Origin of the sequence: Facklamia languida CCUG 37842 (assembly GCF_000245795.1) — a bacterium.
GTDB lineage: Bacteria > Bacillota > Bacilli > Lactobacillales > Aerococcaceae > Facklamia > Facklamia languida.
Genome location: NZ_JH601133.1, coordinates 564,788 through 622,458, shown reverse-complemented (window position 1 = coordinate 622,458; position 57,671 = coordinate 564,788). Strand labels below are relative to the sequence as shown.

The window sequence follows — 57,671 nt, the reverse complement described above, 5'->3', positions numbered from 1 at the left end:
GGGTCAGGCAAAGCCTGCCAACCAGATTTTTAAGACCCTGGTCACCCAGGGGAAGTCAGGGGATTATTATGTGTTTATGATTCCCATCAACGAGACCTTGGACCTCAAAAAAGCGGCGCATGGAGTGGGTGAGAAGAGTGTGGCCATGATTAAGGAAAGGGACTTGCTCCCCTTAACAGGATATGTCCATGGGGGCTGTTCACCGATTGGCATGAAGAAAGCTTTTTTAACGACAATTGATGAAGTGGCGAGTCTCTACGAAACGATTGCCTTTTCAGCTGGTAGGGTCGGCTATTCAGTGGATTTATCCCTCTCATCTTTGCAGCAAATGATACCAGACCTGCAGGTCGCGGATATCATAAGCCTTTCTTAAAGGAGGAGACCTGATGAAGAAGTGTCAATACTGTGGCCAGATGAACGATGAAACGGCGCAAGAATGTCAAGTTTGCGGCGGCCTGCTTGAAAGTCTAGTGCTTGATGATACGGATCAAGGACGGCCACCAAAAGACCGGGTCCAGTCCCAGACACGTATGGATTATCACCAGCAAAAGTTGCAATCAAGTAGAAGGAATCCGAAAAGATTGACCTGGCAGCTGGTTTTAGGGATTAGCTTGATTGTGACGAGTTTGGTCTTATTAGGCTGTCACTATTGGTTTAATGATTCTAAGCCCATGGTTTCCCGTCATTTTCAAACAGCCATGAGAAGAGGAGACTATGCGGGAGCTGCCCGATTTGTCACTAGTCCGCTGGTAAACCGGCGGTGGACAGAGGATGAACTGAGCCAATGCCTGGCTAATTATCAAGCAACTGGGGTAGATCTGGTGGACGAAGTCCAGCAGCAATCGCTGGATGAGGGCGTGTATGCTAGGGAATACTGCCTGCTGTCTCTCGAGCGGTCGGGTCACTTTTTATTCTTGCCTCAGTATCGTGTCGTCTTCCATCCTATAAAGCTGGATCTTTTGACCCCTAACCAGCTATCAATCCTAAGCTTAAAGACTCAAGGGCAAGCCAGCCAAGACTTTACAGGGCAAGCGCCCTTAGCGATCAATCCCAGTGTTCAAGAGGTGCGTCTTACCATTCGCCACCAAGGGCACCAGGAAGAAGTTGAAGTTCCAATTGACTATCAGCAGTTTAACCAAGGACATATCCCACTCTCACTTTATCCAGTTGAGAACCGCCTGCTGGTGGATCAGCGCCAGCTTGGCTTACGGCCTAACTTTCCTTTTGCGATCCAGTCATTAACGATAGATGGCAAAACTTACTTCCAAGATGAAGTGATTCTTGCGGGTTATACAGGCCAAGTCTTCCAAGTGAGTTTCATGGCTGAATATAATCATCAAGTGGTTCAGAGCCGGCCGATCGAAGTGACCCTAGTCAAGGGTGATCAACAGACTTTGGATTTTAGTGGCGATTCAGCCTTAAAAGACCAGCTACTGCAAGCAGAAAAGTAAGAAGCATTTTTTAAAGAGGCCTTCCTTTTTAAGGGGGGCCTCTTTAATGGGTCTTATCAAGAAAAACGTTTAAAACCTTGGATGAATTGGCGGGTTCTTTCTTCCTGGGGATGGTTAAATAGCTGGTCAGGATTGCCTTGTTCCAGGATACGCCCGTGGTCTAGGAAGATCATTTGGTCGGAAACATGCCGAGCAAATTCCATTTCATGTGTGACGAGGACCATGGTGATCGCTTGGTGGGCAATCGATTGAATCAGATCTAAGATGCCATTCACACGTTCAGGATCGAGAGCTGAAGTGGGTTCATCTAAGAGCATGACTTCCGGTTCAATGGCCATGGCCCGCGCAATCCCGACTCTTTGCTGCTGGCCTCCGGACAATTGATGCGGATAGCTTGATAGAAAGTCTCCCATTCCCACTTGGTCTAGATAATGGGCTGCCCGGTCTTTCGCTAGTTGGGGGTCTAATTTCTGGACGATCAACAGATTTTCCATCACATTTTCCAGTGCAGTCTTCTTGGAGAAAAGAGCATAGTTCTGGAAGACCATGGCGGTCTTACGGCAGAGGGTAACTATCTCTTTGGGGCGGGCGGTCTGGACATCTAAACCATAATCGCCGATCTGGATCTGCCCTTGGTCCGCTGGGCTCAAGAAATTAATCGTTCGCAAGAGGGTAGATTTACCAGACCCTGACGCTCCGATAATTGTGAGCACATTTCCGGTAGCGACTTGGAGAGAGAGGTGATCGAGCACAAGCTGCTCTTGATAAGATTTTGACCAATTCGTTAATTGCAGCATAACTTTCCTTCTTTCATTTAGACGCTGGGTCGGGACGGTCCACCTGGTAATAGGCTTCTAGCTTGGCTAAGCCCCATTCAAGAATTAGACAGAGTCCCCAATAGATAATGGAAACGGCAATGTAGCTTTCAAAGTAACGCAGGTTAGCCCCTGCTAGGATCTTTGCTTGTCCCATCATATCCACAATCGTGATCGTAAAGGCCAGTGAGGTTCCCTTAAGTAAGTTAATCAAGCTATTGCCTAAATTAGGAATCGCAACAATGACCGCACTGGGAATGATAATCCGCAATAATGTCTGTTTCTTAGTCAGGCCAATCGAATGGGCTGCCTCCATTTCACTAGGGTTGACACTTAGTAAGGCAGAACGGATGGTTTCGGAATTATAAGCGGCGGTGTAGAGCCCCATGGCAAGAAAGGCATAGAGGAGGGCTGGAACTTGATGGATATCCCAATTTAAGTGAAATTGTTGGTTGATGATCTTTATGAGAATGGGTAACCCATAATAGGCGAGGAAGAGTTGGACCAAGAGGGGGGTACCCCTGAGAAAGGAGACCCAGGCTTGGGTTAGGGGGGTGAGAATAGGGATCTGCTTCATTTTGATGATCGCCATGATAAATCCTAGACCCAAGCCGATGAGGGCTGCCACCAAAGTCATCAGTAGGGTCAAGGGCAATTTTTGTAAGACGGGCCCGAAGGCTTGATATAGGGCAGTTAAGGAAAAAAGGACTTCCTGGTTTTCTTGTTTGGCCTCCAATTGACTGGTAGGGCTTGCTTGACGGTCTCTTTCAAGCTGGTTATTGCGTTGAATGAGGTCTTGAGGTAAGTCGGTCAGGTCTTCTCCAAAAAAACGTTGACTTAAGTCACTAAGGCTGCCATCTTCCCGCATTTCTGCAATCACTTGATCCATTTTGTGACGGAGGTCTTCGTGGCTTTTTTGATAGACAAAGTAGGACCCAGGGATGCGGATTTTTTCTTCATTTTCGATCGGATGGGCTTTAAGTTTGATACCAAAACTCTCTTCAACATCTTTAAGGTAAGTTGTTGCATAAATCGTAGCATCAATCCGACCATTATAAACTTCTCGGATCAGAGTAGATGGGTCAGAGTCCGCATATTTGATTTGGACTGCTAGGTCTGGGTTGGATTGATTCCATTCTTCAAGAAAGAGGGCATTGGGAGACGCAGGTACGACACCGAAGGTCTTACCGGTCATATCGGCTAGGGTCAATGAATCAGGTGAGTCGGTTGAAGTAATCAGGACATTATGGGTGAGGACATAGGGCAAGTGGCTAAAGAGAAACTTCGCCCGTCTTTCCGGATTTTCGCCCAAATTATTAGCGACCAGGTCAAATTTACCAGAGTCTAAGCCTGCAAAGAGACTAGGATAGTCAGCAATTTCGAATTTGAATTGGACATCACTCAGTCTATGATCGATTTCTTTGATCAGCTCAATCTCAAAGCCCGTCAAATTTTTCTGGTCGTCAAAATAGTTGAGCGGTTTGGTCAATCCTGAGGTACCGACGACATAGGTCTTAACTTGTGCCAAGCCTGTCGGACTTGGAAGGGCCAGGGTGAAGAGGATGAGGACTAGGAGTGTGAGCGATTTAATGACTTTCATTACGATTCCCTTCTTTATTCAAATTAGTTGTATTGTATCAAACTGAGAAAAGGATTAATAGGAGCTCGGCCCCGACTTTTATTCTTAAAGATTAACGCACTCTGTTTGGACGAAATGGGACAAGCTGCAGGCTGTTAGCTGTTGATGGAGGAAACGCATTTTATAACGTTTTCTTAGAAAATGAACAAATAATGCAAATCTTATTAAAAAAAGATGTTGAAAACGTTTACTTTTTCGAGTATGATGAACTTATCACAAATGGTAATAAATCGGTCTTTAACGAAAAGAGGAGGTGGCGAGTTTAAATGTTGCTGATGAAGTGGCTGCTTTGAATAAATAAGGAGGATTAAGGAAATGCAAGCTTTTGAAAGTTTTGTCAAAGTCATGAACGACCTCTTGTGGGGAGTTCCTATGATGGTGGTCTTATTAGGTTTTGGGGTCTTAGCGACCATTTATTTAGGTTTTCCGCAATTTTCTAAATTAAAATTAGGTTGGCAAAATTCATTTGGGCAATTATTCTCGCAAAAAAATAAGAATAAGGAAGGATCAATGTCCTCCTTCCAGTCCTTAGCGACCGCGGTGGCGGCGCAAGTCGGAACCGGTAATATCGGGGGTGTCGGGGGTGCCATTCTAACTGGGGGACCAGGAGCGATCTTCTGGATGTGGATGACTGCACTCTTGGGAATGGCCACTATCTTCGTAGAAGCCGTTCTTGCCCAACGTTACCGGCAAACACGGGAAGGGGAATTGGTAGCCGGACCTGCCTATTATATCAGTAAAGGTCTCGAGGAGCATGGCTTAAAAGGCTTAGGTAAAGTCTTAGCGGCGATATTTGCGGTCCTGATTATTCTGGCACTTGGTCTGGTCGGAAATGCGGTTCAATCAAATTCGATTTCATCGGTGATGACAGAGGCCTTTAGTATTCCCACACTAAGGATTGGCTTCGAGGTATCTCCTGCCCTATTGATAGGGCTTATCTTAGCAACCCTTGCTGCTTTAGTCTTTGTAGGGGGGATGAAGCGGATTGCCAAGTTTACTGAATTAGTAGTCCCCATCATGGCCTTGATCTACATTATTGGGGCGATTGCCATGTTGGTTAAATTTAGCGATCACATCATCCCAACCATCAGCGATATCTTCTCAGCAGCCTTTACACCGAAAGCAGTCTGGGGAGGAGCGGTTGGTTATAGTATTAAGACTGCTATCCGTTACGGGGTTGCCCGGGGGCTCTTCTCGAATGAAGCAGGGATGGGGTCTACACCGAACTCTCATGGGGTTGCAGACGTTCCACATCCTGTAATTCAAGGATCCGTTGCGATGGTCGGGGTCTTTATTGATACGATTGTTGTTTGTACAGCGACAGCGCTGATCATCCTTGTCTCTGGAGCAAATATAACTGCCCTCGAAGAAGGTTATCAAGGGGCCCAGGTTACCATGCAAGCCTTTATCCACGCCTTTGGCGACTTGGGTGGTCAATTCCTAGCCATTTCCCTGCTCTTCTTTGCCTTTACAACAGTCATTGGTTGGTATTACTTTGGTGAGTCCAATATCAAGTACCTCTTCAAGTCCAAAGTGGCCCTTCGGATCTATCAAGTATTAGTCATCCTATTTATTATTGTGGGGACTACCATTGATATTGGTAAGATCTGGGAAGTAGCGGACATGATGAATGGTCTGATGGTCATTCCGAACGTGATCGGTCTGATCTTCTTAGTAAGACAAGCCAAGAAGATCTTAGATGATTACAACGAACAAGTTAATTTAGATGAGCAGTTACACTTTGATTATCTTTATGAAGGAATTACTGAGAGCGATTAGGAAAGGCGGAATCGTCTGCTTAAAGACCATTCGATGTGCTGGAATCTTCAAAAGTAAAAGTCCTTGGCACCCATTCAGAGGGGAGTCAAGGACTTTTATTATCTATTAATGCTAGCTGTAGTCTAGCGGGTTTGGTCTAGTATTTAAGGTCTTTTTCTGCACCGAGCTTACCTGCATAAGCGGTTAGGCAGAGGGCAAGTAAGAGACCAATGAAAGCATAGATTGAGTATTTAGATGCTTCATTCATCACATCGTTTGTTGTTTCGACGCCTTCTTCAACCCCTTCATTCACTTGGGCGGATAATTGATTGAGTTCTTTTTCCGCATTGTCTAAGAGGGTTTCGGCATTTTTACGACTTTCCTCGTAAGCTGCTTTGACATTTTCAACTGCTTGATCAGCTTCCTTATCGGTCAAGTCCGTGTTATCTGCAATCACCTTGGTGAGTTCTTCTTCATCTAATTCTTGACCGATGTTATCGAGACGGTCTTGAATGTTGTCATATACACCTTGGAAGGCTTCTTCAGCTGATTGACCATCCACTAAGACTGATTTACCAGCTGCTTGGATGTCTGAGACGGTATCATCTAATTGTGCTTGTAAGTAATCTGGTTGTAATTCTGGAATATCACTTTGCTCAAGTGCTTTCTTAACATCTTCATCTAAGTCAGATGTATCAAGGTTAAGATTCTCAGTGATCTTGTCGAAAGACGCTTGCGACAAGTCAGCGACAGTTCCTCCAATGGTGGATGCGGAGTCCGCCACAGCGTTACCAGCCATTCCTAACATGGCACCAACAGTGTTAAAGGCACCTGTTACAGCTGAAGTTGCTAAGACCAAAGCAGCGATGACGCCGACTGCCCAGGTTAAGAAGCCGTGTAAGATCCCTGCGCGGTTTGCGGTATAGCCGGCTACATAGCCCCCTGCCGCTAAGGAGATGATGAGGGAAATAATTGACCAGATGATTAGTCCCATTCCTACGCCCTCAAGCGGTTTAGCTGCTGTTAGGTCTGTAACGCCTAAGCCGATTGCTGCACCGATTAGGGAGAATAAAATACTTAAAGCGATGAATGTTACCAGACCTGCAAGGATTGCGCTCCAGGAGATATTGTTGCCAACGATCCGGCCATGGTGACGATGATAATTAGCGTCATAGTGGCTGTCGTGGTCATGTCCCACATGGTCAACTTCTGTGACATGGACATCTGTTTGGGGTTGATTCAGTGTATGATTCTTTTCTTTTTCCATTTTTTTCCCACTTTCTATCTTGAAATAATTAACGACCAGGTCGTGGTGGCGGTAGATCTGGGTAAATGCTCGATAAAATAAGCATAAAGCATGCAATTTTTTACAAAAAAATAGCTCATTAATCTCGCTCGACCTATTAAAAACACACCCTATTGCTGATTCGTTGCTTATAATTATACAATATTTTTTTGATAACAACAATTAATAGGCATCGGCGAGCTTGGTGAAGGGGGAGGCCGATCTATCAATATGTAAGCTAGCTGGATGGAGCAGAAAATTGAGAAAAAGATTCTAATAGTTTTTTAAGGATTGACCTCGGTCTCTTGAATCGGTAGGATAAGTAGGATGAGAGGAGGCGGTGGATTTGAAAATTGCGATCGTGGGTGTTGGACTGGCTGGAAGCAATATTTTGCGGACAATCCTTGATTCTTGCTACTTTGATTCAGCTCTTAAGATTCACTTATTTGAACCGCGTGATCAGTTAGGGGTTGGGAAGGCCTTTGAGGAGGATAGTCGAGTCAAGCGTCTGAACATTCCTCATCAAGAGATTTCGCTTGATCCAAACAATCCTGATGATTTTGCGGAATGGTTGGCAGAGAATAGGGAATGTCCCCTGAATTTTGAGGGGTTGGCGTCACGAGTCGATTGTGGCCATTATATTCAAGACCGGATGGCTCCTTATTACCATCATTCACAAGTGACCTGGTTCCAGGAGGAGGTTACCCGCCTCTTTTATGATCCACAAGACCAGGTCTATCAGTTAGGGAGCGAAGACCAGGATTATGGCAGTTATGAAGTCGTCTTTCTCTGTATTGGACACCCCGACTACCAAGATTATTATCACCTAAGGTCTCTTGACCACTATATTCAAGACCCTTATCCACTTGAGTTGAAACTTTCTTCGATACCGCGTGATCACCGGGTTGGGATATTGGGAACTGGGCCGACAGGGATTGATATATACCGGTATCTGGTTCAAGAGAGAACACTTCAAACACCTCCGGTGTTTCTGAACAATGAGGTCTTCCTGAAGCTGTCAGGTATTCCTTATCAAGGGCCAAAATTGGTCTTTTCAATGACCTGGCAATGGCTTCAAGATCAACAAGCGTTAGACCCGCAAGGCTTTATTCCCTTGGACAAGATCTTAGACCTCATTCAGGCTGACTTTGATAAGAATCATCTGGAAGCCTGGTCCATTTATGACCGGGCTAAGGAATTAGCGTTTGAGGATCAATTGGCCCTGATTGAGTCAAATGACCAAGAAGTCGCAGCGGTCATTCAATATTTTGAGGAAATGGTTCCTTTTTATCCTTACCTCTATCAAAGTTTAAGAAGTAGTGACCGCCAGCGGTATGTTTCTGATTACGAACCCTTCTTGGACCTCTTTCGGACTTTCACTCCTGCCCAGACTAACCGCTGGATCATAGAGGAGCTTGCAGCAGGAAGAGCCGGACTAGTTGATGAAATCCATGCGATTGATCCGATCGATCAGGGCTTTATAGTCAAGGGGGTTGACCAAGAGAAAGTGGACACGATTGTGAATGCCACAGGCTTTAATTTCGACCTGATGGATAACCTTGCGACCCATCCCCTGTTAAAGGACCTCTATGAACAAGGGGTTATTCAACCCGCTAGGCAAAATGAGGGGATCCTGGCTAAATGGCCAGAATGTCAGGTCATGAGCCAGCGTTACGGTGTATTGGACAACCTATATATCCAAGGAATGTGGCTAACGCATACGCATTATCGCAATAATGATTTTCGTTCGATCCTGTCGGTGAGTCAGAAAGTAGCGGAACGCTTTATGGCAAAATATAGGTCAAGTTCGCTTTAATAGGAAAAAGACCAGCCGCTCGTTAATGAGGGGCTGGTCTTTTTGTGTGATGTATTAGTCTTCAGGTTTAGCGTTTTTATCCGTAAAACCAAACTTCTTGTTGAATTTGTCCACTCGACCATCGGCTTGAGTGAATTTCTGACGTCCTGTGTAGAATGGATGAGAATCGGATGTCACTTCCATACGAATTAGGGGATAGGTATTACCATCTTCCCACTCTACTGTCTCTTGAGAGGTCTTAGTAGATCCTGATAGAAATTTGAATCCGGTTGAAGTATCCATAAACACGACAGGATGATATTCAGGATGAATTCCTTGTTTCATGTTTGTTAACTTCCCTTCTGCCGTAATTTATTTGCTAAACTACAGTTATTCTTTGCACAAAGTGCAACATTGACATATTAGCAAAAAATAGAAGTGATCGCAAGACTTAAATTAAGATTTATGTGTGAATTGTCTATCTTCAATGATCCTATCTCATTCAAGGTCGATCAAACTGTCTTTACGCCATTATCATCTAATGATGAGTGACCAGGCGACCAAAAGAAGGCAGCCCCAAAGCTTAAATAAAGGGGACCGCCCTCCAAAGGACAGCTTTTCAAGGTCCGATCCGCTAGGTAGCTCCGTCCGCCTTCCTTTAATTAAGCATAGGGACGACTCCTTTGAGTTTATACGCTTCTTTTTAGAAGTAGAAAGGGATAAGACAAATAGGGGACTATTAGAGAGACGTGCTGATAGTTGACGGAAGGGTTCTACAATCAGTAAACTAATAAAAAGCTTGAGAAGATTTATTCCGTTCAAAAAAATATTAATAAGTCTTCATAATAATAGCTTGAAAGGTGAGGCGTGATAAGATGGTTTCAAAGCTTTTACAAGGACTGGGGATCCGGATGTTCTTAGCGGGAAGTTCATATAACTTTCGCACAGGTCAGCTGGATCCTGAGGCGGTCAGTCATCAGGTAGAAAGAGTTAGAAGAGCGGGCGGATTTGAGGGTCAAGTCATCTATTCCCTGCAACAAGTTCATGGGACGCAGGTGGCTTATGCGGATGGGTCAAATGGGGATGAAGGGCTCATTGGCCGCCAATTCCAAGAAGCCGATGGACTCCTAACAGATCGTAAGGGCATTGTCCTGATGACTAAGTTTGCGGACTGCACACCGGTCGTTCTCTATGATCCGGTTCAAGGTGTGCTGGCGTCTCTGCATTCTGGTTGGAGGGGAACAGCTCAAGAAATCTCCAAGCGAGCGATTGAAAAGATGCAGTATCAATTTGGTTCAAGGGTTGAAGACCTCTATGCTTATATTGGTCCTTCGATTGACCAAGCGCATTATGAAGTGGGGGAAGAAGTCTATCAAGCCTTTGCCAGCCATCCACAAGTTGACCAATTTATGGCACCGGGCCAAAAAGAAGGCAAGTATCAACTCTCAATGACTCAAGCCAATCTTGCAGTGCTGGAGGATGCGGGCCTTCCTTCCCATCGAATCGAAGTGGCGACAGAGTCTACTTATACCAGTGATCAGCTCCATTCGAGTCGCCAAGAAGGTCCCAACTATCAATTGAATGCCTTATTCGTCATGATGAAATAGTGAGCTGGAGCTGAGAGAGACCAAGTCTCAGTATTGCTAAAGATGGATCAAATTGATCGAGGAGACAAGTTCAAAGCCCCTAAATCCTAATTGAAATGTTATAATGAGAGTAGATCATAAAAAAGGAGTAAATTCATGTTTAACGAGAAAGATCAACTGGCTGTTAATACCATTCGAGCTTTAAGTATTGAGCAGATTGAACGTGCAAATTCGGGGCATCCTGGACTCCCCTTAGGTGCAGCCCCGATGGCTTATGCACTATGGTCAGACCATTTACAGGTTAATCCCTTAGTCAGCGATTGGATGAACCGCGACCGCTTTGTTCTTTCAGCAGGGCATGGTTCGGCAATGCTTTATAGTTTGTTGCATTTATCTGGCTTTGATGTGTCGATTGAAGATTTGAAGGATTTCCGCCAATTAAAATCGAAGACCCCAGGGCATCCTGAATACCGTCATACGGATGGTGTGGAAGCCACAACGGGTCCCCTAGGGCAAGGAATTGCTCAAGCTGTCGGAATGGCGATGGCTGAAGCCCATCTGGCAGCCCTCTACAATCGCGAAGGCTATCCAGTGATCGACCACTATACCTATACGCTAGTGGGCGATGGCGATCTAATGGAAGGGATCAGCTATGAGGCTTGTTCATTTGCTGGCCGTCAAAAATTAGGTAAGTTGATTGTTCTATATGATTCAAATAATATCTCGCTAGACGGGGACCTTGATCAAGCCTTTGGTGAAGATATCCAACAGCGGTTTGAAAGTCAAAATTGGCATTATCAGCGTGTTGAAGATGGTAATGACTTGGCGGCCATTGCTCAAGCAATCAGTCAAGCCAAAGCTATCAAAGACCAACCTTCAATGATCGAAGTGAAGACCATCATCGGATATGGGTCTCCTCAACAAGGAACTTCTAAGGTGCACGGGGCTCCGATTGGTCAGGAAGCATGGGACCACACGAAAACAAATTACCAATATTCTCTTGGGGCTTTCGAAGTTGCTCCAGAAGCTCAAGAACAGTTTGATACAAGGGTCTCCCAGCGGGGACAGCAAGCCTACCAAGAGTGGAAGGCACTCTTTGACCGCTACCAAGCAGACTATCCAGAACAAGCACAAGAACTTGAGCGCGCTTTTGCTAATGAATTACCAGCTGGTTATGATCAAGGAATCACTTTCCAAGATGAGACAGCTAAGGCAGAGGCGAGTCGGAGTTCAAGTGGTCGAGCAATTAATGCATTAGCCAGCGCCATCCCCTATTTCTGGGGAGGGTCTGCGGATTTATCAGGTTCGAACAAGACCATGATCAAAGACGACCAGGACTTTATGCCGACGACGCGTCAAGGACGCAATATTTGGTTCGGGGTGCGTGAGTTTGCTATGGCGGCCATGATGAATGGTGCAGCTTTGCATGGGGGGAACCGGATCTACGGTGGAACCTTCTTCGTCTTCTCAGATTATCTCAAGGCAGCGATCCGATTATCCGCTCTTTCTAAGCTGCCCGTAACCTATGTTCTGACGCACGATTCCGTCGCAGTCGGAGAAGATGGGCCCACTCATGAGCCAATTGAACACTTAGCAGCCTTTCGAGCCATGCCAAACTTGAATGTTATAAGACCTGCTGATGCGAACGAAACCATGGTTGCTTGGAAGTTGGCGGTTGAATCGCAAGAAACGCCTAGCCTTTTGGCCTTGAGTCGGCAAAATTTACCCGTTCTCGCGAATAGTCAAAGCTTGGTTGAAGAAGGGGTCCGCAAGGGGGCTTACATTATTTCACCAGCTAAACAAGAGGCATCAGGCCTCTTAATTGCAACAGGGTCTGAAGTGGCGCTGGCGATTGAAGCTCAATCGCTTCTCAGCCAAGAAGGAGTCGATGTAGCGGTGGTTTCAATGCCTTGTCAAGAGCTCTTCGATCAACAGTCTAAAGATTATCAAGAATCTATCCTGCCCCGGGGTATCAACCATCGGATGTCGATTGAAATGGGAGCAAGTTTTGGCTGGCACAAATATGTCGGCTTAGAAGGGGTGACCTATGCTATTGATCGCTTTGGTCAATCAGGTCCAGGACAAGTAGTAGTGGAAGACTTTGGTTTTACGGCTAGCCAAATTGCCCAAGCTTACCTGAAGGCTTTCGCTTAGACATCACAATGAATGAGTCAGAGAGTAGGTGGTCGGATGAGGTCCAGTGAACGGACAGCCTTGATTATTCGTTTAACAATTATTGGACTGCTTATTCTTTTACAAGTGGTCTGGATGTTCATTCTGGTAACGAATTTAGTTCGCTATACGATTACCATGAACGTCCTTATGATCGTTCTGTCTTTAGGGATTATCTTGTATCTTTTAGATAAGAATGCCAGTCCCGCCTATCGTTTATCATGGATTATTTTAGTCGCAGTTTTCCCGGTCTTTGGTTCGCTTTTCTACCTCTTTGCCGGGAATAAGCGACCAGTCAAGGAGATGTCGCGGCGGATTAACCGACAAATTCGTCACCACCAACCGGACCGGTTGAAGATTCCCGATGGCTTGCCCCAGCTCAAAAAGTTAGACCCTCGCCTCGCTGCGATTGCTCAATATGTGAATGACTATGCAGACCGACCTGTAATGGCTAGCGACCAGGTGAAGTATTACGCGAATGGTGAGTCGATGATGTCGGACTTATTGCACGATTTAGAACAGGCCAAGAGTCATATCTTCTTGGAATTCTTTATCATCGAATATGGCGTCATGTTTGATCAGATCTTCGATATCCTTAAGCAAAAGGCCCAAGCGGGTGTCGAGGTCCGGCTCATCTATGACGATTTCGGGTGTTTACTGCGGTTGCCAGAAGATTTTGTTGAGCAAATGGCAGAGTATGGTATCAAGGCATTGAAATTTAATCCTGTCCGCCCGATTGTTTCACTGGTTTATAATACGCGCGACCACCGTAAATATATTATTATTGACCATGACATTGCCTATACAGGTGGCCTGAATATTGCGGATGAGTATATTAATGTGAAGGAGCGTTTTGGCTATTGGAAAGATACCATGGTCAAGATTCAAGGAGGGCCTGTTTGGAATTTAGCCCAGTCCTTTTTGATTCTTTGGAATGCCTACCTTCCGGCTGAGCTCGATTTTCGTCGATTTAATAATGAAGCTGAATTTCAAAAAGAAAGGGCCTTATTAAAATCCCAAGAAATCAGTGGATTTGTTCAGCCCTTTACGGATTCGCCCTTGGATAACGAGCCGTTGGGTGAGAATGTTTACCGAGAGATATTAAACGTTGCCCAAGATTATGTTTATATTTTCACCCCTTATTTAGTGATTTCATACGAGTTGCAAACGGCCATGACGCTTGCAGCTAAGCGAGGAGTGGATGTGCGTTTGATGACGCCTGGTATACCTGATAAAAAAATGGTCTATCGGATGACCCGGTCTTATTACCGCCCCTTGATCGAAGGAGGCGTTAAGATATATGAGTATACACCCGGCTTTTTACATGCCAAGTCCTTTGTGTCTGATGATCGGATAGCGATTGTCGGCACCATTAACCTTGATTATCGCTCACTTTATTTGCACTTTGAGACGGCCACTTTACTTTATTATCATCCTGAAATTCAAGCGATTAAGAAGGATTTTCTTGAAGCGCAAGAAGTCAGTGAATTTATTCGTGGAAAGCATTTAAGACGTAGCTTTTGGGGGAAGCTAATTGATTCCCTCCTACGATTGCTAGCGCCTTTTGTCTAAAAGAAAGGAAGATTTGAGATGAAATGGGAAGACATGAGAAGAAGTCGAAACGTGGAAGACCGGCGCGGTGAGCGCCCCAGCATGCGAGGGGCTGGTCGAGGGATGTTTCCTGGCCGCAGAGGTGGCGGAGGACTGGGAAACCTTATTCTAATGCTCTTGATGTCTAGAGGTAGGGGCAAGTGGATCCTGATTCTTCTCTTAGCCCTCTTCTTCATCGGAGGAGGAAGTGGCCTATTCAATGGTGGTTTGACTCAGAACCCCAGCAACTCTGAAATAACCCAACAAGAGACCCGGCAAGGTCAAGTATCGAAAGATCAAGCGACCGATAAAGAAGCAGATTTCTTGAGTGCCGTCTTAGCAAGCACTGAAGATTATTGGACAAAACAGTTTCAAGCTAACAACTTAAACTATACCCCACCAAAACTCGTCATTTATAATGAAGGAACCATGACAGGTGGGTGTGGTTTTGGCGAAAGCACTGCGGGTCCTTTCTATTGTCCAGCTGACCAGTCTGTGTATATTGATTTGAGTTTTATGCGGGAGTTAGCTAATAAGTATGGTGCACCGGGCGACTTTGCCATGGCTTATGTTTTAGCGCATGAGGTCGGACATCATGTCCAGCAGTTAGTGGGGACGATGGATCAATTTCAAGCAACGATTCGTCGCAAGCCTTCGATGCAAAATCAATTAACCGTACGTTTAGAATTACAAGCCGATTATTTTGCTGGGGGCTGGGCGCGGTTTGCTGAGGAGCAAGGCGTCTTAGAGCAGGGAGACTTAGATGAAGCCTTGCAAGCAGTCCATTCTGTCGGGGATGATACCTTGCAGAAGGAGAATTATGGCTATGTTGTCCCCGATTCCTTTACACACGGGACTTCTAAGCAGCGACAAGAATGGTTTGCGCGTGGTTATCAATATAAAGGATCCTTCGAACAAGCAGACACCTTTTCTGCGACGATTGATTAAGGGTTTAACAACCTCCTCTATTGATTAAATAGTAGGAGGTATTTTGACATAGACGGGTGAAAACGTATTCTGTATAATAAAGAGGAGTTAAGAGAGAAGGTGAAAAAATGCAAAGTGGAATAAGAAAACCTGCAGACTATACCAAAGACCAGATCCTCAGTCATCCTCGATTATTGGATTTGTTAGAACTGAATGGGGAGCAGCTTACTTTCTATTTTGAGGACCGATTAATTGAGAATCCCTTTATTGAATTTGATTATCCAATGGAGCGGCGTGTTTCAGATATGACGCGGACGGTGAATCAGGTGGTCTCAGTCCATTCAGGATCGGACCAAACGGGTCCTAGTGTCGCTCAGGATCTTGAAACGTTTATTTATGAACAAATTATGCTCTATCGCCAGACCCCGATTCGAGATATTATGATGGATCTGGTTGATGAACTGGATGAGCGTGGCTATCTGCCACAGTCTTATCAAGATTTGGCCTTAAAGTTTCAAAAGGATCCCATCATGGTCTTGGATGCGATAACGCTTTTGCAGCAGCTAGAACCAGCTGGTCTAGCGGCCTATGACCTCCAGCAATGCTTGATGCTACAGACCGAACAAGATTCCCATGCGCCAGAAGCGAGTTATCAATTGTTAGCGGATTATTTTGAAGAATTAGAGCGGGAGGACTATCAAGCAATTGCCCAGCAGTCGGGCCTATCCGACCCAACGATTCAAGCGTGTGTTGCTTACTATCAGACCCTTCGTCCAGAACCAGCCTCTTTATTCGACCGGCCCCACCAGGATCAATTAATTCCGGATGTCCAAGTTGTTCAGGAGAAGGAGGGTTTGCAAGTGGTCTATAACCGGCAATATCACCCGAAACTTCGCTTCAACCAAGTCTATTATGACGAGATGTCAGCTAGGCAAGATGCGGAGCTCATGAACTATATTCAGATGCATCAAAAAATGTATGAGGATGTATCGGAGTGCCTCAAGATTCGTGAGGCCTTGATGTTGGCAGTCGCTCGGATGATCGTGGACCAACAAATCGACTTCTTCAAGGGCGAACAGGCCCATCCTCAACCCTTGTTATTGAAGGAGATTGCCAATTCATTGAACTTGCCTGTGTCGATTACGCGTCTGGTCGTGATGAATAAGCATTTGAAGATTGGTAATGTTGTTTATGCCTTTAATGACTTTATCAATGTTTCCGGCAAGGTTGGACGAAGTGGTTTGTCTGCTCTGAATATTCAAGCCAATATCCAATCCATCCTCAGTCAAGCCAAGGGGCCCCTCACGAATGAGGACATTGTAGACAAACTCAGTCAACAACAGATTATGATTAGCCCTCAGTTGGTAGGGCGTTACCGACAGAACCAGTCCAAGCAAGACGATATGAAGCAAGACTAAGCCTTTAGAAAAAATAAGCAACCAGTCACTTCTAAATAGAGAGCTGGTTGCTTAAGTTTTATTATTGATCTTCGGCTTGTGCATCATCAAAATAAAGGGACTCAGTCGAATTCACTAAGTGCATAGGCCGCAAGATTTGTTCGGCCTCATCGTAGTAAGCGACAATGAGAAGACGGTTGCCTAATTCGCTCAAAGCCGCATTGATCATTTTCGTGTCATTATCTTGGCATTTCTTTTCAGCCTGTGAATACCTCATTGGGACAATTAGGCGGGGCACGTAAAGCGTATCCGAGCCAATTTTAAGCTGGGATTGATCGACTGCCAGATCGAGCTCCTTTAATTCTTCTTCTGTATTCAGGCTTTTTTTAAGTGCCTTTAGTTGAGATTGGGTTAAGGGTTTCTGACTGTTTTCTTTCTGAGTTTGTGTGAATTTCTCTTGATAGTAGACTTGGATAGCTTGGTTTAAGTCTTGAGGGGCATTTTTTGGGAGGGTCAGCTCAGGATAGTCGGCCTTTTCGTCAAGTTTTTCATTCAGGAAGGTCCGGTCCGTTGACTGATCGACAAGGACGGTCGTTGTTGTGCTTTCTTGGCTAGTCGCAGGCGAAGGCTCTTGATCCTTTGAGAATAAGTGACAGCCGGTTAGAAATAAGAGAATTACAGGTAAAGATATTTTTTTAATCATTCAAGGGCTCCTTTGTCAAGTTGTTCTCACATTCTATCAGAAATATCCTCGCAGTAGGTAACAAAAGTATAACAATTATTATTGGCTGGAATGGGGGATGGGATTTGCTTTCTCTGTCAGCCCTTTGTTAAGATAGGACCATTAAATTGAGTAAAGAGGTGGATAGGATGGGCATGATATTCGAAATAGCCTTAAAAATAGTTAAATCATTGGGCGGGCTTTTGCTTGTGGGGTCATGTTTAGTCGTCCTGATTAATGGATGGGTCCTCTTTACCGCGGAGCGTCAAATCATCACCGTCCAAGAATTATCAGAAATGGATTGGCTGGATGACCATGTTCCGGTCCTAACTTTAGGAGCGGGCGTGATTAATAATCAACTTCCCAGTCCAATCCTCGCCAATCGATTGGATAAGACCCTTGAGATCTATCAAAGGAACCCTCGCCATCCCCTGATTATGTCTGGAGACCATAAGGAAGATAATTATAATGAGGTGCTGGTCATGAAGCAGTATTTAGAAGACCATGGCCTTCCTTCTAGCCAAATCTATTTAGACCATGCGGGTTATTCGACTTATCAGTCCTTAAAGCGGCTGAAGACCGTTCATCAGCAAGATAAAGCAGTTATCGTGACCCAAAGGTATCACTTACCGAGAGCCTTGATGCTAGCCAGGGCGCTTGGCATCCAAGCGGTAGGGGTCCCGGCTGCCGATCGGAAACATAATCAGGCCTACCGCGAGGCAAGAGAAGTACTCGCCCGCATTAAGGATTTCCTGAGCACCCATTTGAATCTTCCCCTCCAAGAAGCCTCAGAGAAAGACTATGCGATTGATTTCAGCCAGAGTGGTGATTTAACGAATCGGAAATCTGACTTAGAATCTCGCTGGTAAGTTTAAGTGCGAGGGCGGTCTCCTTTGATTAAGCATTGGGATCGCCTCCTTTTTTATTTGCGTATAGCAAATCCCCTATTAATTCATATAAAGTACTGACATTAAGAGGTGGGTGTGGTAGAATGCTTGGTAGAAATTAAGGTCTTTTAAAGTGCTCCAGAGAGGGCACAAAAGTCTCATTTGATTCTAAGCCCTTATTTTCAAAAGAGGGCTATTTTTTATGCCCAAAACATAAGAAAAGGAGAATCTCTATGCAAAATTCAACTACGTCTTACCTGCTCTTAAAGCCAAAAGACAAGCCGTCTCTGTTAAAGGGCTTACTGCTGAGCTTTCAGCATGTCTTTGCGATGTTTGGGGCAACCATTTTGGTGCCCTTAATCTTGGGTCTCTCTGTCTCGACGGCCCTCTTGGCCAGTGGACTTGGGACCTTGGTGTACATCTTATGTACAAAAGGGGAAGTTCCTGTTTATCTAGGGTCTTCATTTGCCTATATTACAGCTATGTCATTAGCCATGCAGCAGCGAGAAGGGGATATTTCAGCTGCACAAACAGGGATTATGCTAGTTGGGATCGCGTATGTCGTGATTGCGGCGATTATAAAAATGACGGGAACGGACTGGCTAAATCGTTTATTACCTCCTATTGTGATTGGACCGATGATTATTGTGATCGGGTTGGGGCTGGCATCGTCTGCCGTCACTAACGCAGGATTTGTGGCCGAAGGCGATTGGAGACAGCTGGTCGTTTCCATCTCTACTTTATTATTTGCCGTTTTTGTGCAGGTCTATGGTAAGGGGTTTTGGCGGGTCATCCCATTTTTAGTGGCGATAGTGGGTGGCTATTTGGTGGCTTTGGTCTTGGGCTTGGTTGATTTCACTCCTGTATTAGAAGCGGCTTGGTTCCAATTGCCAGACCTATCATTACCCTTTAAGACCGGTATCGCGAATTGGGGACACTACCAATTCTACTTCGGGCCTGAAGCCTGGGCGATTCTGCCGATTGCTCTGGTGACAATTGCTGAACATACAGGTGATCATGTAGTCTTAGGTGAGATCTGCGGTGAGAATTTCATTTCAAAACCAGGTCTGCATCGGACCTTGATGGGCGATGGTCTAGCAAGCTTTCTTTCTGCTTTGATTGGAGGGCCAGCTAATACAACATACGGTGAGAATACTGGCGTGATTGCATTGACCCGCATTGCTTCCGTTAATGTGATCCGAAATGCGGCTCTGATTGCGATTGCAACTAGTTTCTTAGGGAAGTTCAATGCCTTGATTTCAACAATTCCTACTCCGGTGATAGGTGGGATGGCGATTCTCTTGTATGGCGTGATTGCGAGTAATGGCTTGAAAGTCTTAATTAAAGATCGGACTGATTTCTCCCAATCCCGTAACCTGATCATTGCTTCAGCTATGCTGGTGATCGGTTTAGGAGGGGCAGTCCTAGATTTTGGCGGGTCCTTTGTGCTGTCTGGTACCGCTTTAAGTGCTTTGGTCGGAATTATCTTGAATTTGATTTTGTCTTCTTCACCTAAATCTGAAGAGTAGAATGGACGTGGTTTAAATTTTTTTAGGGCCCTTATCAGGCCCTTTTTTTGTATGATCTTTTACCTAGGTGCGATAAAGGCGCTACCGATCAAAGGGGGGCTGTTAATAGTATTTTGATTAGAGGTTTGATAGAATTAAAGTAATTTCATGATTGAGAGGAGAGGATCCGATGGGTTCCTATGGTTATTATTTTGATTCCACCTATCTGCTAGTTATTATCGGCATGGCATTGGTTGCCTTTGCCCAGTGGAAGGTGAAATCGACTTTTGCTAAATATAGTGAGTTTCAAACGATAAAGCAGGTCACCGGCAAGCAAGCAGCTGAAGCGATTCTGCAAGCTAGCCAGATTCAGGATGTCCGGGTTGAACATGTTCCTGGCAACTTAACCGATCATTACAGCCCAAATGAGAAAATCTTGCGCTTGTCAGACGCTACTTATAATGAAACTTCGGTTGCAGCTGTCGCTGTAGCTGCCCATGAGTGTGGTCATGCTGTTCAAGACGCTGAAGGTTATTCGATGCTTAAGTTGCGGTCTTTCTTGGTGCCAATTTCTCAATTTGGTTCAAGCATTGGGATGCCCTTGATTATTTTAGGTTTTATCTTGCAAATGATGGGGCTGGTGACGATTGGGATTATTGCTCTTTCATTGGCCCTCCTTTTTCAATGCGTGACTTTGCCGGTTGAATTTGATGCCAGCCGCCGCGCCTTGAATGTATTAGAATCCTATCAGGTTTTCTCAAGTGAAGAAATTCCTGCAGCACGAAAAGTCCTACGGGCTGCTGCCTTTACCTATATTGCAGCGACATTGTCGACAGCCTTGCAGATCTTCCGTCTGGTGCTTTTATCCAACCGTCGAAGAGATTAGGAGTGGGTGATGATGAACTTTTGGCAGAAGTTTAATCCCTTTAAGGTGGATACACGCTTAGCTGGAGACCTCCTTCAACAATCTCAGTCGGCCGTTTCTGAAATGCCTCCGCTCAATATCTTGCTGGTGGGTAAGACTGGTTCAGGCAAGAGCACCCTGGTTAATGCCTTGTTTCGCGAGAAGATTGCGGACACAGGGGTGGGCTTACCCATCACGCAGGGGATTCGCAAGATTACCAAGGAAGGGATCCCCATGACCCTTTATGACACGCGTGGCTTGGAGTTGAATACGAGCGTGCAAAGGGAGAGCATGAACCAGCTGCTATCCTTGATTCAACAGCAAAAAGCTAAAGGTGAAAAAGAGGCCATTCATCTCGTTTATTATTGCATTAATGCGAGCATGGCCCGAATTGAACCTCAGGAAATGGCGCTGATCGAGGCGCTCACCGAGCAGGTACCTGTAATGGTCATCTTGACCCAAGCGATTGGCGAAGAGGTCACCCGCTTTAAAGAGACTATCCAGGCTCACTTGCCGCGTGTGGCCAAGGTGATTCCCGTCTTAGCTCAAGACTTTGTGCTGGGTCAAGGACAAAGGATTCAAGCCTTTGGACTCGATCGGGTTGTTCAAGAATCGATGGCGGTCTTACCGGATGAGGTGCAGGAGGCTTTTATCAACGCCCAACAAGTAGACCTTGACCTAAAGGTCAAAAAGGCTAGGAGTTGGGCGCACACCTATATTTCATCCGCCTTTGGTATCGGCTTTATTCCAATTCCAATTGCTGACTCTGCTTTATTGGTCCCGATGCAAATTACCATGCTTGCCCAAATTACTTCCATTTTTGGTCTGGCGCTTGACCGGGCCCAGATTCTTTCGATCATAGCAGGAATCGGAGGCACCAGCGGCACAACCTTATTGGGTAAGTATCTTGCATCATCCGCCCTTAAATTGATTCCTGGGGTTGGAACCTTCAAAGGAGGGGTCGTAAGCGGGACGACAGCAGCTAGTTTGACTTTGGCCTTGGCTTATTCGTATATCGAAGTCCTCAAGCAAGTTGCGCTGGCCGACCTAAAGGGAAAGGAATTTCCTTTAAAGGAATTACAGACCTTTATGAACCGTAATTTCTCAAGCCAATTGCAAGCGATGAGTCAACGGGGTGGTCAGAACAAGGTCAAGGAAATCCTGCCGGACTGGTTTGAATCCTTTTTGGATCGATCAAAGCGATCCAGATAAACGTTTGCCTATGAGATAGGCGGTTAAGCAAAGTTAAAATAAACAATCAAAACATCGAATCCTTATAGGCTTAGGGGGGGCTGCCAACGTGCAGACGCTTTGGATCTGCGGGACAAGGTATTGTCTCTCGGCGGTCCTGCCTTAGCAGAGTGAGCGATTCGGTGTTTTTTGTTAGCCCAGACTTGGTGAAATTGTAATCAGAAAGAGTTAAGCTCAATCCCGCTCATCACTTAACGGTTTTTGTCATTGTGCGCTCACTTTGTTGGAAACATTTACTTCTTGACAGAATAGGAATGACAAGATAAGATAAGTGGTCGTAAACAGTAATTATTACCTTTAATAAAAGTGAAGGGAAGAGGTGAAGCGAATTAATGAAAGTATTAAGCGTTAAAGATCTATCTTTCTATTATGATGAAGAAAAAGTTTTAAATAATATTGATTTTGAAATACATGACGGGGAATTTGTCATTCTGACTGGAGAGAATGGGGCGGCGAAATCGACGCTGATCAAGAATGTGATTGGCATCCTCAAACCGGCAACAGGCCAGGTGAAGCTAGCTGAAAGAAATGCGCTAGGTGACAAATTATCCCTTGGCTATGTGGCGCAAGACATTAATGCCTTTAATGCAGGATTTCCAAGCACGGTTCAGCGGTTTGTTGAATCCGGTCGCTATTCCAAAGGACGCTGGTTTAAGCCGCTGGATGATCGAGATCATGAGCATGTTAAGCGAGCACTTGAGGCAGTTGGGATGGAGGCCATGCGCCATAAATTGATTGGGCAATTGTCCGGTGGTCAAAAGCAACGTGTGGTCCTTGCAAGGGTCTTTGCTTTAGATCCTGATTTCTATGTCTTAGATGAGCCCACAGCTGGAATGGATACCTATTCAAGGCGGAAGTTTTACAAGCTATTACGGCATTTGGCAGACCACCATGGTAAAGCCATTATGATGGTCACGCATGCGGACGATGAGATCGAAGGATATTATGATCGAGAAATTCGATTGGTTAGAGAGGAGAACTCGCCATGGAGATGTTTCAGTATGACTTCATCCAACGCGCATTCCTGGCAGGAATAGCCATGTCATTTATCACACCCATACTAGGTTTGTTTTTGATTTTACGTAAGCAGTCCTTGTTATCGGATACCTTGTCTCACATTTCATTAGCGGGGGTGGCATTGGGCTTGATTTTGCAGGTCAGCCCCACCTTAACCACCTTAGGTGTGGTGGTCCTTGCTTCATTAGGGATTGAATATTTAAGAACGATTTACCAGAACTTTTCAGAAGTATCGGTTGCCATTATGATGTCTTCTGGTATGGCTTTGGCTTTGGTCCTTCTTGGGCTGAATTCAGCCAGCGGTGTCTTCAAAGTGGACCAGTTCTTATTTGGTTCAATCATCCTAATCCAAGAACAAGAAGTGCGATTGTTAATCATGCTGGCACTGGTGATGGTGGTTCTGTATGTCATTTTCCATCGGCCGCTGTATGTGGTTTCATTCGATGAGGCAACGGCCCAAACGTCGGGGCTGCCTGTTAAGCTGATATCGACTACGTTTTCGGTTTTAACAGGGGTCGCCATCTCAATTATGATGCCGATTGTGGGGGCTTTATTGGTATCCGCCCTCATCATTATCCCCTCAGCGACCGCTATTAAATTGGCCAAATCTTTTATGCAAGCGATTATTATAGGCATGGTGATTAATTTGGTGGGTATTTTAGGGGGACTCTATGCCTCCTTTAACTTCGACACACCGCCCGGGGCCTCAATTACTTTGGCCTTTGTGTTTATCTTTATCTTGGTGACCCTGGGGCAGACCATTCAAACATGGATCCGTAAAGCCCATCAGAAGTAAGGAAAAGCTCCTTTTAAATGAAGGAGCTTTTTTTGACTCTATTGATTAAACGAACGAATAATGGTATATTATCATTAACATTCGGGTATGAAGGGGCGGTTAAGATGGTAGCCAAGAAGTTAAAACGCAATCAGCGGTTGGTAGTCATTACAAAAGAGCTTTTACAGTCACCAAATCGATTATTGAATCTACAGACTTTTGCCAGTCAATTAGGCTGTGCCAAGTCATCAATTAGTGAGGATCTGGACATTATTCGTCATTTATTTGATGAGCATGACTTAGGGAAGATTCAAACTTTGACTGGCAAGTCAGGAGGGGTGATCTACCATCCGACGCTTTCGCAGTCAGAAATTAGCCACTTCCAAGAAGAGGTTAGTCGGCGGATGCAAACAGGTAAGCGGATTTTAGCGGGAAATTATATTTATGTGAATGACCTCCTGCAGGACCCGCAAATTTTAAGACAGTGTGGTCAACTAATTGCCGGGCTGTATTTAGATCAAGAAATAGATGCAGTCCTCACCATTGAAGCTAAAGGAATTGGTCTGGCAGTGATGGTGGCTAATTTTCTAAATAAACCTTATGTAGTTGTCCGGCGAGAGGCCAGTGCGGGAGAAGGATCAACCATTTCGGTTAATTATTTATCAGGGTCTCATCAGAACGTTCGGAAGATGGAACTTTCCAAGGCCAGCTTGTCCCCAAATAGTCGTGTCTTGATTGTTGATGATTTTCTACGTAATGGTGGGACCATGCTTGGTCTTTTGAATCTGGTCGAAGAATTTGATTCGAAAGCAGTTGGAATATGTGTCTTTGCAGAAAACAAAGCGAATGACCGGTTAGAACTGCCACATTATCAAGCCTTATTTGAGACCCAGCTCGTTTATGATGAGAAATTACGACACTATCTATTAGCAACCAAACCTGGGAATTTCTTCAAAAGTATAATCGACCATAGTAAAAGTTCCTCTTAGTGGTATAATATTAGTGAATAACTTCTCAAAAACCAAAGGGGTGGTAATGTTTGAAGCGGATGGCAGTAATCTTGGCGGCTGGTAAAGGAACACGAATGAAATCAGCCCTTCCCAAAGTGCTCCACCCAATTAGTGGACTTTCGATGGTAGAGCATGTAGTTCGCGCCGTGAACCAGTGCCAGGTAGAAGACATTGTGACAATTATTGGAAATGAAGCTGAACGTGTCAAGGAGACGCTAGTTGACCAATGTCACTTTGCCATGCAAGAAGACCAGCTAGGAACGGGTCATGCAGTGGCTCAAGCCAGGGCACAAATTGGCGATGCTGATGGGCAAACATTGGTGATCTGCGGTGATACGCCGCTATTAAGAGGGGAGACCCTGGCAGAATTATTTAAGGTGCATGATGACCAGCAAGCTAAAGCAACGATCCTAACGGCTGTGATGCCGGATCCGACCGGCTATGGACGCGTGATCCGTGACCAAGAGGGGGCCGTCCAAAAGATTGTTGAACAGAAAGACGCTTCTGAGAAAGAAGCCCAAGTTCAAGAAATTAATACTGGAACGTATGTCTTTGATAACCGTTTATTGTTTAAAGCCCTAGAACAAGTGAATAACGATAACAAACAGGGAGAGTATTATCTGACGGATGTTATCCAAATTATTCGCGACCAAGGGGGGCTCGTCTGTGCCCACCAAATGCCTGACCGTGATGAAGGCATGGGTGTAAATGACCGACAAGCTTTAGCAAGCGCACAGAAATTGATGTCAGACCGTATTAATGCCTATCATATGCAAAACGGTGTGACTTTTACGGATCCTGAAAGTGTCTATATTGAGGTAGATGTCCAGATCGGTCCGGACAGCTTAATTGAAACAGGGGTCCAATTAAAAGGACAAACCATCATTGGCTCAGGTGCCATGATTGGTGCCCAAACGCAGATCGTGGATAGCCAATTGGCGGATCACGTGACGGTTAAGCAATCTGTTATTGAATCATCGACCATCGGTCCAAGGGCAAGTATTGGACCCTATGCTCACCTAAGGCCCAAGGCTCATTTGGCAGAGGACGTTCATATTGGAAACTTTGTCGAAGTAAAGAATGCCAGTATTGGTGCTAGAAGTAAGGCAGGCCACTTAGCTTATATTGGGGATGCAGACCTGGGTCAGGAAGTCAATGTCGGGTGTGGGGTTATCTTTTGTAACTATGATGGTAAGGAGAAGCATCGATCTAAAGTTGGTGACCAAGTCTTTATTGGGAGTAATGCCAATATCGTTTCGCCCATTACGATTGAAGACCGAGCCTTTATTGCGGCCGGGTCCACGATTGTATCGGATGTGGAAGCGGAGGCCTTGGCCATTGCCCGAAGTCAGCAGGTTCAAAAAGCTGATTATTGGAAGAAGTTTTTAAACAAATAATAAAAAGAAAGAGGGATATGGGTGTCTAATAATCATTATGCAGATCCAATGTTAAAGGTGTTAGCTTTAAGTTCGAATGAACCGCTAGCCACTAAAGTAGCCGAATCGATGGGAGTAGAATTAGGTAAGATTACCTTATCACAATTTGCAGATGGTGAAATTCGTGTCAATATTGATGAGTCGATCCGGGGGTCCCATGTGTATGTGATTCAATCGACTTCAAATCCAGTCAATGATCATCTGATGGAGTTACTGATTACAATCGATGCTTTACGGCGGGCATCAGCTAAGACCATTAATGTGGTGATGCCTTACTATGGTTATGCCCGTCAAGACCGCAAAGCTCAGTCCCGTGAACCGATCACCTCTAAATTAGTTGCGAATATGCTTGAGAATGCAGGTGCGAGTCGGGTGGTTGCTTTGGACTTGCATGCAGCCCAAATTCAAGGCTTCTTTGATATACCCGTGGACCATTTGTTAGGAGCTCCTTTATTAGCTAATTATTTTATTGACCGGGACTTGGTGGGAGATGAAGTGGTTGTTGTGTCTCCAGACCATGGTGGCGTGACACGTGCCCGTAAATTAGCCGAATTCTTAAAATCACCGATTGCCATTGTGGATAAAAGACGACCTAAGCCCAATGTGGCGGAAGTAATGAATATTATCGGGGATGTAAAAGGCAAGACAGCTGTAATCATTGATGACATGATTGATACTGCAGGGACGATTACCATTGCGGCCCAAGCCCTCATTGAATTGGGAGCTAAAGAAGTGTATGCATGTTGTACGCATGCGGTCCTATCCGGCCCAGCTATTGAACGGTTAGAAAATTCAATCATCAAGAAAGTGATTGTGACCGATTCTATCCGTCTGCCAGACCATAAGAAGATTGACAAGATTGATGTGGTTTCGGTTGACCAATTGATTGGGGAAGCGATTAAGCGGATCTATGAAAACCGTTCTGTCTCACCATTGTTCAATGAGACCTTCACCTTGATTGACTAGTCGCCTTAAAGATAAACAAGAGGAAGAATGATCATTGCTTCCTCTTTTTATATTGGATAATAAAAACGGTTTCTGCTGTTCTTGCGTGTTTTTTATGTGGGATGTAGGTATAATAGAGATCAAAGAGTTTCAATGAAAGTAGGAATCGTATGAGTCAACGCAAAGAGTGGAATAATTTATTACGAGTGGTTGTCGTCCTGATTGGGGCGGGGGTCTCCCTCTTAAGCATTATCTTGGCCTTTTATCTGAAGTTTATGGGGGATGTCCCTGCCCGTAACTTTGCGGCTTTTGAGTCCAGTTATTTGTGGATTGTGCTAGGATTTATGGTGATCCATTTCTTATTTGGAACCTATATCTTTTATAATAAGACCTATCTCGATCTTTTTTACTTTACCTTGCTGGGTCAGTTTTTCTTGAGCTTGTTTATGATGGCTTTGACCTATGCTGGTTCTTGGTTAACCTTTCCACGTTCAGTTATCTTGTTGAATCTTTTCACTGGGACCTTATTACTCTATGCCTATAATGCCTTTGCCTATTTTCTCTACCACCATTTATCTGGACAAAAACGGATTTTGATTGTGGGTGAATCGGATAAGGCGCTGCAGGCTGTTGTCAACTTTGAAAGAATGACCAACCGTCGTCACCAAGTGACACACGTGGCCCTTTCCAATTATTATCAGAATGTGGTCGCTTATTCAGCGGAAGTGGATATTGTTTATCTGACTGGCTTTATTGAAGAGGAAGAGCGGCTTAAGATTTATGACTACTTAATGCGCCATAACAAAAAGTTGTTCTTAAGTCCCAACTTTGCCAACTTAATGATGGTGAATCCGAATATCATGAGTTTTGAAGATGAGAGCTTAATCGAAGTTTCGACCTTTGCGATTCCTTTTGAGCAAGCTATTTTGAAGCGAGCTTTTGATATTTTGGTTTCTTTAGGGATGCTAGTTATTTTATCTCCTGTCATGCTTGTAACAGCGATTGCGATTAAGTTAGACAGTCCCGGAACGATTTTTTATCGGCAAGAACGAATCACTAAAGATCAAAAAGTCTTTAAAATATTAAAGTTTCGATCCATGTCGCAAACGGCTGAGGCTTTGTCTGGACCCGTACTCGCGAGTTCGAATGATCAGCGGATTACACGAGTGGGACGGATCATTCGGGCGATTCGTGTCGATGAGCTTCCCCAGTTGATCAATGTGCTGAAAGGGGAGATGTCCTTGGTGGGGCCCCGTCCAGAGCGTCCTTTTTTTGTCAATCAATTTCAAGCAAAGAATGCCTACTATAATCTTCGCCACCATGTGCGAGCAGGTATTACAGGTTATGCGCAAGTTTATGGTAAATATACAACGGATTTCAATAGTAAATTAAATTTTGATCTGCTTTACATCAAGAATTATTCCCTGGCTTTCGATTTTAAGCTGCTCTTTCAAACGATCAAGATCTTATTTGATAAGGTGTCCTCGCGTGGTGTAGACGAGGAAGAGACTGTTGCTTCTTCTTGGCGAGATTACCAGGACAAATTGACGATCCTAATGGATTAAATCTAAGGGGTGGGACATTATGAAGAAGAGGAATTATAAGAAGTGGGTAACTGTCTTTTTTGCTACGATTCTTTTACTTATTATAACAAGACCTTTAAGTGTTGAAGCCAGTGCATCCAAGGCATGGCAAACTCTGACTCACTTGACTGCGGAATCAGATAAGGGGATTAATCAAGTTGAAGGAGAAGTGGTCTTTGATCTTCAAGGAGACGGTCAACCGCTTGAACTTGGGAAATTAACGCTCCAAGCTTATTTAGTGGAGAATCCTGTTAGCTTTCAGATCTTCTATAATCTGCAAACCCCGCTTATGCAAGGGGAGACACTAGGTTTTGAGGTTTATGGTAAAGAGGGGTATTCTTACCGATACAGTACAGCGCTTGGCGAATGGCAAGTGACTCCATGGCAAAAGGACCAAGTCGACCTGCTGGATCTTGCTCCTGCATCCTCTTCGTCCGCTTCAGATTTGATGGCGAGTCCACTATCAGAAGATTTAAAGGCATTTATTGATGATTATTTTGAACTTGAGACGACTGAGACAAATTATGTATTTAAATTGAAGCAAGATATTGATGGGCGCGCCTTTTTTGAGGCACTTAATCAGTTCATTGATTTTAACCAAATGATTGATGACTCCGTGGCTGCCACTCAACAGCAAGCGGACCAGTTAGGGATCGAAATGGATGAGGAATATGGTCCCTTGATGAAGGAAGTATTGAAGCCGGAAAGCTTTGCTGCTTTCTTTGATCACCAACCTACTTTTCGAGTGAGCTTTCAGAGAACGAATGGCCTGATTCATCAGCTCCACTTTTCGGTCAAACAAGCAGAGAAATTGTTAGAAAGTTCGCACCCGATTCAATCGCAAAAAGGAAGCACTCGGCCATTGGGTATTCAAGTCGACCTCACCTTCGAACGTAACGACCAGCTGCCGCCCGTTGAGATTCCAGCTGAAGCTTTAGATTTACAAGAAGTTGAGGATCAGGACCAATAGAAGCTCATTTAAGACCTGGTGATCCCCCTTCAAATGAACCGACAGAATAAAAAATACCGATTGTCTAATCACTTGAGAGTCTCTGCCTATCGGCGGCTTCTTGTGAAAAGAACAGTCGGTGTTTTGTATTATGATAGATTTTAATGAATCATTTAAGGCGATAAGGCAAGAGGTTGCCTTTGAACCAAGATCTGTGGTCTAACGCATGCATAGAGTGTGACATGTAGGGATTCGATTCAGTATATGCTATAATAGGTCTAATAACTTTTAAGGATGGAGAGGACTTTTCAATGTACGATCAGTATCCAGACGATGGACTCATGTTACATACAGACTTATACCAAATCAATATGCTTCAAACCTATTGGCAGAAGAAAGTTGACCATAAACGGGCGGTTTTTGAAGTCTACTTTCGCGAAAACCCCTTTCAGAATGGTTATGCAGTTTTTGCTGGCCTTGAAAGGGTGATTCGGTATCTTAATCAGTTTAAATTTACTCAAAGTGACCTCGACTATCTGGCCAGTCTAGACCTTTATCCGGATGAATTTCTCGATTACCTGTGCGATATGAAGCTCGAATTGTCGGTCCGGTCATTAGTTGAAGGCGAATTATGTTATGCCAATGAACCCTTGATGCAGGTTGAAGGGCCATTGGGCCAATGCCAATTAGTTGAGACAGCGATCTTGAATATTGTCAACTATCAGACCCTTATTGCCACCAAATCGGCTCGGATTCGTTCCGTTGTTGGAGAGGAAGATCAGGTTTCTGAATTTGGGGCACGTCGGGCCCAGGAGATGGATGCCGCTCTTTGGGGAGCTCGGGCCGCTTATATTGGAGGCTTTGATTCGACGTCAAATGTTCGAGCAGGCAAGCTCTTTGGGATTCCCATTACTGGAACCCATGCACACTCCCTCGTTCAAGCTTACCGGGATGAGTATAAAGCCTTCAAAGCCTATGCTGAGACGCACCGGGATGTTGTCTTTTTGGTTGATACCTATGACACCTTACGTTCAGGTATGCCGATTGCCATTCAAGTGGCTAAGGAAATGGGGGATCGCATTCATTTTATCGGGGTGCGGATCGACTCAGGCGACATGGCCTATCTTTCCAAAAAAATTCGCGAACAGTTAGATGAGGCAGGCTTTACGGATGCACGGATTATTGCTTCAAATGACTTGGACGAAAAAACAATCCTTAACTTAAGAATGCAAGGGGCCAAGATCAATGATTGGGGAGTAGGAACTAAGATAATTACCTCCTTTGATCAAGCAGCCCTAGGGGCCGTTTATAAGCTTGTATCGATTGAAGATGACCAAGGTGAGATGGTTCCGACTATGAAGATATCGGCCAATACAAGTAAAATTTCAACCCCTGGTAAGAAGCAAGTCTGGCGCATAACCCGCAAGCACGATGGAAAGTCAGAAGGGGATTATATCGCACTAGTAGACGAGCGCCCCGACCTGTTAGACGAACTCTTTATGTTCCACCCGGTTCATACCTATATTAATAAGACAGTCAAAGATTTTGATGCACGTCCGCTCTTGCAAACCATTTATCAAAATGGTCAATTCGTCTATGACCTCCCTAGTCTAGAAGAAACGAAGGCATATGCCAAAAAGAACTTTGATTGTTTATGGGAAGAACATAAACGGATCTTGAACCCTCAGATTTATCCGGTAGACTTGTCACAGAAATTATATGACTTGAAGATGAACAGCATTAAGGAAATCCGAGACCGGGTTAGTCAAAAGGACCAGCAAGTGGCCAAGTAGAATGGAGATGAAGAAAATGCGGTCCATGCAAAAAGAAATTATCCAAGCCTTGAGGGTCTCACCCCAGATTGACCCCGAATATGAGGTGCAAAGAACGGTTCAATTCTTGGTGGACTATCTATTGGCTTCCCCTGGATTGAAGACGTACGTGTTGGGTATCAGTGGGGGGCAGGACTCGACCCTGGCCGGCAAATTAGCACAGCTGGCAATCGACCAGCTCCGCCAACAGACGCACGATACGGGCTATCAGCTGATCGCATTAAGGTTACCCTATGCCAGTCAACAGGATGAAGCCGATGCTCAAAAAGCGCTCGACTATATTCAACCTGATCAAGTCTTTGATCTCAATATCAAAGGAGGTACAGATGGGCTTGTTTCTAGCCTTAGTCAGGCAGGTATCACCATTTCGGACTATAATAAGGGGAATATTAAGGCGAGACAACGGATGGTGATGCAATACGCTGTGGCGGGGCATTACGCGGGTGTCGTGATTGGGACCGACCATGCTGCAGAAAGTGTTACAGGTTTCTTTACCAAATTTGGCGATGGAGCAGCAGACCTAATGCCCCTCTGGCGTCTCACAAAAGAACAAGGCCGGCAACTCTTACGCTGGTTAGATTGCCCAAAGGAACTTTACGAAAAGATTCCGACAGCAGACCTTGAAGAGGACAAGCCCATGCAGCCTGATGAAGAAGCGCTTGGGGTATCTTACCAAGCGATTGACCGGTATCTTACGGGGCAAGCAGTCTCGGACCAGGAAGCGGAGTGTATTGAAGGTTGGTATAGGAAGACCCAACACAAACGCCATCTTCCGATTACGGTTTTTGACGACTTCTGGCGCCAATAGAAGGAAGACGGGTAGTTAGGAGTCTTTAGTGAAGGGGATATCAATGGTTTGGATGCCTAATTCTTGCCAAGTCAGCTGGCCGTTTAAGCAATTATTCAAGTGCTGCTTTACCTCTTCAACTGCGGCCTCTTTGATAGCCAGCTTGAAGGTGACTTGGTCCGTAAAAGATTGATCAATCGGGGTGACTTTCCCCTTTAAGAGCGATAATTCATAGTTGAAACGATCCACTTGAGGATAGGCGAGTGTCACATTGACTAGCATCTGGTTGATGTTTTGAATCAAGTGCGCTTTTTTAAGTGCTTGACTGACTGCTGTTGTATAGGCTCTGATTAGGCCTCCAGCGCCAAGCTTAACACCGCCAAAATACCGCACGACTATCGCTAATAGATTGGTTAAGTCTTCTTGCTTGAGCACCTCGAGGATGGGGGGGCCAGCGGTTCCAGCGGGTTCTCCGTCATCGCTCATGCGTTGGATGTTCTGGTCTTCACCAAGAATATAAGCGAAGCAGTGATGGTTGGCTTTGGGATGATCCTTGCGCAAGGCTTGTAGGTGAGTGGAACAGTCTGCTTCGGTTTTGACAGGAAAAAGATAAGTTTGAAAATTTGATTTTTTAATTTCAATCTGATCCGACACTGGGGATTGAATACTAATATAATTTGGCATAGAAGATCCTTTCTAATCGATTCAATCTGTCTAAAAGATAGAATTATTTTTAATTTTATTGTAGCATAGTCTTGTATTAGGCTAATAGGATAAAAAATAAGCACATTTAGGAACGGAAGATCATATGAAAACAGCAATCATTGTCGATTCAACAGCATATTTGCCGGAAGAACTGGCTCAGCATCCCGATATTTATCAAGTGGATTTGAGTGTTGTCTTTGAGGACGGCCAATTGATGAAGGATTCTGCCTCTTTAGAAGATCATATTGCCTTCTATCGAGCGCTTCAGGAGTCTCCTAGCCTTCCGAAGTCCTCTCAGCCTCAGCCTGGTTTTTATTATCAAACCATGGATCTTCTGGTTGATAAGGGGTATGAAGCAATTATTACCATTCATTTGTCCGCTGGGATATCTGGGACTTACCAGCTTTCTCGCATGGTATTGAGTGAGTATGCGGATCAAATTGAAGGCTATGCGGTCAATTCGAGGTCCGCTTGTATCGTTGAAGAAGTCTTAGTTCGTCAAGCACTGTATCTGCTTGAATGCGGTAAGGAGCCCAAAGAAGTTGCACAAATCCTTGATTGGCAGAAGGACCATACGGATACTTATATGATGGTCGAAGCCTTGGATAATTTAGCCAAGGGTGGCCGGTTAAGTAGTGGATTAGCTCTTGTTGGAAGTCTCTTAAAGGTTCGGCCGGTTTTACGATTTGATGAAGAAGGAAAGATTGTACTCTTTGAGAAAATACGGACCAATAAAAAAGTATTCCAACGCTGGATTCAACTTATCAAGGAAAAACAAGCCGCTTATCCCAAGGGTGTGATGGTCTTAATCACACATGCCAATAACCTTGAAGATGCAGAACGAATTAAAGAGATGGTCATGGAACATGATCACTCGATACCGATTTATATCGGGAGAGTAGGCCCTGTTATCGGAACCCACACCGGTGAGAGGTGTCTTGGATTGGCCGTAATGCCTGAATATGATCCATCTAAATAGCGCGTTTTACCTGCCTTTCGTGTAATTTATAGACACGATAAGGGAGGTTTTTTTGTGGGCTGGCAAGACTATTATAGGGGACGACTTTTAACAGAGCATGAGGTTGAAGCAACTTGGAAAATCAATCATTTGGACCGAGAAGTCTCTTTGGATGAAATAAAAGGTCAATTGCTCAGCATAGCTGGGATCCTAGTCAGAGGTCGATCCGTTTGCTGTCAGCGGTGTCATAATCAAGACAAGAATCGTTTCTACCCTCTTCCTGATGGTAGGAATTTCTATTGCTTAAATTGCATACAGATGGGGCGTGTGACGACCCAAGACCTACTTTATTTCTTGAAGGCGTCCGATTTTTATCGGCCCGGAAAGTCTTGTCTAACCTGGGATGGTAGTCTTTCTGACCAACAAGAGAAGGCCAGTCAGCAGGCCATTCATTCCTTGAATGATTGCCAACGCCCTCATTTAATCCATGCGGTAACTGGAGCAGGGAAGACGGAGATGCTCTTTGCTGTGATGGACCATGTTCTAATGAGGGGAGGGAGAGTGGCGATTGCTTCGCCACGAATTGATGTTTGCTTAGAATTAGCGCCTCGAATCCGGTCTGCCTTTTCAGGGTTGGATCTGTGCCTCTTATATGGGGGAAGTAAGGAGCGTTACCTGCCCCAACCGATCTTAATCTTAACAACTCATCAACTCTTGCGGTTTAAACAGGCTTTTGACTTATTAATTGTTGATGAGGTCGATGCTTTCCCTTATGTCAATAGTGATAGTTTACATTTTGCAGTGAACCGTTCAATTAAGGACCAAGGTAAATTAATCTTCTTAACAGCGACGCCTGACGATGTCTTAAAAAAGGCGATCAAACAAGGTAAAGTGACCCATACTCTCTTGCCGGCGCGTTTTCACGGGTATCCTCTGCCGGAAGTCCGGATGGTCTGGATAGGGAGGTGGCAGCAAGCCATTGAAAAAGAACAAATGGATTCTCTCCTCTTGGCAGAGTTAGTGAAATTCATCCAGCTTGAAGGGGTTTGTCTCATTTTTATGGCAAACATTTCTTACGCCGAGAAACTATCGGCATGGCTGAGTCGATTATTTCCTGACGATTCGATTCGGTCTGTTCATGCTCAAGATCCGTATAGAGAAGCGAAAGTGCGTGACGTCAGACTTGGTAAAATCCGCATTTTAATTACAACAACGATCTTGGAACGCGGAGTGACTTTTGAAAATTGTCATGTCTTTGTTTTGGGAGCAGAAGATCCGCTCTTTAACAGGGCCTCTCTAGTTCAGATGAGTGGTCGAGTCGGGAGAAAGGAAAAGTTTCCAACCGGGGTCTTAATTTATGGACACTACGGTATTACAAGAGCAATGGAGGAAGCGGCTAAGGAGATTAAACAGATGAATCAGCTGGCGAGGACCGCCGGACTCTTGAAGGGGTAAGTGATGAATCGAGAATGTTATCTTTGCCAACAGCCCATCATTGAAGAATTAACCTGGCAAGAGCTTTTTTCATTCAAGTGCATGGACAAGCCAGTGGTCTGTCCGATTTGTCAGGCAGGTTTTATCAATTATCAATGCTTTGACCAACCTTGTGCTGGTTGTGGTCGAGCCTTGGATGCAAATAGTCAGACACCTTTCAACCGAATCTATAAATGGAAGCAAGAGATCTTTTGTTGGGACTGTTATCGTTGGTTAAGGGAGCGAACGGTTTCACGCTCTTTACTCAATCATCAAGCAATCTATGTCTACAATGATTTCTTTCGGTCTTTTATTTATCGCTATAAATATCTGGGGGATTATCGACTAGCTAAAGTTCCAGCTAGGGATCTTCGATCCCTTTATGCTTCTTACCAGGATTATTGTTGGCTGGTCCTTCCTTCATCCCCACAGAGTCTACAAAAGCGTCTTTTCCACCCGACTGCTAGCATTTTAACTCAGGCTGGGATTCCTTTCCTATCCCCTTATACTTATATTGGTGATGGTGTCCGTCAAGCAAGTAAAAGCCGTGAAGAGCGGTTAAATTTGTCGGAGCCCTTCAAGATTGATCAACTTGAATTTCTTCAGACCACCAGGCAAAATAAATTTATGGTTTTCGATGATGTCTATACCACTGGGGCAACAATGATCCAAGCCAAGCAGGAGTTAATGAGGGTTTTAAAATTAGCGGGCACCATGGATTGGCAGGTCAGCAGTCTTTCATTGGGACGTGACCCACTTAAGGAGATGAGCGCGACCACTGATAGCAGCTATACAGAATAATCTATCTTTTTATGATTTAACCGACCAAGGTCTTAGCCACGCAAAAACAGTTGGTTCCGAATGGATACATACAATCACAAGCTCCTCCCCCTCCTTTGTCATTATAAAATGATTATGGATTGAGGCTCACTTTGATCGGCATTATCGAGAGAAGGCTCTTTGTGATTGGCCGCATTTTAAGGAATCAAGGGGTAGCGCTTTCAATGAAATGGGGGATGTGTTATAATGTGTAAAAGCTAAATATTTTAGCTTTTGAGGACCTCCGCCTCATTTGGTGGAGAAGAATAGATCGGAAATGAGGGATAAGTATGTTTAACTATAATGTTCGTGGAGAAAATATTGAGGTCACACAAGCCATTCGGGAATATGCTGAGAAGCGGGTTTCTAAATTAGAAAAATACTTTACCGACGTGCCGAATGCGACAGCTTATGTCAACCTTAAGGTTTATCCTGATAAGACTGCAAAAGCAGAAGTTACCATTCCATTATCATTCTTGGTTCTTCGAGCAGAAGAAACAACACCTGATCTTTATGCTAGCATTGATTTTGTAGTGGATAAATTAGAAAGACAAGTACGTAAATATAAGACCAAAATAAATCGTAAATCAAGAGAAAAAGGTTTTGAAGGAATTAACGAAGCGATTGGCCCTGATAAAGTCGAGGTCAAGGAGGATCAGGATACTCAGGAGTCTGATTTAAAGATTGTGCGTTCAAAACACATTCACCTCAAACCAATGGATTCTGAAGAAGCTGTTCTCCAAATGAACATGTTAGGCCATGACTTTTTCGTATTCAAGGATGCAGAAAGTGACGAAATTCATATTGTATACCGTCGTAAAGATGGTCGGTATGGTTTAATTGAGACCGAAACAATTGAATAGATTGACGGATAAAGTGTAGAAGACCCAGGGCTTGCCTGGGTCTTTTTTTAATGTCTTCGACCTGATTACCAAATACGGTAACCGAAGTTAATCGATAAGAGTCCTAGTTGAATATCCTCACGACAGAATTGAATAAAGATCATATCTTGACCATTCCCATGAAAGGCTAGATAGGGAAGGGACATTTTATTGTAAAAATAGCTGTATTGGTTCGGACGGTCTACAAAGACCATTTGAGTAATTTCGTAACCCTTACTGTAACCGTCCTGATCGGTTAAAATCACTGTACCCCCTTCATATAAGAGGCCATCATCAGCCAGTGGATTAAATGCCATCCGTCCCCCGGTATGGTCATAATGACCAAAAAGGGTGTGGATGTTATTTTGACCGACAGCAAAGGGGACATCATTCTTTAAGAGTTGTTCCAGTGCTTCCGCGTCGCCATTTTTTGAAGTACCCGTATTGCCATAAGCTGGAATAAAGGGGAAGGCTACCTCGCTGACGATCAGGGTGTTGGCTGGATGACCCAATTTTTTTCCTTTAGTTGAAAAGGTGGGAGCCTGGCCATTCTCATAAGAGGCTGGATAAATGGGGTCAAAATTAATCAAAGAATCATCTTCGGGATCATACAGGTCGATTGGAACATCCTCTTTGATGAGTTGGTTAATAATTTTTTCTTGTTTTTCAAGTGCAGAAGATTGGGGCTTATTTTTTTTGCTTTGTAAGCCACTGCCTTCAATTGATAATGAAGGGGCCTCATCTGCCTTTTGTTCTTGTGCCTGAATAGAAGATAGAGGCTTTTGGTATAAAGTTAGAGCTAAAATACAAGCAGCCAGCTGAAGCGCGATGCACTTTTTCATAATGGACCTCCTGTGAGTAAGGGATAGATCTATTATACTTCAAAGAACCGATAATCAAGATCTTGTTAATGAAATGACTTATTTGTTACGGGATTGTTAGAAAGGCTTTGCTGGATTGAATGAGTTACCAGCTCGGATCCTGCTCAATCTGTCTATGTTTGAATCGAATTGATCATAATTGTAAAATGTCTTTTAAATATCAAACTTTTAGTGGTACAATGGTTGAGTGAATGCTTTTGTCTAAATGAGCATAGGCAGTAAATTATTGTGAAATAAAAGGAGTATATCGATGGCCAACTTTCTTAAAAATTTAATCGAGAATGATAATGCAGAATTACGTCGGACTGGTAAATTAGCCGATCAAGTGATGGCATTAGAAGGAAAATACCAGGAGATGACGGATGAAGAATTACGTGCTCAAACGACGATCTTTAAGGAGCAATTAGCCAAAGGGAAATCACTCGATGATATTCAGATTGAGGCATTTGCGGTCGTGCGAGAAGCGGCTCGCCGAGTGCTAGGTTTATTTCCATATAAGGTTCAAATCCAAGGTGGATTTGTTATTCATAATGGCGATATTGCAGAAATGAAGACCGGTGAAGGGAAGACCTTGACCGAAACGATGCCGGTATACTTGAATGCCTTATCTGGTAAAGGTGTGCATGTGGTAACCGTCAATGACTATCTCGCTACACGGGACTCTAAGGAAATGGGGGAACTCTATAATTTCTTAGGTCTCACAGTTGGGTTAAACTTAAACTCTATGAATGCGGAACAGAAACGGGCAGCCTATGCATGTGATATTACCTATTCAACCAATAACGAGCTAGGCTTTGACTATTTAAGGGATAACATGGTGGTCTATAAGTCTCAAATGGTTCAAAGACCCTTATATTTTGCGGTCGTCGATGAAGTTGATTCAATCCTTATTGATGAAGCGCGGACACCCCTGATTATTTCAGGTCAGGCGGAGAAGTCGACAGCGCTTTATAACCGGGCGGACTATTTTGCAAAGGGTCTGCGCGAGGACGAAGATTATACCATTGATTTAACGGCTAAATCGATTGCTCTAACCGATTTGGGCGTGGATAAAGCAGAAAAAATCTTCCGTTTAAATAATTTATATGATGTTGAGAATTCAGCGCTTGTCCACCACATTGACCAAGCTTTGCGCGCTAATTATATTATGCTCTACGATATTGATTATGTGGTTGATGAAGGGGAAGTCAAGATTGTCGATCCCTTTACCGGACGGATTATGGATGGACGACGCTATTCTGATGGTCTTCACCAAGCGATCGAGGCCAAAGAAAATGTTGAAATCCAAGATGAATCAAAGACAATGGCGACGATTACTTTCCAGAATTATTTCCGGATGTACAAGAAGCTTTCGGGTATGACGGGGACTGCTAAGACGGAAGAAGAAGAATTTAGAGAGATTTATAATATTAACGTTGTATCCATTCCAACTAATCGCCCTGTGATTCGGGATGATCAGGCGGATCTTCTTTACCCGAACCTCAAGTCTAAATTTGCTGCGGTGGTAGAAGAGATCAAACAACGTCATGCAAAGGGACAGCCAGTCTTGGTCGGGACAGTAGCAGTTGAGACTTCTGAGTACCTATCTCGACTACTTGATCGAGAAGGGATCCCGCATGAAGTCTTAAATGCCAAGAACCACTTCAAAGAAGCCGAGATTGTGATGTCAGCAGGTCAACGTGGAGCAGTGACCATTGCAACAAACATGGCAGGTCGGGGGACCGATATTAAGTTAGGGTCAGGCGTCAAAGAAGTAGGCGGTTTAGCTGTTATTGGGACCGAACGACATGAATCGAGACGGATCGATAACCAATTACGCGGTCGGGCTGGACGTCAAGGGGACCCAGGCGCTTCTCAGTTCTACCTATCGCTTGAAGATGACTTGATGCGCCGCTTTGGGTCTGACCGAGTTCAGGCCGTTTGGGAACGCTTGAACTTAGCGGATGATTCTCAAGAAGGAGAAGATATGGCCATCCAAAGTAAAATGCTCTCTCGTCAAGTGGAGTCAGCTCAAAAGCGGGTTGAAGGGAATAACTATGATACCCGTAAGAGTGTCCTTGAGTATGATGAGGTAATGCGTGAACAACGTGAGGTGATCTACGGTCAACGTCTCCAGGTAATCAACGAAGAGGAGAGCCTGACCCCTTATATTAAAGCGATGATTCGCCGGACAATTGAGCGGGAAGTGGCATTCGCGACAGAAGCAGATAAAAAGAAAGACTGGAAATTAGATGGGTTGTTAGATTTTGCTCATAATTATTTGACCCACCCAGATAATCTGCAACGATCCGATCTAGAGAATAAGTCTGCTAAGCAACTTATTGATTATTTATACAACCAGGCGGTCGCTGCTTATGATGAGAAGTTAGCCTTGTTAAATGGCCCTGAGCAAGCCCTTGAGTTTGAGAAGGTTATCATCCTACGAGTTGTTGATTCGAAGTGGACGGATCACATCGATGCAATGGATCACTTGCGTCAAGGAGTTGGGTTAAGAGCATATGCTCAGACGAATCCGCTTACTGAATATCAAACAGAAGGTTACGAGCGATTCCAGGAAATGATTGCTGCAATCGAAAAAGATGTTACACGCTATATCATGAAGGCGCAAATTCGTCAAAATGTTGAGCGCGAACAAGTGAACCAGCCAGTTAGAAGAGTGGATAATGGATCCATGCCATTGAACCAAACGGTAAAAACTTTAAAAGGCTAAAAATGGGGAGTTGTCAAAGACCCTTGGGACATCTGTCTTAAGGGTCTTTCAAATTCATCAACAGACGGAATGAGGTGTTAGACTTGGAGTTACATGAAATAAAGACACTGATCCAAGAAGCAGACCAAGAACTTGCATCAATTAGGGGGTCTCTTTGACATTGATCAAATGAAGGCTGACTTGGCAGAGAATGAATTGGCTATGAATGAACCGGGATTTTGGGATGACCAACAAAAAGCGCAAGCGGTGATCAAAACAAGCAATGACCTCAAGGAGCGACTTAATACATTCTTTCAAATTGAGCAAAAGCTTGAAGACATGCAGGTGGTGGTCGAACTGTACGAAGAGACGGAAGATCAAAGCCTGTGGGAGGAGTTGCAGACACTCCAGACCACTTTTTCACAAGAGTTAGAATCCTATCAGCTGTCACTCTTGCTATCGCAAGCTCATGATTCCGCCAATGCCATCATCGAGATCCACCCTGGTGCAGGTGGGACCGAATCACAGGATTGGGGTGAAATGCTGCTTAGAATGTATGATCGATGGGCACACCAAAAGGGCTATCAGGTCAAGGTGATTGATTATCAGAATGGTGAGGAAGCAGGGATCAAGAGCGTCACTTTAGAGGTCGCTGGAAACAAGGTTTATGGGCATCTCAAATCCGAAAAAGGCGTCCATCGGTTAATTAGAATCTCTCCTTTTGATTCCAATGGGAAACGCCATACTTCCTTCTGCTCTATTGATGTGACCCCATTGATCGACGATTCAATTGAGGTTGAAATAAATCCGGATGATTTGAGAATTGATACTTATCGAGCGAGTGGGGCAGGAGGTCAGCATATCAATAAGACTTCTTCTGCTGTAAGAATTACTCACCTCCCAACTGGGATTGTCACCCAGAGTCAATCTCAGCGGTCGCAAATCCATAATAAAGACCAGGCTATGAATCTGCTTAAGGCCAAGCTCTATCAATTAGAGGAAGAGCGCAAGCAGAAAGAATTGGCCGCAATTAAGGGTGACCAGCTAGAGAATGCCTGGGGATCACAAATTCGCTCTTATGTCTTTCATCCTTATTCAATGGTCAAGGACCATCGAACAGGCTATGAGACAGGGAATGCAGAGGCGGTCTTAGATGGAGAGATCGATGGCTTCATTGATGCCTATCTAAAATGGCAGTTAGAAGGACAACAGGATACCTAAAGAATGAAGGTGAAGATAAATGATTGAATTAAAAGAAGTAAGTAAGCAGTATCCCAATGGAATTTGGGCTCTAAAGGACATTGACTTGACCATTCAAACAGGAGAATTTGTTTATATTGTAGGGCCGAGTGGGTCGGGCAAGTCAACACTCATGAAGCTTTTGAACAAGCAAGAAGCGCCAACGACCGGTAGCATTCAAATCGATCATTTTAACTTGAATAAGGTGAGGGCACGCAATGTCCACCAACTTCGCCGTCATGTTGGCGTTGTTTTTCAAGATTTTCGCTTACTTCCAACCTACACAGTCTTCGAAAATATTGCCTATGCCCTAGAGGTGACAGGAGCGAGTCGTAAGGAGATCAAACACCGGGTCGATGAAGTTCTTGCGATTGTCAACATGAAAGCAAAAATGCACCAATTACCGCATGAGTTATCTGGTGGTGAACAGCAGCGGGTGGCGATTGCTCGCGCCTTAGCGAATAAGCCTCAAATCTTGGTAGCTGATGAGCCGACAGGGAACTTAGACCCAACGAATGCAGTAGAGATTATGCATGCTTTAGAAGCTGTAAACAAGCAAGGAACAACTGTTTTGATGGGAACACACAATGACAGCATTGTTAATTCGCATCCTCACCGCTTGTTACAACTGCACCAAGGTAAGTTAGTCCGAGACCTAGGAAGGAGTGGCAAATCGTGCGAAAGATAAGAAGTTTTTTCCGGCATCAGCGCGATGCCTACCGTTACTTATTTCGAAATGGCTGGATGACTTCTGCCTCTATTCTTATGATGACACTCACACTCTTTCTTACGGGTTTGTTAATGGTTTTTGTTGGGAATGTAGACCGGTTAACAAAGGCTGTTGAAGGTGAAATTCAGGTCCGAGTTCTGATTGATCCCATTGCGAGTCCTGAAGAGATCAAGGCTTTGGAAGGAGAAATTAGTCAGCTCGATGAAGTCAGTCAGGTCACTTTCCAGACGGCAGAAGAGGAACTAGAGACCTATAAAGAGTTTATTACGGAAGATTTTGATGTTCTAAATGATCAAAATCCATTGAATGATATGTTCCTTGTGAATGTTAAATCCGCTAAGAATATTGAATCGATCTCTCACCGTATTGAGCAGATGGATTATGTCTTAAGTGCTAATATAGGGAGCCTCGACCTCAAAGGCTTCATCAAAACAATTGACATCGGACGCTACGTGCTTGCGATACTGGCTGGCTCTTTTGTTATTATTGCGATTTTGCTGATTTCCAACAGCATCCGTATGACCATCAATGCCCGGTCGGCAGAAATTAATATTATGCGACTGGTTGGAGCCAAGCGAGGCTACATCCGAGCGCCCTTCACAATTGAAGGATTTATCATCGGAGTTATCGGAAGCTTATTGGCCTCCTTCCTCTTGTTTGTTTCTTATCAGACTTTGTTAAACCTATCGCAAAAGTATTTATCCTTTAATCCGAAGTACGCTTTGCCCCTCTGGCCAGATCTGGTGATTATTATGGGGATTATGTTAGCCCTTGCTTGTGTGATCGGATATTTGGCCGCTCGACGGGCAGTTAGAAAGCATTTAAAATAATCGATCAGATCGTTTCTTTTATTGAATGGACCCTATCCCAATGATTGCTCTTCCTAGAACAAGTTAGGATAGGGTCTTTTTCTTTTCCCCCTTACTTTATTAGATCATTGGACAGACCTTATAAAGGCTTTTAGTAGTGCAGTGATTTTGTTAGAATAGAAGAGAAAGAATTTCGGATTAGGCCAGGAGGTCTCGCTATGAAAAAGATACTGGTTGTAGATGATGAGCAGTCGATTTTAATGCTTTTAGAATATAATCTGACTCAAGCAGGGTACGAGGTTGTGACAGCAGAAGATGGGAAGACGGCTTACAAGTTGATAAAAAAAGGCAATTTCGATTTTATTATCCTAGATATTATGCTACCTAAGATGGACGGGATGGATGTCTGCCGCCGCGTCCGGCAAGAAAAAATTGAAACTCCTATTCTTATGCTTACTGCTAAAGACGACGAGTACGATAAAATCATCGGTCTGGAACTTGGTGCGGATGATTATATGACCAAGCCTTTTAGTCCTAGAGAGGTCATTGCTCGAATTAAGGCTATTGGACGACGGGTCGGAATTGAAGGAGCTTCAAGACGGGAAGAGGAAGGACGAGCGGAAGAGGGTGAGCGTTTGACCATTATCCCTCTGGATGCAGACGATAGTCCGATCAGTCAAGACCAACAGATGACCTTTGGTGAAATTGAGATTCATCCGGATCGGTATGAAGTTAAGGTTAGAGGGGAACTCATTGAAATGACCCCCAAAGAGTTTGAACTCTTGATGTATATGGCGATGAGAAAGGGAAGAATCTTGAGTCGCGACCAGCTCCTGAATAATATTTGGAATTTTGATTATGCTGGGGAGACTCGGATCGTGGACGTTCATATTTCCCATTTACGTGAGAAGATTGAAAGAGACACCAAAAAACCTGAATATATTAAGACAGTTCGCGGTTTCGGCTACAAATTTGAGGTGCCAACAGAATGAGATTGTACGTAAAACGCGGCAATCAGGTCATGGTCGCCATGATCAGTGCCTTGCTGGCTTCCATCTTTTTCTTCTGGGTCTGGCAAGACCAGATCAACCACATGATCCTAGAGGGTTTAAATCAGCATCTGGCCAATCAAGTGCAAGTCCTTCGAACCATGCAGGGCTTGGACTATGACGCCCCTTCTCATGACTTATTGCAAGAGACTAACCAGATTGGAAGCGAAGATATATATGCGATTCTGATTAGTCAAGACCAGATTACCGATGGACAGACCATCCGCGAACCCCTGTGGACCAATTACAATTACCGTAAGGGTCAAGTGAACTATCAGCCGATCCGTGACCACCTTAAAGAAAAAAACACGACTTCTGACCCCATTATTAACTGGCGGACAAGTTCTCATTATTTTAATGCAATGCCGGTGGTAGATGAAGGCAAAGATCGGATCTGGATGATTGAATATCGTCCGACTACTTTTTACCGGCCCCTCTGGATAAAATTTTGGACGACCTTATTAATAAGTTTTGTGATTGAGTGGGTCACGATTGTCGTCTTGCTCAGAATTTTTACCCGAAAGGTTTCCCAACCCCTGCGGTCGATTGAAGAAGGGGTTAGGGGGCTACTGCAAGAAGATTATTCGTATGAGTATATTAGTCACTCTATTCCAGAAGTCAATCGGCTTGGCCACCAGGTGAACCAATTGGTCGAATATCTCGACCAAGAACGGAACGAAGTCTATGCGGGTCAGCAACAATACTCCCTGCTTTTAGAGAATATTAACTTAGGGGTACTGGTAATTGATCCTCAGGGCCATATTGATATGTTTAACCCTGCCCTACAAGATATCTTATTGATCGAATCGGGGGTATTGGGACGGCCCTATCAAGGCGTCATTAAATCCTTTCAATTGATCAACTTAATCAATAATGTGATACGTTCTCATATGTCGATTCAAGAAGAAGTTGAGATCTATGTGCCGCAGGCCAAGTTTGTAGAGGCAACGATTTTACCTTATCGTGAAAGTGAGCGGTCTGAACCGTTTATCTTGGTTCTATTGTATGACATTACAGAAATTAGAAGGCTAGAGACTGTCCGTTCTGAATTTGTTGCCAATGCTTCGCACGAATTGCGAACGCCAATCACTGCCATAAAAGGATTTGCTGAGACCTTACTCGATGGGGCGATTAAAGAACCTGGGTTATCCGAGAAATTTATCCGGATCATCGCCAAAGAAAGTCAGCGGTTAGAGATGATTGTTGAGGATATTTTAGAGTTGTCCCGTGTAGAAAAGCAAAACCATGTTCAAGCGCGAGCGACCTTCGACTTAGTCGAAGCTGCCCAAAACATGGTTGATTTTCTTTCACAGAAGCTAAAGGCAAAGAATATTAAGGTGAAGCTAGTCAGCGAAGGGTCTACCCTCTACACAGGTGATCAGCATCGACTCGAACAAATTTTGACCAACTTAATTGATAATGCCATCAATTATTCAGAAGCGAATAGCCGCATTACGATCCAGATTAAGGGTAAGAAGAAGAAAGTAGAGCTTATCGTCGCAGATACTGGAATCGGAATTCCTGAAGATGAGCTTGATCGCATTTTTGAGCGTTTTTATCGGGTCAATAAGGATCGAAGTCGGAATTCTGGAGGAACCGGTTTGGGTCTTTCGATTGTTCGAAATCTAGTCAAAACCATGAATGGTAAGATTGAAGTCGAAAGTCAAGTGGGGGTGGGTACGCGATTCACCGTTACACTTCCCTACAATTAATCCACTCATCCTGTTTAATCTGATTTAGATACCCAAAGACCTTTCTTGACCTGAGAGAGGTCTTTATTTTTGCTGCAATGAATGGAAGCCCTCTATTAAATGTAATCGTTTTGTAACAAGATTTACTCTAAATTTACAAATAATTTACATAATTCGAGTACAATGAATGCGTATGAGTATCCAGCAAATGCTAGTACAAACTGATTATTGGAGGAGTTTTGAGATGCAAGGCAAAGCGGTTGAGAAAATCATGAAATATGTTTTCATGATTTGTGCACTTTTATCAATTTTATCTATACTCTTGATCTTTTATTTCATCTTTATTGGTGGAGTTAAGACCAAAGCGGGTTGGGAATTTGATGGCGGGCTCCCCTTCCTAATGGACCATGGTTTCCTTAAGACCTTACTTGGACAACAATGGCAGCCCTCATGGAAGGAGCCTTTATACGGGATCATGCCCTTTATTCTAGGGTCTATCTATGTCACAATTGGGGCGATTATTGTAGGGGTTCCAATTGGGGTTCTAACGGCAGTCTTCATGGCTTATTTCTGCCCACCTTTCCTCTATAAGATTCTCAAGCCAGCAGTTAATATGATGGCGGCTATCCCGTCGATCGTATATGGTTTCTTTGCTCTCCAGATCTTTGTTCCTTTCTTCAGAAATCTGAAGTTTCTACCGAATAATAATGGGATGCATATTGTAACGGCTTCGATTCTTTTGGGTATTATGATCTTGCCTACCATTATTGGCTTGTCTGAGGCGGCTATTCGGGCGGTGCCTAAACATTATTATAATGCTTCTATGGGACTGGGTGCGACTCATGAACGGTCAGTCATGCGGGTAATTGTGCCAGCGGCTAAGTCGGGGATTTTATCTGCGGTTATTCTCGGGATCGGTCGTGCCATCGGTGAAACCATGGCGGTCGTTCTGGTTGCAGGAAATCAGCCACGGTTGGCGACAAGTATCTTTGAAGGTACGCGAACATTGACGACGAACATTGTGCTTGAAATGGGCTATGCTTCTGGTGATCATCAGCATGCTCTCATCATGACCGCTTCTGTTTTGTTCATCTTTATTTTAATTATTAATAGTACCTTCATGTGGATTAAAGCGAAAGGAGACCGAGACTAATGAGCGCTAAATTGACACGGTTTTTAGTTTGGCTAGCAGCCCTCTTCACCTTGGGGATGCTCTTGTATATCGTGGCCTTTATTCTTTGGAATGGCTTGCCTGCTATGAATCCCGGCTTATTTGCCTGGAATTATACGACCAGTAATGTTTCGATGATGCCAGCTATTATTTCAACGCTCATCATGATTCTTTTCTCTCTCTTAATAGCAGCGCCAATTGGGATTTTTACTGCCTTTTACCTAGTCGAGTATGCTGATCGTGGAAACCGTTTTGTTTACTGGATCCGACTTGCAACGGATACCCTTGCGGCGGTTCCTTCCATCGTCTACGGTTTGTTCGGGATGTTATTCTTTGTTAATACGATTTTCAAGACCTATTCTCATATTGCCGGGATTTTGACGCTGACGATTATGATCTTACCGATTATCATTTCAGCGACTGAAGAAGCCTTATTGTCAGTGAATAATTCGCTGAGAATGGGGTCCTTGGCTCTAGGAGCCGGCAAACTAAGAACGATCTTTACGGTCGTTCTACCGGTTGCCATGCCAGGTATCCTATCTGGTGTGATTTTAGCAACAGGACGGATTGTGGGAGAATCGGCTGCATTACTTTATACAATGGGAACCTCTTCAGGAATGGTCAAAAACTTTCTTAGTTCAGGGCGAACACTCGCTACGCATATGTACGTCCTAACATCGGAAGGTTTACACGTGAAGGAAGCATATGCGACAGGTGCAGTTTTAGTTATTTTAGTGCTACTGATAAATGGGCTATCAACATGGTTGGGTAATAAGTTGGGAGCAGGAGGAAAATAATATGGCAAATAATACAAAATTTTTAATTAAAGACCTAGACTTCTATTACGGCGATTTTCACGCTTTAAAAAATATCAGCATGGATATTCAAGAGAATTTAGTAACGGCCTTTATTGGTCCTTCTGGTTGTGGGAAATCAACCTTTCTAAAAATTTTAAATCGTATGCAAGATCTGACTCCTGGTACGAAAGTTAAAGGATCTGTTCAATTAGATGGCATGGATATTTATGACAAAAGAATGGATGTCAATGATTTAAGAAAGCGGGTTGGGATGGTTTTCCAACAGCCTAATCCATTCCCTAAATCTATCTATGATAATATTGCCTATGGTCCAAGGACACATGGGATTAAAGATAAGGATAGACTGGATCAAATCGTGGAAGAGTCTCTACGAGGAGCGGCGATCTGGGATGAAGTAAAGGACAAGCTTCATCAAGATGCTACCGCTGTATCAGGAGGGCAGCAACAACGGATTTGTATCGCCCGTGCGATCGCGAATGAGCCAGAAGTGATCCTGATGGACGAACCGACATCCGCTTTAGACCCTATCTCAACAAATAAGATCGAAGATCTCGTTCACGATCTCAAATCAAAATATACAGTAGTGATTGTGACGCATAACATGCAGCAAGCGGCACGTATTTCAGATAAAACAGCTTTCTTCTATGAAGGGGTTGTTGTAGAGTTTGATGAGACGGAGACGATCTTCTCAAATCCTGCTAATGCCCAAACTCAAGATTATATCTCTGGACGTTTCGGTTAATTGTCATCCATATTAGACCTTAAGGGGGATTAAAATGAGAGAAATCTATACGCGCGATTTAGAGGCATTCACTAATAAGTTGTCTGAACAAGCAACAGCTGTGAATGATCAAGTGCACCAAGCAATCAATGCTTTTAATCAAGTCGACACACAAATTGCGGCGAAAGTATCAGCAGAAGATGAGAATGTCAATCGTTTGGCAAATGAAATTGAAAAAGAGGCCTACCGCTTGATCGCTCTTCAACAACCAGTTGCTGAAGATTTGCGATTAATCTTTTCTGTTATCAATATTTCGAGTGACCTAGAGCGGATGGGAGACCACGCCGTATCCATTGCAAAGAATATTGAACGTGTAGATGGAGAAGTAGAGAAAGTAGACAGCTTAGCAGCTATTATTAATGAAATGGCACAATTAACTTTAGAAATGATGGACCAAGTAATGACGGCCTTTATTAATCGTGATAAAGATCAGGCGCGTATCATTGCTGAAAAAGATGAGCAGTTAGATGCAAATCTTAAGAAATTATATAAACAATCTGCTGCACGTATGGAAAATGATCGGGATATCATTAACTCTGGAATTAATTACTTGTCGATTGGTAATTCGCTAGAGAGAATTGGGGATTATGTCACCAATATTTGTGAGCGGATCATCTATTTAGAGGATGCAACGATCGTTGATTTGAACCTCTAGTGTATTCTTAACTTTAATTTTACATTAAATTTACACTAAATTTACAATTGTGGTGTATGATGAAAATGTGCAACGTTGAGTGAGTTCAGCGTCGGCATATGTTTCATTGTAAATCTGACAATATCATAAGGAGTGTATGAATTCATGAAAAAATCATTGAAGGCTTTACCATTATTAGCAGTTGCAGGTCTTGGCGTAGCTGCAGTAACACCAGCATTCGCACAAGAAGGCGCAATTAATGTTATCTCTCGTGAAGATGGTTCAGGAACTCGTGGAGCATTCGTTGAGATCGTTGAAGTAACAGACGAAGATGGAAATGACTTAACAACTTCATCTGCAGCAATCCAAAACCAAACTTCAGGTGTTATTACAACTGTAGCAGGAGATCCTTCTGCAATTGGTTACATTTCTTTAGGTTCATTAGATGATTCAGTTAAAGCTGTTAAGGTTGATGGAGCTGAAGCAACTCCAGAAGAAATCACTGCTGGTTCTTACCCAATCGCACGTCCATTTAACGTGGCTTGGAATAAGGAAGAAGAATTATCAGATGTTACAGCTGATTTCTTAGACTTCATCATGTCTAAAGATGGACAAACAATTGTTGAAGAAGAAGGATACATTGCAGTAGTTGAAGAAGCAGCAGCTGAAGAAGAAACAGAAGAAGCAGCAGCTGAAGAAGAAACAGAAGAAGCAGCAGCTGAAGAAGAAACAGAAGAAGCAGCAGCTGAAGAAGAAACAGAAGAAGCAGCAGCTGAAGAAGAAACAGAAGAAGCAGCGGCTGAAGAAGAAACAGAAGAAGCAGCGGCTGAAGAAGAAACAGAAGAAGCAGCGGCTGAAGAAGAAACAGAAGAAGCAGCTGAAGAAGGTTCACGCATTGATAGCCTTCCTGCTTATGAAGCAACTGAAGAATTAGAAGGAACAATTGAAGTTGTTGGATCTACTTCAGTTTCTCCATTAATTGAAAAATTAGCTGAAGCTTACAAGGCTGTACAACCTAACGTTGAAATTAACGTTACTTCAAATGGTTCATCTGCTGGTATGGAAGCTGCTATGAATGGAACAGCTGACTTAGGAATGGCTTCACGTGAGTTAAAAGAAGAAGAAGCAGCAGCACTTGAGCAAAAAGTAATTGCTACAGACGGAATCGCAGTCGTAGTGAACAACGAAAACCCTGTTGAAGAATTATCTCTTGAAACAATTCGTGGAATCTTCTTAGGAGAAATTACTGATTGGGCAGACGCTAAATAATTTAACTCTAGAGTCTAGCTGGCCTGACAGAAAGGCCCTTTAGAGCAATAGAAATGAGGCGCAGTAGTGTAAATACTACTGCGTCTTTTTAAATAGTTCTGTCATTTATAGGGTTCATGTAAAAACCTTGCTATATCATATTTTTGAAGAAACAAAACGGGCCGCTCAGTCGCTTAAGTCCTGTTTAATTTGCTTAATGGTTTATTAAACAAAGATTTTTGGCAGGTGATTAGACTGTGGTATAATAATGGAAGGGATTACAAATTAGGAGATGATAATTTGGATATTGAAAAAGATGTCAATGCATTAATGGACGAAGTGATTGATTTATATCGGGATAAGGTCTCTCCTGGCGATATCTTTGTTTTAGGTTCTTCTACCTCTGAAATAGCAGGCGGAAGAATTGGAAAAGATTCTCATCCTGAGTATGGACAGGTCTTGGTAAAAGTGATTAGAGAACGATTGAAGGAATTAGACCTGTGTCTGGCTGTCCAAGGCTGTGAGCATATTAACCGAGCCTTGGTTGTTGAGCGTGCCACCGCAACGCAACACCACTTAGAAATTGTTTCAGTTGTCCCTGCGCTTCATGCGGGCGGGGGTTCTGCAGTGGCTGCCTATGAGCAGTTTGACGATCCTGTCATGGTAGAGTCCCTCCTTGCAACGTCAGGAGTTGATATTGGAGATACTCATATTGCAATGCATGTTAAACATGTTCAAATTCCAGTGCGGTTTGAGCAGAATACGATTGGTTATGCACGAGTGAATGGACTTACTTCCAGACCTAAGTTAATAGGTGGAGCACGTGCACATTATGCGTAGGGCCTAGGCGAAGGGAAAAAACCTTCGCCTTCGATTTTTAGTCTTATTAGGATTGCAGGATTAAGAAGGGATCGCTACAATATTGATAAGACGTTAAGGGAGGAAAGGCATGTTACTTGAAAACAAAAAAATTGGTATCCTAGTAACGGGAGGAATTGCAGCTTACAAGGTGACAGAGTTAGTGAGGCAGTTAATCAAGAAGCAGGCGCGAGTCAGAGTGATGATGACGGATTCGGCCACTAAGTTTATTACGCCACTGACACTTCAAGTCTTGAGCAAAGAAGAGGTTATTGTGGATACCTTTTCAGAAAATCACCCCGAAAACGTCCAGCATATCGAATTTGCTCAGTGGTGTAATGCTGCAATCTTAGCCCCTGCGACCGCCAATATTCTTGGAAAATTAGCAAATGGGATCGCGGATGATGTTGTATCCACTACCTTACTTGCACTAACCTGTCCTGTGGTGATCGCGCCCGCGATGAATGACAAGATGTTTCATCACCCTGCTGTGAGTCGAAATCTTGACTGTCTGCAAAAAGACGGTTATCGAGTGATCAGTCCAGAGACTGGCTTTTTAGCGGAAGGTTATGAAGCAGTTGGAAGAATGCCTGCTGTTGAGGTCTTAATCCATCAATTAGAAAGAGAACTGGCTAAGATTATTTATCCACAAGTTTTAGAAAATAAATGCGTGATTGTAACGGCTGGTGGGACTAAGGAAAGGATTGATCCTGTTCGTTTCATTAGTAATGATTCCTCTGGAAAGATGGGAGAAGCCCTTGCCTTGATGGCTCTTTATCTCGGAGCTAATGTCACGCTTATTACAACCAAGCAACCCTCAATTATGACAGATGGGATGGATATTCTAAGTGTTTCTTCGGCAGTTGATATGTATCAAGCGATTGATCAAGTTTTTGAAGCGTCAAACTATCTGGTAATGGCTGCAGCAGTGAGCGATTTTCGTATGAAAGACATCTCACCACATAAAATAAAGAAAGAAGGGTCCGATGTCACTTGGCATCTCACGAAAAATCCAGACATTATCAAGCATTTTGCTGAAAAGAAGAAAGAGCAAGTGGTCATTGGATTTGCTGCTGAGACCGATCAGGTTGTGGATTATGCTCGGAAGAAATTAAAGGCCAAAAATTTAGACTGGATTATTGCAAATGATGTTTCCAGAAAGGATGCTGGATTTAATGTCGATCAGAACCAAGTAACGATCCTAGGTTCCCAAGGTCAAGAGAGCCTTGTGCCGCTCATGTCCAAGATTAAAGTGGCGGAGCAAATATGGTCAGCGGTATTAGATCTAGATTTGAGAGGATAGAAAAAATGGTACTAGTTGTTAATAATTTGATCAGTGGCTATCGTCAAGTCCCCGTCATTAAAGAGATAGACTTTAACATTTCTCAAGGAGAGATTGTGGGATTGGTTGGTTTGAATGGGGCAGGGAAATCGACCCTCTTAAAAACAATTCTCGGTCTGTTAACCCCCATGTCAGGTGAAATCTCGCTTAATGGTGAGACGATAACTAAGGACCACCAAGCTTATGCTCAACAGATAGCCTATATTCCAGAAACCCCTATTTTATATGAGGAATTAACCTTACAGGAGCACTTAGAGATGACGGCGCTTGGCTATGACATTCCCCTTGAAATTGTTATGGAACGAGCACAACCCATGCTTAAGCAATTCCGTTTAGACCACCATCTCACTTGGTTTCCAAGTCATTTTTCAAAGGGTATGAAGCAAAAAGTGATGATCATCTGTGCCTTAGTGACTGATGCGAACTTATTAATTATTGATGAACCTTTTCTTGGCTTAGATCCCCTAGCGATTGATTATTTTTCTAAATTGCTTAAGGAAAGGGCTTCAAAGGGATGTTCGATTCTTTTTACTACCCATATTCTTTCCATTGCTCAAGAATTATGTGATCAATTTATTCTGCTGCAGAAGGGTCAGATTAAGGCCATGGGCAGCTTAACAGATTTAAGACAAGATTTTGCAAGTGACCAGGCAAGCCTAAATGATCTGTACCTCAAAATGGCGAGTCAAGAGATAGGTGAACCTCATGAATAACTTGCAGGATTTATTTAAAGATCGCATCATGAAGCGATTGAAAGAGATTGGTAAGTATAGTCGGCTAATCTTCAATGATCATCTGTCGATTATTCTATTTGGCTTGATTGGTTTTCTTCTGTTGATTTACCAACAGTTATTAAATCAGCTTTCAGGAGAAGTCTCCCTAACCTTTCGCTTAGGATTAACTAGCTTAATAACCCTCACACTTGTCCTATTCATCCAGTTCGGATCGCCCTATTGGCTTAATGAACCAGCAGATGATGCCTATTTGTTTGGCTGTGGGAAAGAGTGGCTCAGCTACTGGCGGAGAGGACTCTTTTATTCAATGGGCATATCCGCTCTATTGCTTGTTCCTGTTGTTGTAGTACTGATGCCTTTGATCGCGGCGGTCTCTGCCTGGCAAGCAAATCAAAGCCTCTTATTGATAGGGATAATCCTTCTTTTAAAGATGCTTCAGCTCTTTAACTTACATTTAAATGTTATGCGAACCCCTCGTCATCCCAAGGATCGGTTTAAAGCTGGAGCCTTTATGGTTAGCCTAGGAGGTTTGATTTTCCTTAGTTTATGGGTCGGACATCCTTGGTATATTGGGCTTTATTTAATCACAATACTCTGGCTCGGCTTGTTCACTTTGATGCGTTATCAGCGCTTGAAGGATGGACGCTTGGATTTCCATTATGCGATCCAAGAGTCACTTAAGCAACGGGCGAGATTTTACAAATTTGTTTCACTCTTTGCCAATGTCCCTGAAGTCGTTCCATCCATTAAGCGACGCAAGTTCTTAGATCCCTTGATTCAAGCTTTGACCCTTAAACCAATGAATCGTTATCAATACTATTATTTGCGGCTGATGATGCGCAATGATATCTATAGCGGAATCTGGATTCGGGTGAGTCTATTTATTGCTATCATGTACCAAATGGTCAAGCATTCGGTTCTTTTGTCGGTCTTATTAGGTGGAATCGGTTACCTACTGACGACGATTCAGTTACTTCCAATTCTGCGACTCAACCATTCACATCCATTTCAAAAAATCTATCCCGTTCAAGATGAGCAATTGCGGATTCGATCTTTTAAGCAAGTTCTCTTGCAGATCCTTATGATCCAGTCCCTGTGCTACTTGCTTGGTTTAGTTGTAGCTATGGGCTTTAGCCTCGATGTATTGCTTGTCTTATTGTTAGAAGTGGGAATTCTAGTTGGAATCCTATATGGCTACCTGCCTTTTTGGTTTCATAAATATGCCGGTCCAAATCAGATCCTTCCTCAGAAGAAATAAGTATTCTTTTTTGCTTGCTGAAGGAAAGCTTGGTAAAATTACAATATCAAATATTTTTTATAGAAAGTAGGATGACTATGACTGTTAATGAAGATTATCTCAAACGGTTGACTGAGGCTAACGGAATTGGAGGGAATGAAGGGCAATTACGCCAGCTCTTTAAAGAAGAGACTAAAGATGTTGCCGAAGAGTACCTACAAGATGGTCTCGGTGGGATTTTTGCTAAGCACACTGGTGCTGAAGATGGGCCTCGAGTAATGTTGGCAGGCCACATGGATGAAGTGGGCTTCATGGTTAAAGAGATAACGGATGAAGGTTTTATTAAGTTTGTAACAATTGGTGCTTGGTGGTCACAGGTTATGTTGGCTCAACAAGTCACCATTACGACTCGCGACCAAAAGACGTATCATGGGGTAACTGGGTCAAAACCCCCTCATGTCTTAACTGCGGAAGCGCGTAAGAAACCAATGGAAGTTAAAGATATCTTCATCGATTTAGGCGCTTCTTCAAAAGAAGAAGTTGAGAAGTGGGGAATCCGTCCAGGAGATATGATCACTCCATATATTGAAACACGTCGCCTTAATGACACCAAATTCTTATTAGGTAAAGCTTGGGACAATCGAATCGGTATGGCGGTTGCGATTGATGTATTGAAAGAATTAGCGGAAGAAGGGCACAAAACAGTTCTCTTCTCCGGGGCAAATGTGCAAGAAGAAGTAGGTCTAAGAGGAGCTAGAACGGCTGCCCACTTATTAAACCCAGATATCTCCTTTGCCTTAGATACTGGAACAGCAGGAGACACACCAGGCATGACGAAAGATGAATCTGCGAGTCACCTAGGCAAGGGACCTCAAATTATTGTCTATGATGCCTCAATGATTAGTCATAAAGGCCTAAGAGATTTTGTGATTGATATCGCTGAAAGAGATAATATTCCTTATCAATTAGAGTTTATTCCGGGTGGTGGAACAGACGCAGGTTCTCAACACTTAAGCCTCAACGGGATTCCTTCACTTGCTATTACAGTTCCAGTGCGGTATTTACACTCCCATACCTCTGTCATTCATGAAGATGATTACCTAAACATGGTTAAACTTGTCAAAGCTGTGGTCAAAGAGTTAGATACGGAAACGCTGAAACAAATTAAGGAGAATGCATAGGATTATCCGAAAGGAGAGTTAATGTGAAGCTGACCGTTATCGGTTGTGCAGGTGGTTATCCTTATCAGGACCGGGCAACTTCTAGTTATTTGATCCAAAATAGTGAAGGGGGACACCCCATCCTTCTGGACGCGGGAAGCGGGAGCCTGCGGTCGCTTGAAAAAATTATCGATCCGACCCTTGTCAAGACTTTAATCGTCAGTCATGACCATGCGGACCATACTGCAGACGTCGGTGCTTTTCAGCATGTGGCGATGTTGCGCCAGTCACAGGCCCCTTCGACTCCTTTAACTATTTATTGCCATGACCAATCGCAATATGCCAAATTATTAATGGAAAATGAAAGTAATCATCTTCAATATTATGGACCCAAGACGGTTATTCACGACCAGTCCTATGTGATCCGTTTTCAAAAAACGAACCATCCAATCGAGTGTTATGCTATGAGAATTCAGGAAGTGGAGACTCAGAAAGTCATCGTTTATACAGCTGACTCCGCATGGAGCGAAGACCTGGTTGAATTTTCCAGTGGGGCAGACTTGCTTTTGGCGGATTGCAATTTTCTAGATGAGGAAGGGGAGAACGATCTTCATATGACCGCTTCTCAGCTTGCTAAACTAGCCAATGAAGCAAAAGTTAAGCAAGTTGTACCCGTCCATATACCACCTCAAACTGATCATGCTCTGATGGTTCAACAAATAATGGCCAGTTTGAACCGGGATATTTCTTTGTTGGAAGCCTATCAAGGAGCGGTCTATGAGGTGTAAAAAAGGTTTAGATTTAGATTTTCTAAATAGCTAACACCAAGAAATAAGAACCCAGTCGCATAACGCAACTGGGTTCTTATTTCTTGGTGTTAAATGTTTTAGCTAGGCTTTGCTGGATATTCTGGGAATAAAGCTTCAATCAAGAACCGACTCAATGGCTGTGCTTGGCCTTGGGCTGGAAAAAGATGGAGTGACATCATAGGATTATAATTAGCTTCTAAAATAGCATAGTCGCTAGAATCTTTAATAGGTAGAGCGGAGTTTTTGATGATAATATCTACGCCACAAATGAAGGTTTCTAGAGATTTCGCGGCTGATTGGGCAATTTCAAGATAATCAGGATGTACACTTTGGGTGCGGTCAATGGCAATACCACCAGAAGAGACATTCGAATTATTTCTTAAGAGGACACGTTGGTCTTTCATAGGAATTGAGTCACCAGATAAATTCTGTTCTTTTAGCGTTAAACGTTCAATGGGACCTAATTCAAGATAAGTGAGTGGTGCGATATGTTTGATTCCTCGTAATGGATTTTTGTTCTCTAAGTCAATTAATTCTTGAATTGTGTGCTTTCCATCACCCATAACATGTGCACTCTGCCGTTCGCAAGCAGCTAGAACTTTTCCATCTTGCACATAAAAGCGAATCTCAGTCCCTTCGATATATTCCTCAATCAAAATCGTCTTGTCATGTTGGAAGGCTTCGCTAACAGCTTGTTGATAAACCTCCAGACTAGCACCCTCTTTAAAAAGGGTGATCCCTAAACCATAGTTAGTATTTTTTGGTTTTATCACAAAAGCTTGATTGCTGTAGTGGGGATAGGCTGCCATTGCCTTTTTGCGAGATGAAAAGACCTGACCGCGAGGTGTCCTTAGATTGTGCTCATCAAGAATCTTTTTAGTTGCCAACTTATTATCCATTATAAAATAGGAAATGAGTGAATCCTTTGAAGTCAT

The 57,671-nt window shown here is 43.7% G+C and carries 51 protein-coding genes (2 of these 51 running past the window's edge); 43 read left to right on the top strand and 8 right to left on the bottom strand.

Features of this window, described 5'->3' with window-relative positions:
* Positions 1 to 373, top strand: partial view of an aminoacyl-tRNA deacylase gene (locus tag HMPREF9708_RS02890; RefSeq protein ID WP_006308597.1) — the 3' portion only. It extends 113 nt beyond the left edge of the window; only the last 373 of its 486 coding nucleotides appear in the window; its start codon lies off the left edge, out of view; its stop codon occupies positions 371 to 373.
* Between the two features lie 13 nt (positions 374 to 386).
* The gene (locus HMPREF9708_RS02885; RefSeq protein WP_006308596.1) at positions 387 to 1,451 is read left to right on the top strand and encodes a zinc ribbon domain-containing protein; all 1,065 of its coding nucleotides are present in this window, start codon (positions 387 to 389) and stop codon (positions 1,449 to 1,451) included.
* 56 nt (positions 1,452 to 1,507) lie between these two features.
* Here HMPREF9708_RS02885 and HMPREF9708_RS02880 read toward each other — a convergent pair whose 3' ends face one another.
* Positions 1,508 to 2,248 carry an amino acid ABC transporter ATP-binding protein gene (locus tag HMPREF9708_RS02880; protein WP_006308595.1) on the bottom strand — a complete coding sequence of 247 codons (741 nt, stop codon included), beginning with the start codon at positions 2,246 to 2,248 and terminating at the stop codon, positions 1,508 to 1,510.
* A 13-nt stretch (positions 2,249 to 2,261) separates the two neighbouring features.
* Positions 2,262 to 3,866 (bottom strand): ABC transporter substrate-binding protein/permease, encoded by a 1,605-nt coding sequence (locus HMPREF9708_RS08505; protein WP_006308594.1) that lies wholly within the window; start codon positions 3,864 to 3,866, stop codon positions 2,262 to 2,264.
* Between the two features lie 354 nt (positions 3,867 to 4,220).
* On the opposite strand from HMPREF9708_RS08505, the gene HMPREF9708_RS02870 reads away from it, so the two are divergent.
* Positions 4,221 to 5,684: an alanine/glycine:cation symporter family protein gene (locus HMPREF9708_RS02870; RefSeq protein ID WP_006308593.1), complete on the top strand. Its 1,464-nt coding sequence runs from the start codon at positions 4,221 to 4,223 to the stop codon at positions 5,682 to 5,684.
* A gap of 136 nt (positions 5,685 to 5,820) precedes the next feature.
* Here HMPREF9708_RS02870 and HMPREF9708_RS02865 read toward each other — a convergent pair whose 3' ends face one another.
* Complete coding sequence (locus HMPREF9708_RS02865; RefSeq protein WP_006308592.1) at positions 5,821 to 6,930, bottom strand: YrzE family protein; 1,110 nt, start codon at positions 6,928 to 6,930, stop codon at positions 5,821 to 5,823.
* A 364-nt stretch (positions 6,931 to 7,294) separates the two neighbouring features.
* Between HMPREF9708_RS02865 and HMPREF9708_RS02860 the strand changes: the two genes are divergently transcribed.
* Positions 7,295 to 8,764, top strand: coding sequence for an FAD/NAD(P)-binding protein (locus tag HMPREF9708_RS02860; RefSeq protein ID WP_006308591.1), 1,470 nt, complete (start codon positions 7,295 to 7,297; stop codon positions 8,762 to 8,764).
* 54 nt (positions 8,765 to 8,818) lie between these two features.
* On the opposite strand, the gene HMPREF9708_RS02855 is transcribed toward HMPREF9708_RS02860, so the two are convergent.
* The gene (locus tag HMPREF9708_RS02855) at positions 8,819 to 9,088 is read right to left on the bottom strand and encodes a type B 50S ribosomal protein L31 (protein ID WP_006308590.1); all 270 of its coding nucleotides are present in this window, start codon (positions 9,086 to 9,088) and stop codon (positions 8,819 to 8,821) included.
* Between the two features lie 530 nt (positions 9,089 to 9,618).
* On the opposite strand from HMPREF9708_RS02855, the gene pgeF reads away from it, so the two are divergent.
* The 5 genes from pgeF to HMPREF9708_RS02830 all read left to right on the top strand — a co-directional run bounded on the left by pgeF (position 9,619) and on the right by HMPREF9708_RS02830 (position 16,436).
* Positions 9,619 to 10,350, top strand: a complete 732-nt coding sequence (pgeF, locus tag HMPREF9708_RS02850) for a peptidoglycan editing factor PgeF (protein ID WP_006308589.1) — start codon at positions 9,619 to 9,621, stop codon at positions 10,348 to 10,350.
* A 135-nt stretch (positions 10,351 to 10,485) separates the two neighbouring features.
* Positions 10,486 to 12,483, top strand: a complete 1,998-nt coding sequence (gene tkt, locus HMPREF9708_RS02845; RefSeq protein WP_006308588.1) for a transketolase — start codon at positions 10,486 to 10,488, stop codon at positions 12,481 to 12,483.
* 12 nt (positions 12,484 to 12,495) lie between these two features.
* On the top strand, positions 12,496 to 14,073 hold the full coding sequence (gene cls, locus HMPREF9708_RS02840) for a cardiolipin synthase (protein WP_232215538.1): 1,578 nt from the start codon (positions 12,496 to 12,498) through the stop codon (positions 14,071 to 14,073).
* Between the two features lie 18 nt (positions 14,074 to 14,091).
* A complete protein-coding gene (ypfJ, locus tag HMPREF9708_RS02835; RefSeq protein ID WP_006308586.1) occupies positions 14,092 to 15,039 on the top strand; it encodes a KPN_02809 family neutral zinc metallopeptidase in 948 nt (315 codons plus the stop codon).
* Positions 15,040 to 15,146: 107 nt separating this feature from the next.
* The gene (locus tag HMPREF9708_RS02830; RefSeq protein ID WP_006308585.1) at positions 15,147 to 16,436 is read left to right on the top strand and encodes an RNA polymerase factor sigma-54; all 1,290 of its coding nucleotides are present in this window, start codon (positions 15,147 to 15,149) and stop codon (positions 16,434 to 16,436) included.
* Positions 16,437 to 16,497: 61 nt separating this feature from the next.
* Here HMPREF9708_RS02830 and HMPREF9708_RS02825 read toward each other — a convergent pair whose 3' ends face one another.
* A complete protein-coding gene (locus HMPREF9708_RS02825) occupies positions 16,498 to 17,118 on the bottom strand; it encodes a hypothetical protein (protein ID WP_006308584.1) in 621 nt (206 codons plus the stop codon).
* 227 nt (positions 17,119 to 17,345) lie between these two features.
* On the opposite strand from HMPREF9708_RS02825, the gene HMPREF9708_RS02820 reads away from it, so the two are divergent.
* From HMPREF9708_RS02820 to nadE, 13 genes are all read left to right on the top strand, one after another.
* Complete coding sequence (locus tag HMPREF9708_RS02820) at positions 17,346 to 18,005, top strand: SanA/YdcF family protein (RefSeq protein WP_232215537.1); 660 nt, start codon at positions 17,346 to 17,348, stop codon at positions 18,003 to 18,005.
* A 251-nt stretch (positions 18,006 to 18,256) separates the two neighbouring features.
* Positions 18,257 to 19,552, top strand: a complete 1,296-nt coding sequence (locus HMPREF9708_RS02815; RefSeq protein WP_006308582.1) for a uracil-xanthine permease family protein — start codon at positions 18,257 to 18,259, stop codon at positions 19,550 to 19,552.
* Positions 19,553 to 19,721: 169 nt separating this feature from the next.
* Positions 19,722 to 20,417, top strand: a complete 696-nt coding sequence (locus HMPREF9708_RS02810) for a zinc metallopeptidase (RefSeq protein ID WP_006308581.1) — start codon at positions 19,722 to 19,724, stop codon at positions 20,415 to 20,417.
* Positions 20,418 to 20,426: 9 nt separating this feature from the next.
* Positions 20,427 to 21,647 (top strand): YcjF family protein, encoded by a 1,221-nt coding sequence (locus tag HMPREF9708_RS02805; RefSeq protein ID WP_006308580.1) that lies wholly within the window; start codon positions 20,427 to 20,429, stop codon positions 21,645 to 21,647.
* A 371-nt stretch (positions 21,648 to 22,018) separates the two neighbouring features.
* Positions 22,019 to 22,723: a metal ABC transporter ATP-binding protein gene (locus HMPREF9708_RS02800; RefSeq protein WP_006308579.1), complete on the top strand. Its 705-nt coding sequence runs from the start codon at positions 22,019 to 22,021 to the stop codon at positions 22,721 to 22,723.
* Entirely contained in the window at positions 22,672 to 23,499 is an 828-nt protein-coding gene (locus HMPREF9708_RS02795; protein WP_006308578.1) for a metal ABC transporter permease, read from the top strand. Before HMPREF9708_RS02800 ends, HMPREF9708_RS02795 begins: the two co-directional genes overlap by 52 nt.
* A 32-nt stretch (positions 23,500 to 23,531) precedes the next feature.
* Positions 23,532 to 24,467, top strand: coding sequence for a pur operon repressor (gene purR / locus HMPREF9708_RS02790; protein ID WP_006308577.1), 936 nt, complete (start codon positions 23,532 to 23,534; stop codon positions 24,465 to 24,467).
* Between the two features lie 59 nt (positions 24,468 to 24,526).
* Entirely contained in the window at positions 24,527 to 25,885 is a 1,359-nt protein-coding gene (gene glmU / locus HMPREF9708_RS08275; RefSeq protein ID WP_040448009.1) for a bifunctional UDP-N-acetylglucosamine diphosphorylase/glucosamine-1-phosphate N-acetyltransferase GlmU, read from the top strand.
* Positions 25,886 to 25,933: 48 nt separating this feature from the next.
* Complete coding sequence (locus tag HMPREF9708_RS08270) at positions 25,934 to 26,890, top strand: ribose-phosphate diphosphokinase (RefSeq protein ID WP_040448007.1); 957 nt, start codon at positions 25,934 to 25,936, stop codon at positions 26,888 to 26,890.
* Positions 26,891 to 27,039: 149 nt separating this feature from the next.
* Positions 27,040 to 28,434, top strand: a complete 1,395-nt coding sequence (locus tag HMPREF9708_RS02775) for a sugar transferase (protein ID WP_006308574.1) — start codon at positions 27,040 to 27,042, stop codon at positions 28,432 to 28,434.
* A gap of 19 nt (positions 28,435 to 28,453) precedes the next feature.
* On the top strand, positions 28,454 to 29,422 hold the full coding sequence (locus tag HMPREF9708_RS02770) for a hypothetical protein (protein WP_006308573.1): 969 nt from the start codon (positions 28,454 to 28,456) through the stop codon (positions 29,420 to 29,422).
* 290 nt (positions 29,423 to 29,712) lie between these two features.
* Entirely contained in the window at positions 29,713 to 31,194 is a 1,482-nt protein-coding gene (locus HMPREF9708_RS02765; RefSeq protein WP_006308572.1) for a nicotinate phosphoribosyltransferase, read from the top strand.
* A gap of 16 nt (positions 31,195 to 31,210) precedes the next feature.
* A complete protein-coding gene (nadE, locus tag HMPREF9708_RS02760) occupies positions 31,211 to 32,041 on the top strand; it encodes an ammonia-dependent NAD(+) synthetase (protein ID WP_006308571.1) in 831 nt (276 codons plus the stop codon).
* Positions 32,042 to 32,056: 15 nt separating this feature from the next.
* Here nadE and HMPREF9708_RS02755 read toward each other — a convergent pair whose 3' ends face one another.
* Positions 32,057 to 32,704: a YigZ family protein gene (locus HMPREF9708_RS02755; RefSeq protein WP_006308570.1), complete on the bottom strand. Its 648-nt coding sequence runs from the start codon at positions 32,702 to 32,704 to the stop codon at positions 32,057 to 32,059.
* Between the two features lie 124 nt (positions 32,705 to 32,828).
* Between HMPREF9708_RS02755 and HMPREF9708_RS02750 the strand changes: the two genes are divergently transcribed.
* The 4 genes from HMPREF9708_RS02750 (at position 32,829) to hpf (ending at position 36,838) form a co-directional block, all read left to right on the top strand.
* Complete coding sequence (locus HMPREF9708_RS02750) at positions 32,829 to 33,704, top strand: DegV family protein (protein WP_006308569.1); 876 nt, start codon at positions 32,829 to 32,831, stop codon at positions 33,702 to 33,704.
* A 297-nt stretch (positions 33,705 to 34,001) separates the two neighbouring features.
* Positions 34,002 to 35,138 (top strand): DEAD/DEAH box helicase, encoded by a 1,137-nt coding sequence (locus tag HMPREF9708_RS02745; RefSeq protein ID WP_156798768.1) that lies wholly within the window; start codon positions 34,002 to 34,004, stop codon positions 35,136 to 35,138.
* A 3-nt stretch (positions 35,139 to 35,141) separates the two neighbouring features.
* Positions 35,142 to 35,957 carry a ComF family protein gene (locus HMPREF9708_RS02740; RefSeq protein ID WP_006308567.1) on the top strand — a complete coding sequence of 272 codons (816 nt, stop codon included), beginning with the start codon at positions 35,142 to 35,144 and terminating at the stop codon, positions 35,955 to 35,957.
* A 308-nt stretch (positions 35,958 to 36,265) separates the two neighbouring features.
* Positions 36,266 to 36,838, top strand: a complete 573-nt coding sequence (hpf, locus tag HMPREF9708_RS02735; RefSeq protein WP_006308566.1) for a ribosome hibernation-promoting factor, HPF/YfiA family — start codon at positions 36,266 to 36,268, stop codon at positions 36,836 to 36,838.
* A 65-nt stretch (positions 36,839 to 36,903) separates the two neighbouring features.
* Here hpf and HMPREF9708_RS02730 read toward each other — a convergent pair whose 3' ends face one another.
* Positions 36,904 to 37,698 (bottom strand): sortase family protein, encoded by a 795-nt coding sequence (locus tag HMPREF9708_RS02730; RefSeq protein WP_006308565.1) that lies wholly within the window; start codon positions 37,696 to 37,698, stop codon positions 36,904 to 36,906.
* A 289-nt stretch (positions 37,699 to 37,987) separates the two neighbouring features.
* On the opposite strand from HMPREF9708_RS02730, the gene secA reads away from it, so the two are divergent.
* From secA to HMPREF9708_RS02645, 17 genes are all read left to right on the top strand, one after another.
* Positions 37,988 to 40,447, top strand: a complete 2,460-nt coding sequence (secA, locus tag HMPREF9708_RS02725; protein ID WP_006308564.1) for a preprotein translocase subunit SecA — start codon at positions 37,988 to 37,990, stop codon at positions 40,445 to 40,447.
* A gap of 83 nt (positions 40,448 to 40,530) precedes the next feature.
* Positions 40,531 to 41,647 (top strand): peptide chain release factor 2 gene (prfB, locus tag HMPREF9708_RS02720; protein ID WP_198004223.1). Its coding sequence is split into 2 segments (ribosomal slippage): positions 40,531 to 40,602 and positions 40,604 to 41,647, totalling 1,116 coding nucleotides; the frame shifts between segments, so codons are not numbered across the junction.
* 19 nt (positions 41,648 to 41,666) lie between these two features.
* Entirely contained in the window at positions 41,667 to 42,353 is a 687-nt protein-coding gene (ftsE, locus tag HMPREF9708_RS02715) for a cell division ATP-binding protein FtsE (RefSeq protein ID WP_006308562.1), read from the top strand.
* Complete coding sequence (ftsX, locus tag HMPREF9708_RS02710) at positions 42,341 to 43,225, top strand: permease-like cell division protein FtsX (protein WP_006308561.1); 885 nt, start codon at positions 42,341 to 42,343, stop codon at positions 43,223 to 43,225. The genes ftsE and ftsX overlap by 13 nt, the downstream gene beginning before the upstream one ends.
* A gap of 197 nt (positions 43,226 to 43,422) precedes the next feature.
* On the top strand, positions 43,423 to 44,196 hold the full coding sequence (locus HMPREF9708_RS02705) for a response regulator transcription factor (RefSeq protein WP_006308560.1): 774 nt from the start codon (positions 43,423 to 43,425) through the stop codon (positions 44,194 to 44,196).
* Positions 44,193 to 45,965: a two-component system histidine kinase PnpS gene (gene pnpS / locus HMPREF9708_RS02700; RefSeq protein WP_006308559.1), complete on the top strand. Its 1,773-nt coding sequence runs from the start codon at positions 44,193 to 44,195 to the stop codon at positions 45,963 to 45,965. The genes HMPREF9708_RS02705 and pnpS overlap by 4 nt, the downstream gene beginning before the upstream one ends.
* Before the next feature lie 223 nt (positions 45,966 to 46,188).
* Complete coding sequence (gene pstC / locus HMPREF9708_RS02695) at positions 46,189 to 47,097, top strand: phosphate ABC transporter permease subunit PstC (protein ID WP_040447739.1); 909 nt, start codon at positions 46,189 to 46,191, stop codon at positions 47,095 to 47,097.
* The gene (gene pstA / locus HMPREF9708_RS02690) at positions 47,097 to 47,912 is read left to right on the top strand and encodes a phosphate ABC transporter permease PstA (protein ID WP_006308557.1); all 816 of its coding nucleotides are present in this window, start codon (positions 47,097 to 47,099) and stop codon (positions 47,910 to 47,912) included. Before pstC ends, pstA begins: the two co-directional genes overlap by 1 nt.
* A 1-nt stretch (position 47,913) precedes the next feature.
* Positions 47,914 to 48,675: a phosphate ABC transporter ATP-binding protein PstB gene (pstB, locus tag HMPREF9708_RS02685; protein WP_006308556.1), complete on the top strand. Its 762-nt coding sequence runs from the start codon at positions 47,914 to 47,916 to the stop codon at positions 48,673 to 48,675.
* A gap of 34 nt (positions 48,676 to 48,709) precedes the next feature.
* Positions 48,710 to 49,369, top strand: a complete 660-nt coding sequence (gene phoU, locus HMPREF9708_RS02680; RefSeq protein WP_006308555.1) for a phosphate signaling complex protein PhoU — start codon at positions 48,710 to 48,712, stop codon at positions 49,367 to 49,369.
* A gap of 144 nt (positions 49,370 to 49,513) precedes the next feature.
* Positions 49,514 to 50,617 (top strand): substrate-binding domain-containing protein, encoded by a 1,104-nt coding sequence (locus HMPREF9708_RS02675; protein ID WP_006308554.1) that lies wholly within the window; start codon positions 49,514 to 49,516, stop codon positions 50,615 to 50,617.
* A 279-nt stretch (positions 50,618 to 50,896) separates the two neighbouring features.
* A complete protein-coding gene (locus tag HMPREF9708_RS02670) occupies positions 50,897 to 51,436 on the top strand; it encodes a TIGR01440 family protein (protein ID WP_006308553.1) in 540 nt (179 codons plus the stop codon).
* A 109-nt stretch (positions 51,437 to 51,545) separates the two neighbouring features.
* Positions 51,546 to 52,757, top strand: coding sequence for a bifunctional phosphopantothenoylcysteine decarboxylase/phosphopantothenate--cysteine ligase CoaBC (gene coaBC, locus HMPREF9708_RS02665; protein ID WP_006308552.1), 1,212 nt, complete (start codon positions 51,546 to 51,548; stop codon positions 52,755 to 52,757).
* Positions 52,758 to 52,762: 5 nt separating this feature from the next.
* A complete protein-coding gene (locus HMPREF9708_RS02660) occupies positions 52,763 to 53,509 on the top strand; it encodes an ABC transporter ATP-binding protein (RefSeq protein ID WP_006308551.1) in 747 nt (248 codons plus the stop codon).
* A complete protein-coding gene (locus tag HMPREF9708_RS02655) occupies positions 53,502 to 54,788 on the top strand; it encodes an ABC transporter permease (protein WP_006308550.1) in 1,287 nt (428 codons plus the stop codon). The genes HMPREF9708_RS02660 and HMPREF9708_RS02655 overlap by 8 nt, the downstream gene beginning before the upstream one ends.
* 77 nt (positions 54,789 to 54,865) lie before the next feature.
* Positions 54,866 to 55,948 (top strand): M42 family metallopeptidase, encoded by a 1,083-nt coding sequence (locus HMPREF9708_RS02650; RefSeq protein ID WP_006308549.1) that lies wholly within the window; start codon positions 54,866 to 54,868, stop codon positions 55,946 to 55,948.
* 23 nt (positions 55,949 to 55,971) lie between these two features.
* Entirely contained in the window at positions 55,972 to 56,715 is a 744-nt protein-coding gene (locus HMPREF9708_RS02645; protein ID WP_006308548.1) for an MBL fold metallo-hydrolase, read from the top strand.
* A gap of 98 nt (positions 56,716 to 56,813) precedes the next feature.
* Here the strand turns inward: HMPREF9708_RS02645 and gshAB are convergent, their stop codons facing one another.
* A protein-coding gene (gene gshAB / locus HMPREF9708_RS02640; protein ID WP_006308547.1) for a bifunctional glutamate--cysteine ligase GshA/glutathione synthetase GshB crosses the window boundary here: on the bottom strand, positions 56,814 to 57,671 show its final stretch. It continues 1,251 nt past the right edge of the window; 858 of the gene's 2,109 nt are visible here — the last part of the coding sequence; its start codon lies off the right edge, out of view; the stop codon is at positions 56,814 to 56,816.

What these genes read in the sequence shown, in the direction of transcription:
- HMPREF9708_RS02885 (WP_006308596.1), top strand. Translation starts at nt 387, where the DNA reads ATGAAGAAGTGTCAATACTGTGGCCAGATGAACGATGAAACGGCGCAA.
- HMPREF9708_RS02880 (WP_006308595.1), bottom strand. Translation starts at nt 2,248, where the DNA reads ATGCTGCAATTAACGAATTGGTCAAAATCTTATCAAGAGCAGCTTGTG.
- HMPREF9708_RS08505 (WP_006308594.1), bottom strand. Translation starts at nt 3,866, where the DNA reads ATGAAAGTCATTAAATCGCTCACACTCCTAGTCCTCATCCTCTTCACC.
- HMPREF9708_RS02870 (WP_006308593.1), top strand. Translation starts at nt 4,221, where the DNA reads ATGCAAGCTTTTGAAAGTTTTGTCAAAGTCATGAACGACCTCTTGTGG.
- HMPREF9708_RS02865 (WP_006308592.1), bottom strand. Translation starts at nt 6,930, where the DNA reads ATGGAAAAAGAAAAGAATCATACACTGAATCAACCCCAAACAGATGTC.
- HMPREF9708_RS02855 (WP_006308590.1), bottom strand. Translation starts at nt 9,088, where the DNA reads ATGAAACAAGGAATTCATCCTGAATATCATCCTGTCGTGTTTATGGAT.
- pgeF (WP_006308589.1), top strand. Translation starts at nt 9,619, where the DNA reads ATGGTTTCAAAGCTTTTACAAGGACTGGGGATCCGGATGTTCTTAGCG.
- tkt (WP_006308588.1), top strand. Translation starts at nt 10,486, where the DNA reads ATGTTTAACGAGAAAGATCAACTGGCTGTTAATACCATTCGAGCTTTA.
- cls (WP_232215538.1), top strand. Translation starts at nt 12,496, where the DNA reads ATGAGTCAGAGAGTAGGTGGTCGGATGAGGTCCAGTGAACGGACAGCC.
- ypfJ (WP_006308586.1), top strand. Translation starts at nt 14,092, where the DNA reads ATGAAATGGGAAGACATGAGAAGAAGTCGAAACGTGGAAGACCGGCGC.
- HMPREF9708_RS02830 (WP_006308585.1), top strand. Translation starts at nt 15,147, where the DNA reads ATGCAAAGTGGAATAAGAAAACCTGCAGACTATACCAAAGACCAGATC.
- HMPREF9708_RS02825 (WP_006308584.1), bottom strand. Translation starts at nt 17,118, where the DNA reads ATGATTAAAAAAATATCTTTACCTGTAATTCTCTTATTTCTAACCGGC.
- HMPREF9708_RS02815 (WP_006308582.1), top strand. Translation starts at nt 18,257, where the DNA reads ATGCAAAATTCAACTACGTCTTACCTGCTCTTAAAGCCAAAAGACAAG.
- HMPREF9708_RS02810 (WP_006308581.1), top strand. Translation starts at nt 19,722, where the DNA reads ATGGGTTCCTATGGTTATTATTTTGATTCCACCTATCTGCTAGTTATT.
- HMPREF9708_RS02805 (WP_006308580.1), top strand. Translation starts at nt 20,427, where the DNA reads ATGATGAACTTTTGGCAGAAGTTTAATCCCTTTAAGGTGGATACACGC.
- HMPREF9708_RS02800 (WP_006308579.1), top strand. Translation starts at nt 22,019, where the DNA reads ATGAAAGTATTAAGCGTTAAAGATCTATCTTTCTATTATGATGAAGAA.
- HMPREF9708_RS02795 (WP_006308578.1), top strand. Translation starts at nt 22,672, where the DNA reads ATGGAGATGTTTCAGTATGACTTCATCCAACGCGCATTCCTGGCAGGA.
- glmU (WP_040448009.1), top strand. Translation starts at nt 24,527, where the DNA reads ATGGCAGTAATCTTGGCGGCTGGTAAAGGAACACGAATGAAATCAGCC.
- HMPREF9708_RS08270 (WP_040448007.1), top strand. Translation starts at nt 25,934, where the DNA reads ATGTTAAAGGTGTTAGCTTTAAGTTCGAATGAACCGCTAGCCACTAAA.
- HMPREF9708_RS02775 (WP_006308574.1), top strand. Translation starts at nt 27,040, where the DNA reads ATGAGTCAACGCAAAGAGTGGAATAATTTATTACGAGTGGTTGTCGTC.
- HMPREF9708_RS02770 (WP_006308573.1), top strand. Translation starts at nt 28,454, where the DNA reads ATGAAGAAGAGGAATTATAAGAAGTGGGTAACTGTCTTTTTTGCTACG.
- HMPREF9708_RS02765 (WP_006308572.1), top strand. Translation starts at nt 29,713, where the DNA reads ATGTACGATCAGTATCCAGACGATGGACTCATGTTACATACAGACTTA.
- nadE (WP_006308571.1), top strand. Translation starts at nt 31,211, where the DNA reads ATGCGGTCCATGCAAAAAGAAATTATCCAAGCCTTGAGGGTCTCACCC.
- HMPREF9708_RS02755 (WP_006308570.1), bottom strand. Translation starts at nt 32,704, where the DNA reads ATGCCAAATTATATTAGTATTCAATCCCCAGTGTCGGATCAGATTGAA.
- HMPREF9708_RS02750 (WP_006308569.1), top strand. Translation starts at nt 32,829, where the DNA reads ATGAAAACAGCAATCATTGTCGATTCAACAGCATATTTGCCGGAAGAA.
- HMPREF9708_RS02745 (WP_156798768.1), top strand. Translation starts at nt 34,002, where the DNA reads ATGGGGCGTGTGACGACCCAAGACCTACTTTATTTCTTGAAGGCGTCC.
- HMPREF9708_RS02740 (WP_006308567.1), top strand. Translation starts at nt 35,142, where the DNA reads ATGAATCGAGAATGTTATCTTTGCCAACAGCCCATCATTGAAGAATTA.
- hpf (WP_006308566.1), top strand. Translation starts at nt 36,266, where the DNA reads ATGTTTAACTATAATGTTCGTGGAGAAAATATTGAGGTCACACAAGCC.
- HMPREF9708_RS02730 (WP_006308565.1), bottom strand. Translation starts at nt 37,698, where the DNA reads ATGAAAAAGTGCATCGCGCTTCAGCTGGCTGCTTGTATTTTAGCTCTA.
- secA (WP_006308564.1), top strand. Translation starts at nt 37,988, where the DNA reads ATGGCCAACTTTCTTAAAAATTTAATCGAGAATGATAATGCAGAATTA.
- ftsE (WP_006308562.1), top strand. Translation starts at nt 41,667, where the DNA reads ATGATTGAATTAAAAGAAGTAAGTAAGCAGTATCCCAATGGAATTTGG.
- HMPREF9708_RS02705 (WP_006308560.1), top strand. Translation starts at nt 43,423, where the DNA reads ATGAAAAAGATACTGGTTGTAGATGATGAGCAGTCGATTTTAATGCTT.
- pnpS (WP_006308559.1), top strand. Translation starts at nt 44,193, where the DNA reads ATGAGATTGTACGTAAAACGCGGCAATCAGGTCATGGTCGCCATGATC.
- pstC (WP_040447739.1), top strand. Translation starts at nt 46,189, where the DNA reads ATGCAAGGCAAAGCGGTTGAGAAAATCATGAAATATGTTTTCATGATT.
- pstA (WP_006308557.1), top strand. Translation starts at nt 47,097, where the DNA reads ATGAGCGCTAAATTGACACGGTTTTTAGTTTGGCTAGCAGCCCTCTTC.
- pstB (WP_006308556.1), top strand. Translation starts at nt 47,914, where the DNA reads ATGGCAAATAATACAAAATTTTTAATTAAAGACCTAGACTTCTATTAC.
- phoU (WP_006308555.1), top strand. Translation starts at nt 48,710, where the DNA reads ATGAGAGAAATCTATACGCGCGATTTAGAGGCATTCACTAATAAGTTG.
- HMPREF9708_RS02675 (WP_006308554.1), top strand. Translation starts at nt 49,514, where the DNA reads ATGAAAAAATCATTGAAGGCTTTACCATTATTAGCAGTTGCAGGTCTT.
- coaBC (WP_006308552.1), top strand. Translation starts at nt 51,546, where the DNA reads ATGTTACTTGAAAACAAAAAAATTGGTATCCTAGTAACGGGAGGAATT.
- HMPREF9708_RS02660 (WP_006308551.1), top strand. Translation starts at nt 52,763, where the DNA reads ATGGTACTAGTTGTTAATAATTTGATCAGTGGCTATCGTCAAGTCCCC.
- HMPREF9708_RS02655 (WP_006308550.1), top strand. Translation starts at nt 53,502, where the DNA reads ATGAATAACTTGCAGGATTTATTTAAAGATCGCATCATGAAGCGATTG.
- HMPREF9708_RS02650 (WP_006308549.1), top strand. Translation starts at nt 54,866, where the DNA reads ATGACTGTTAATGAAGATTATCTCAAACGGTTGACTGAGGCTAACGGA.